Annotated in this window: 21 protein-coding genes (1 of these 21 running past the window's edge); 4 read left to right on the plus strand and 17 right to left on the minus strand. The window is 71.9% G+C overall.

Annotated elements, in window-relative coordinates:
- Positions 1–26: 26 nt before the first annotated feature.
- The 8 genes from ACFC3F_RS09220 to ACFC3F_RS09255 all read right to left on the minus strand — a co-directional run bounded on the left by ACFC3F_RS09220 (position 27) and on the right by ACFC3F_RS09255 (position 12,310).
- Positions 27–2,420 carry a M64 family metallopeptidase gene (locus tag ACFC3F_RS09220; protein WP_376128756.1) on the minus strand — a complete coding sequence of 798 codons (2,394 nt, stop codon included), beginning with the start codon at positions 2,418–2,420 and terminating at the stop codon, positions 27–29.
- A gap of 203 nt (positions 2,421–2,623) precedes the next feature.
- Positions 2,624–4,435 (minus strand): ABC transporter ATP-binding protein, encoded by a 1,812-nt coding sequence (locus ACFC3F_RS09225; RefSeq protein WP_376128757.1) that lies wholly within the window; start codon positions 4,433–4,435, stop codon positions 2,624–2,626.
- A complete protein-coding gene (locus tag ACFC3F_RS09230; protein ID WP_376128759.1) occupies positions 4,432–6,288 on the minus strand; it encodes an ABC transporter ATP-binding protein in 1,857 nt (618 codons plus the stop codon). The genes ACFC3F_RS09225 and ACFC3F_RS09230 overlap by 4 nt, the downstream gene beginning before the upstream one ends.
- A 55-nt stretch (positions 6,289–6,343) precedes the next feature.
- A complete protein-coding gene (locus ACFC3F_RS09235) occupies positions 6,344–6,841 on the minus strand; it encodes a methylated-DNA--[protein]-cysteine S-methyltransferase (protein ID WP_376128761.1) in 498 nt (165 codons plus the stop codon).
- On the minus strand, positions 6,838–8,484 hold the full coding sequence (locus ACFC3F_RS09240; RefSeq protein WP_376128763.1) for an Ada metal-binding domain-containing protein: 1,647 nt from the start codon (positions 8,482–8,484) through the stop codon (positions 6,838–6,840). The genes ACFC3F_RS09235 and ACFC3F_RS09240 overlap by 4 nt, the downstream gene beginning before the upstream one ends.
- 83 nt (positions 8,485–8,567) lie before the next feature.
- Complete coding sequence (gene purH / locus ACFC3F_RS09245) at positions 8,568–10,175, minus strand: bifunctional phosphoribosylaminoimidazolecarboxamide formyltransferase/IMP cyclohydrolase (RefSeq protein WP_376128765.1); 1,608 nt, start codon at positions 10,173–10,175, stop codon at positions 8,568–8,570.
- 19 nt (positions 10,176–10,194) lie between these two features.
- A complete protein-coding gene (purN, locus tag ACFC3F_RS09250; RefSeq protein ID WP_376128767.1) occupies positions 10,195–10,803 on the minus strand; it encodes a phosphoribosylglycinamide formyltransferase in 609 nt (202 codons plus the stop codon).
- Between the two features lie 4 nt (positions 10,804–10,807).
- Entirely contained in the window at positions 10,808–12,310 is a 1,503-nt protein-coding gene (locus ACFC3F_RS09255; protein ID WP_376128768.1) for a DUF6350 family protein, read from the minus strand.
- 115 nt (positions 12,311–12,425) lie between these two features.
- Between ACFC3F_RS09255 and ACFC3F_RS09260 the strand changes: the two genes are divergently transcribed.
- Positions 12,426–13,904, plus strand: a complete 1,479-nt coding sequence (locus ACFC3F_RS09260; RefSeq protein ID WP_376128770.1) for an NCS2 family permease — start codon at positions 12,426–12,428, stop codon at positions 13,902–13,904.
- A 524-nt stretch (positions 13,905–14,428) separates the two neighbouring features.
- Here the strand turns inward: ACFC3F_RS09260 and ACFC3F_RS09265 are convergent.
- The 7 genes from ACFC3F_RS09265 to ACFC3F_RS09295 form a co-directional block, all read right to left on the minus strand.
- Complete coding sequence (locus ACFC3F_RS09265) at positions 14,429–15,976, minus strand: polysaccharide deacetylase family protein (RefSeq protein WP_376128772.1); 1,548 nt, start codon at positions 15,974–15,976, stop codon at positions 14,429–14,431.
- Entirely contained in the window at positions 15,973–16,512 is a 540-nt protein-coding gene (locus ACFC3F_RS09270) for a hypothetical protein (RefSeq protein ID WP_376128774.1), read from the minus strand. The genes ACFC3F_RS09265 and ACFC3F_RS09270 overlap by 4 nt, the downstream gene beginning before the upstream one ends.
- 52 nt (positions 16,513–16,564) lie before the next feature.
- Entirely contained in the window at positions 16,565–17,005 is a 441-nt protein-coding gene (locus ACFC3F_RS09275) for a nitroreductase family deazaflavin-dependent oxidoreductase (RefSeq protein ID WP_376128776.1), read from the minus strand.
- Between the two features lie 42 nt (positions 17,006–17,047).
- Positions 17,048–47,788 carry an LPXTG cell wall anchor domain-containing protein gene (locus ACFC3F_RS09280; protein WP_376128778.1) on the minus strand — a complete coding sequence of 10,247 codons (30,741 nt, stop codon included), beginning with the start codon at positions 47,786–47,788 and terminating at the stop codon, positions 17,048–17,050.
- Positions 47,789–48,006: 218 nt separating this feature from the next.
- Positions 48,007–48,909 carry a succinate--CoA ligase subunit alpha gene (sucD, locus tag ACFC3F_RS09285; RefSeq protein WP_376128780.1) on the minus strand — a complete coding sequence of 301 codons (903 nt, stop codon included), beginning with the start codon at positions 48,907–48,909 and terminating at the stop codon, positions 48,007–48,009.
- 35 nt (positions 48,910–48,944) lie between these two features.
- On the minus strand, positions 48,945–50,108 hold the full coding sequence (gene sucC / locus ACFC3F_RS09290) for an ADP-forming succinate--CoA ligase subunit beta (protein WP_376128781.1): 1,164 nt from the start codon (positions 50,106–50,108) through the stop codon (positions 48,945–48,947).
- Between the two features lie 85 nt (positions 50,109–50,193).
- On the minus strand, positions 50,194–51,750 hold the full coding sequence (locus ACFC3F_RS09295; protein ID WP_376128783.1) for an FAD-dependent oxidoreductase: 1,557 nt from the start codon (positions 51,748–51,750) through the stop codon (positions 50,194–50,196).
- A gap of 86 nt (positions 51,751–51,836) precedes the next feature.
- Between ACFC3F_RS09295 and ACFC3F_RS09300 the strand changes: the two genes are divergently transcribed.
- The 3 genes from ACFC3F_RS09300 (at position 51,837) to ACFC3F_RS09310 (ending at position 56,413) form a co-directional block, all read left to right on the plus strand.
- Positions 51,837–52,520, plus strand: coding sequence for a TetR family transcriptional regulator (locus ACFC3F_RS09300; protein ID WP_376128785.1), 684 nt, complete (start codon positions 51,837–51,839; stop codon positions 52,518–52,520).
- An 84-nt stretch (positions 52,521–52,604) separates the two neighbouring features.
- Positions 52,605–55,322: a cation-translocating P-type ATPase gene (locus ACFC3F_RS09305; protein ID WP_376128787.1), complete on the plus strand. Its 2,718-nt coding sequence runs from the start codon at positions 52,605–52,607 to the stop codon at positions 55,320–55,322.
- A gap of 47 nt (positions 55,323–55,369) precedes the next feature.
- Positions 55,370–56,413 (plus strand): ATP-dependent DNA ligase, encoded by a 1,044-nt coding sequence (locus ACFC3F_RS09310; protein WP_376128789.1) that lies wholly within the window; start codon positions 55,370–55,372, stop codon positions 56,411–56,413.
- A gap of 49 nt (positions 56,414–56,462) precedes the next feature.
- On the opposite strand, the gene ligD is transcribed toward ACFC3F_RS09310, so the two are convergent.
- Positions 56,463–57,485 carry a non-homologous end-joining DNA ligase gene (gene ligD, locus ACFC3F_RS09315; protein WP_376128790.1) on the minus strand — a complete coding sequence of 341 codons (1,023 nt, stop codon included), beginning with the start codon at positions 57,483–57,485 and terminating at the stop codon, positions 56,463–56,465.
- Positions 57,486–57,529: 44 nt separating this feature from the next.
- Positions 57,530–57,671 carry the 3' portion of an SseB family protein gene (locus ACFC3F_RS09320; RefSeq protein WP_376128792.1) on the minus strand. 878 nt of this gene lie beyond the right edge of the window, so 142 of the gene's 1,020 nt are visible here — the last part of the coding sequence; its start codon lies beyond the right edge, outside the window — the gene reads right to left on this strand; its stop codon occupies positions 57,530–57,532.

Here is a 57,671-nt window from a genome sequence, read left to right on the forward strand (position 1 = left end):
GGGGCCCGTCCGTTGGGGGGATCCGCTCAGATGAGCGTGAGCGTCAGCACACCGGCGTAGGTGCCGGCACGCGTCGACCCGGGGACGCCGAGGGTGAGGTCGGCGCCACAGACGAACGCACCTGCGCTGTTGCCCGCGGGCGACTCGCAGAGCGTGGAGGGAACGCCGATGCCCGAACCGGGGACGGCGACGTTTCCGGGCGTGACCTTGCTCGACTGGCCGGGGGCCTGCGGCAGGTCGCCTTCGACGGCCTCCGCGCGCGGCGCCCAGCCGAGGTTCTCCGCCACGATGAGGCCGGAGCCGCTCGTGAAGTCCGACACCTCGCCGGTCAGGTCCCAGCCCGCAGCGGTACCGCGCGAGTCGCGGACCGCGACGTCGTGCAGAGCACCGGTCGCCGTCTGGTCCGCACCGTTCAGCGCGACACCGTCGAGCACGACGGGCTCGTCGCTCGCGATCGCGAGCGACAGGGCGCCGCCGGTGACCTCGGTCGTGATGACCTGACGGTTGTCGGCGTCATCGCCACCGAGAACCGTGACGGTGAACGCCTTCACGGGGCCGATGTTGCCCGACGCGTCGGTCGCGCGGTACTCGACACGGTGCGTGCCGTAGCCCGGCTCGGTCTCCTGGAACGGCGAGTGCGACATGCCGGCCGAACCGAGGCTGCCGTAGATGAGGTCGTCGACGTTCGTGCCGGTGGGCGTGAAGACGAACGGGTCCTCGGGGTTGGTCGGCGAACCGTAGTAGTTGTGCCAGCCGTCGCCGTTCAGGCGGAACTCCGAGATGAGCGCACCCTCGCGGTCGTCGGTCGCGACGAGCTTCATCCCGAACGACTCGTTCACGATGTAGTGCGGCTCGCCGTTGGCGCCGGTCGTGGTCGAGATCGGAGCCGTCACGGTCGCCTCGACCGTCGGGCCCGATGCGTCGACGTCCCACTCCTGCACGACGCGTCCGGCACCGGAGTTGCCCGGGTCGGAGACGGTCGCCGAGACCTCGTGCGCACCGCTCAGGTTGAGCGCGCCCAGGTCGAACGTGTTCTTGCCGGCGGGCGTCGCGACGACCTCGCCGTCGACGCGCCACGTGATGTCGAACGCGCGGTCGGTGCGGTGCGTCGTGTTGACGTACAGGATGTCGTCCGCACCGGCGGGCTTGAACGTCGGGAACGCCTCGGTGATGCCGGGGCGGACCGTGCCGCCGTTGGCGGTGCCCGAGCCCACGGTCCAGGTGCGCGTCTGCGTCATCGACGACTTGGCGCGGATCGCGGGGTCGCGGATGAACTCGGTGTTGTCGACGACGGTCGCCGTCACGGTGTCGCCGGCCTTCACGCCGAGCTTGCCGAGGTCGAGCGTGCGCAGGTTCGCGGGGTTGTCGACCGCTTCGCCGTTGACCGCCCAGGTGACGTCGTTCTCGTGGTAGACCGGGTGGGACGTCTCGACATACAGCACCTGGTTGGGCGCGACGGCGGCGTCGGTGGAGGTGGACGCGGGCACGAGCGGCGCGCGGCCGGCGACCTTCTCGGTCATGATCTCGCGGCTGACCTGGTCCATCTGGTAGCCCAGCGACTTCATCATCGAGTGCTGGCTGGGACGGTAGATGCCCGTCGAGTAGTACATGCCGCCCTCGTAGACGTCGATGATGCCACCCGACTCGCTCTCCTCGCCGAGCCAGCGCCACCACTTCGTCTTCTGCTCGGCCATCTGCTCGGCCGTCTGGAGCGTGTGGTGCGCCGAGCTCGGCTCGCGGCCGGTGTAGTCACCGGTCGTGATGCCGCGCGTGTAGTAGTCGTACTCGTCCTGCAGACCACCGAGCGAGTGGGCGATCTCGTGGGGCGAGATGAGCGCCGACAGCGGGTTCCCACCGCTGGCCGTCGCGTAGGCGCCGCCCGCGCCGCCGTAGGTGTCGCTGTTGGCGAGCGCGAGGATCTGGTCGACCTTCGGCGCCTGCGCGGCGTACCGCTGCGCCGCCGAGTTGTTCATCGTGATGAGGCGCTCGACGCTCGAGGCGCGGCATCCGCCCCAGAACGACATGCCGAGCGGCGTGTTGCGGCGCGGGGCGTCGAGGGTGCGGTCGCAGCTGATGCCCGACTCGCCCGAGACGATGCCGATCGCGTAGACGTTGAAGTGGTTGCGGTAGCTCTTGAAGGGCTCGATGCTCCACATCGTCTCGAGGTGCACCTCGACCTCGTCGTAGAACTTCTGCTGCTCGTCGGCGGTGTAGCCGTCACCCATGATCACCAGCGAGAAGCGCTCTGCATCATCACCGGTGATCTGCATGGGCACGACGGTCGATGAGCCCACCTCGGACTCGGCCGCCAGGGCGACGGCGGGGGGCGCGAGGGCCACGAGGGACGCCGCCAGGGTCGATGCGGTGAGCATCGCCCCCCAGCGCCGCCTCGGAGCGACCGCAGTTCGGGTACTGGTCATGGTCTCCACTTTCGGCTCGAATGGGCTGTGACCCGCACGCGCCATGGCATGACACCTTCGTCGGAGCGGTCGACTCACGGGTGAGAGCCTAGGGAGCAGGTCCAGCCGAATCACGGTGCGCGCGTCTCGCGTCTGACAGCACCCGCGCGACGTTTGTCGGATGCCGAGGTTCACGCGCGACGGCCGGGTCGCGGCATCCGCTCTCAGACGAGGGATTCGCGCCACGCGGCGTGCAGCTGCGCGAACTTGCCCGTGCCCGCGATGAGGTCATCGGGGGTGCCGTCTTCGATGATGCGGCCGTGCTCCATGACGAGCACGCGGTCGGCGATCGCGACGGTCGACAAGCGGTGCGCGATGATGATCGCGGTGCGATCGGCGAGGAGCGTCTGCAGGGCGTCCTGGATCATCCGCTCCGAGGGGATGTCGAGCGACGCGGTGGCCTCGTCGAGGATCAGCACGGCGGGGTCGGCGAGGAACGCGCGGGCGAACGAGATGAGCTGGCGCTGTCCGGCCGACACCCGTCCCCCGCGCTTGTTGACGTCGGTCGCATAGCCGTCGGGCAGCTTCTCGATGAAGGCGTCCGCGCCGACCGCGCGGGCCGCCGCCCGGATCTCGTCGAGCGTCGCGTCGGGCTTTCCGAGTGCGATGTTGTCGGCGACGGTGCCGCTGAAGAGGTACGCCTCCTGCGTGACCATGACGATCGCCCGGCGCAGGTCCTTCGGATGCAGCGAGCGCAGGTCCACCCCGTCGAGCGTGACGCGTCCGCGCGTCGGATCGTAGAACCGCGAGACGAGCTTGGCGAGCGTGGACTTGCCCGCGCCCGTCGTGCCGACCAGGGCGACCGTCTGCCCGCCCGGGATGTCGAGCGAGAAGCCGGGGAGGATGGTGCGCTCACCGGAATACCCGAACACGACGTCGTCGAACCGCACGTGGCCGCGCGACTCCCACAGGTCGACCGGCTGCGTCGGGTCGGGGACCGTCGGCTCCTCTTCGAGCACGCCGGAGACCTTCTCGAGGGCCGCCGTGGCCGACTGGTAGGAGTTGAGGAAGAACGCCACCTCCTGCAGCGGCGCGAAGAAGTTGCGCACGTACAGCACGGCTGCCAGCAGCGTGCCGACGAGGAGGGTGCCGTCGACGATGCGGAACCCGCCCCACGCGACGACGACGGCGAGCGTGACGGATGCCACCGCCATGAGCGCCGGCTCGAAGGTGCCGAAGAGGCGGATCGAGCGCATGTTGATCTCGCGATAGTCGCCGGACAGCTCGCCGAACTCGTCGTCGTTGCGCACCTCTTTGCGGAACGCCTTGACGGCGCGGATGCCGGTCATCGTCTCGACGAACTTCACGATGACCTTCGCGCTGATGACGCGCGACTGGCGATAGACCCGCTGCGAGCGCAGGTAGAACCAGCGCATCAGGAGATACAGCGGAATGCCCATGACGACCAGGATCAGCCCGGACTGCCAGTCCCAGATGAGCAGCATGACGAGTGTGAAGGCACCGTACAGGATGCCCGAGACGAGCTCGTTGAGCCCGCCGTCGAGCAGTTCGCGGATCGTGTCGAGGTCGCTCGTCTGCCGGGAGATGATGCGGCCCGACGTGTACGACTCGTGGAACTCGAGGCTGAGCTTCTGCGTGTGCAGGAAAATCCGCTTGCGCAGATCCAGCATGATCGCCTGCGTCAGCCGTGCCGTCACGACGACGTACCAGCCGATGAGCGCCGCACCGCCGATCGCGGTGACGAGGTACACGAGCACGACGAGGACCGTCGGCATCCAGTCCATCCGGTCGACGGCGGCGGGCAGGGCGCTGTCGACCCCGACCGCGATGAGGGCGGGACCCGCGACGCGCAGCGCGGTCGAGATGACCAGCACGACCGCCGCGAGCACGAGCTGTCCGCGCACGGGCAGCACGAGCGAACCGAGCAGGCGCAGCGAGCGGCGGCGCACAGCGCGGCTCTCTTCGCGCGTGTAATCGGAGCGGTCTTCGCCGCTCGTTCCGACGACGGTGCTCACGCGTTCGCCTCCGGTTCCTGGCCCGAGCCGTACGGTTCGAACCTGAGCTCGCGCAGCTGCGTCTGTTCGTCTTCGAGGCTCGAGATGACGTGGCGGTAATGGTCGTTCGCACGCAGCAGGTCGGAGTGGGTCCCGACGGCGGTGATGCGGCCCGCCTCGAGCAGGGCGACCCGGTCGGCGAGCATGACGGTCGAGGGGCGGTGCGCGACCACGAGAGTCGTCGTGTCGTGCATGATCTCGCGCAGCGCGTCTTCGACGAGCGCCTCGGTGTCGACATCGAGCGCCGAGAGGGGATCGTCCAGAACCAGCACGGCGGGCCGTGCCGCGACGGCACGCGCGAGCGCGAGTCGCTGGCGCTGCCCGCCCGAGAGGGACAGCCCCTCTTCGCCGACGACCGTGTCGACGCCGTCGGGAAGGTCCTCGACGAAGCCGGCCTGCGCCACCCCGAGCGCTTCGCGCAGGACGCGCTCGGCCTCGGGCGACCCGGGTGCGAGGTCTTCGCGTCCGAGCAGCACGTTGTCGCGCACCGACTGCGAGAACAGCGTCGCGTCTTCGAAGGCCATGCCGATGCTCCGCCGCAGGTCGACCAGGCTGAGGTCGCGCACGTCGATCCCGTCGAGGGTCACGCGCCCCGCCGTCACGTCATACAGGCGCGCGGGCAGGGTCGTGAGGGTCGTCTTGCCTGACCCCGTGAGCCCGACGAGGGCCATCGTCTCGCCGGGGCGCAGCACGAGATCGATGCCGTCGAGCAGGTCGCGCTCGTGGGCTGCGGCATCCTGATACCGGAAGTGCGCACCCTCGAAGGCGAGCTCGCCCCGCGGCTCGGCGATCGCGACGGGCGCAGCCGGATCGACGATCGGATTCGGCTCGTCGAACACCTCGAAGATGCGATCGGTGGCGGTGCGCGCGTCGAGCAGGAACGAGAAGAGGAAGCCGACGGACTCCATCGGCCAGCGCAGCACGGTCGCCATCGCGAAGAACGCGAAGAGCTCGGCGACCTGCAGCTCGCCGAGCTGCGTCAGGTAGATGCCCGCCCCCAGGCACAGGGCGAACGCGATATCGGGCAGCAGCACGAGCCAGAACCAGATCCAGCCGACGGACCGCGCCTTGCTCATCTCGGTCTCGCGCAGGCTCTCGGCCTGCCGCGTGAATTTCACGAGCGCGTGCTTTCCCCGGCCGAAGGCCTTCAGCACGCGGATGCCGTGCACGCTCTCTTCGACCGAGGTCGCGAGATCTCCGGCCTGGTCTTGGCTCTGCCGCGTGAGCGTGCCGTAGGTCTTCTCGAACCGGTACCCGGCATACCAGAGCGGGGCCGAGCAGACGATGAAGATGACGCCGAGGATCCAGTGCCAGCGGAACAGCAGCACGATGCCCACGACGATCGTGATGGCGTTGACGACGAGCAGCACGAGGCCGAACGCGAGCCAGCGTCGCAGCATGCTGATGTCCTGCATCATGCGGCTCAGCAGCTGGCCGGACTGCCAGCGGTCGTGGAACGAGACCGGCAGACGCTGCAGACGCTCGTAGAAGCCCGTGCGCAGGTCGTACTCGACCTGCGTCGCGGGCGCCAGCACGAACCAGCGTCGCGCCCAGACCATGAGGGCTTCGAACAGACCGAGCGCGAGGATGGCCGCGGCACCCCAGATGATCTGGGTGATGTCACCTGTCGAGATGGGACCCTCGACGACGACCTCGAGCACGAGCGGGATCGCGAGGGCCAGCAGGCTCGCGATGAGCGCGCTGACGGCGCCCAGCACGAGGCGAGGGAGCACGGGCCGGGCGAACGGCACGAGCCGCGCGAGCGCCTTCGCGGTGGACAGGTCCGACCGTCGGGGATCAGCGGTGATGGTCATGTTCCTCAGGGGTGGTGCCGCGAACGAGACAGCCCACCAGCTTAGAACGGGGTGTTCACTGCTGCAAGCTCGCTTCGCGGTCGAGCAGCGCCCGCTTGACGTCGACGCCCCACGCGAACCCGCCCATGGCGCCGCCCGTGCGCAGCACGCGGTGACAGGGCACGAACAGCGCCGGTGCGTTTCGGGCGCAGATGGATGCCGCGGCGCGGACGGCGCCTGCAGAGCCGAGCACGCGGGCGAATTCCGCGTAGGTGAGCGGACGACCGGGCGCGATGGCGCGCAGCGCCTTCCATCCCGCCTGCTGCATCGGCGTGCCGTGCTGCCGCACCTCGACGGTGTCCACGGCGGCGAGGTCGCCGTCGTAGTAGGCGACGACGGCTTCCCCCGCCGCTGTGCGGCCCGTGCCGAACGACGCGGGGCGGGCGGACGGGCGCAGTCGGTCGAGGATCTGCGCGGACACGGCCGTCCATCCGGAGGCGAGCACCCGGCCGTCGTCGTCGGCGAGCAGCGTGAAGGGGCCGTCGGGGGTCTCCAGGGTCTGCATCGTCGTCATGAGCGGGGTCCTTCCGTGCGATGTGCAGGATCGGGTGTGACGGATGTCGTCTCGATCGGCCCTGTCGCCCTGTTCCGGCTCGTGCGTCCTGCAGATCGCACGGGGCGGGGTGGAACAGCACGCCACAGGTGCGCCGTGAGGTAGCTGCGCCACGGCGCGGCGCGGGCGGCCCAGGCCGTGAGCGCCGGCGCATCGGAGGGGAGGCCGGTCGCGGCGGCGCCCGCTCGCACGGCGACGTCGCCCGGCAGGAAGACGTCGGGGTCGCCGAGCACCCTCATGCGCACGTAGTCGGCGGTCCACGGCCCGATGCCCGGCATGGCGAGCAGCGCGGCGCGCTGTTCGCCGGCGTCGTCACCCGCCGTGAGTGTGAGCGATCCGTCGGCGAGGGCGGCCGCCGCGGTCGTCACGGCCCGGATGCGCGACGCCGGTCCGCGCAGCACATCGGCCCCGTGCTCGGCGATCGCGGCCATCGTGGGGAACAGACGCGTCGCCGGCCCGACGCCGTCGATCGGGTCGCCGATCTCGGCGGTCAGCCGCGACAGCACGGTACGGGCCGCGGCGACCGAGATCTGCTGGCCGATCATGGCGCGCACGAGCATCTCGTGCGGGTCGGCGGCACCGGGCACGCGGATGCCGGGAAGACCCGCGACCAGCGATGACAGTTCCGGATGCCGCGCGAGCGCCTCGTCGACGGCGACCGGGTCGGCGTCGAGGTCGAACAGCCGACGCGCGCGGGCCACGAGCGACGGCAGATCGGACAGCTGCGTCAGCCGCGCGCGCAGCCGCACACGCCCCGCACCGTCGATGTCCAGCTCGAACCACGCCGGCCCGCCCGCGAGGCGCACCGCGCGGCCGAACGACGTCGCCGTCGCCACCTCGACGCCGTCGACGGCACGGGCGGCCATCCAGGAGAAGAGCCCCGGCGCGTCGAGTTCCCCGCGGTGCGGCAGCACGAGCTCGATGACCCCGAGCACGTCCGAAGCGGAACCCTCGTCCGTCCCCATCCCCTCGGGCCGCGCCCCCGCTCCCTGAGCTCGTCCCCGCGCTCCCTGAGCTTGTCCCACCGCTCCCTGAGCTTGTCGAAGGGAGCGCCGCCGCGCACGCAGAGCGAGCGGCGGCATCCCGAACACTTCGCGGATCGTGTCGTTGAACTGCCGCACGCTCGCAAAGCCCGCGGAGAGGGCGACATCGGATGCCGGCATATCGGTGCCGACGAGGAGCATCCGCGCCGTCTGCGCGCGATGCGCGCGACTGAGGGCGAGGGGTCCGGCGCCGAGCTCGGCCGCCAGGAGCCGGGTCAGGTGGCGCGGCGAATAGCCGAGCCGATGCGCGAGGCCCGGCACGCCCTCGCGTTCCACGACGCCGTCGGCGATGAGCCGCATCGCGCGGCCCGCAACGTCGCCGCGCAGATCCCATCGCGGCGAGCCCGGCGCCGCCTCGGGAAGGCACCGCTTGCACGCCCGATATCCCGCTTCGTGCGCGGCCGCGCTGGTCGGGTAGAACGTCACGTTCTCGGGTTTCGGTGTGCGCGCGGGACAGCTCGGCCGGCAGTAGATCCCGGTCGAGCGCACGGCCGTGACGAACTGGCCGTCGAACCGCGCATCGCGCGAATCGATCGCGCGATACCGTTCGTCGAACGTCATGGCCGGGATGCTCACACCCCTAGCCTGACACGCTCCCGGACACCCGGCTCGCGGAAATCGGACACGATGGTCCGGTCCGCGACTCAGTGGAAGAAGTGGCGCTCCCCCGTGAAGAACATCGTGACTCCGGCTGCCCGTGCCGCGTCGACGACCTCTTCATCGCGCACCGATCCCCCGGGCTGCACGATCGTGCTGATCCCGGCGTCGATGAGAACCTGGGGCCCATCGGCGAACGGGAAGAAGGCATCGGATGCCGCCACCGAACCGGCTGCGCGGTCGCCGGCGCGTTCGACCGCGAGACGGCACGAGTCGACACGGTTCACCTGGCCCATCCCGATGCCCACCGTCGCGGAGTTCTTCGCCAGCACGATGGCGTTCGACTTCACGGCGCGGCACGCCTTCCAGGCGAAGATGAGGTTGGTCATCTCCTCGTCGTCGGGCCGCTCGCCCGAGACGAGCTCCCAGTTCGCGGCGACCGAGTCGATGTCGTCGGGGAACCGGTCGGCGTCCTGCAGCAGCAATCCTCCCGAGACGAGCCGCACATCCATGCGCTCCTGCTGCCAGTCGGCGGGCAGCTGCAGCACGCGCAGGTTCTTCTTGAGCCGGAACACCTCGAGCGCCTCGGGCTCGAAGTCGGGCGCGATGATGACCTCGGTGAAGATGTCGCGCAGGTTCTCGGCCATCTTCAGCGTGACCGTGCGGTTGGCCGCGATGACCCCGCCGAACGCGGACACGGGGTCGCATTCATGCGCACGCAGGTGGGCGCTCGCGATGGGGTCGAGCGCCTGGGGCGCCGCGATCGCGATTCCGCACGGGTTCGCGTGCTTGATGATCGCGACGGCCGGCTTGACCATGTCGAACGCGGCCCGCAGGGCGGCATCCGCGTCGACATAGTTGTTGTAGGACATCTCCTTGCCCTGCAGCTGCGTCGCCTGCGCGATCCCGTGCCCGCCGACACGCGTGTAGATCGCGGCGCGCTGGTGCGAGTTCTCGCCGTAGCGCAGCGACGCGAGGCGTTCGGCCTTGATCGTGAGGTGCTGCGGCAGGGTCTCCTCGTCGGCGAGGGTCGCCTCGGCGAACCACTGCGCGACGGCGCGGTCATAGGCGGCGGTGTGCGCGAAGGCGCGCGCCGCGAGGTCGCGGCGATGCGCGAGGGTGGTCCCCGCCGCCCCGGCGGCCTCGATGACCGCGGGGTACGACTCGGGTGAGACGACGATGGCGACATTGGCGAAGTTCTTGGCGGATGCCCGCACCATGGCGGGGCCTCCGATGTCGATCTGCTCGACCACGTCGACCGCCGACGCACCCGAGGCGACGGTCTCGACGAACGGGTACAGATTGACCACGACGAGCTCGAACGGGGCGATGTCGAGCTCGTCGAGCTGGCGCTCGTGGTCCTCGAGGCGCATGTCGGCGAGGAGGCCCGCGTGCACGCCGGGGTGGAGGGTCTTCACCCGGCCGTCGAGCGACTCGGGGAACCCCGTGATGGCCGACACGTCGGTCACGGCGTAGCCCGCGTCGCGGATGAGCGAGGCGGAGCCGCCCGTCGAGACCATCTCGACTCCCGCCGACGAGAGCGCCTCGGCGAGTTCGAGCAGCCCCGTCTTGTCGCTCACGGAGATGAGGGCGCGACGGATCGGCACGACGTCGCGTTCGCGGTAGAGAGCGGGATCGTGGCTCGGGCCGGCCATGGGGACTCCTCGGTGGTCGTCAGGGGGTGGATTCGGCGGTGCGCCGCACGGCGGCGAGATCGAGGTCGCCCGCAGCGATGCGGCGCACGACGTCGATGAGCAGCCGCCGTTCGACGGGCTTGATGCGTTCGTGGAGCGCGTGCTCATCGTCGCCGTCGAGGACGGGAACGCGCTCCTGCGCGAGGATCGGTCCGGTGTCGATGCCCGTGTCGACGACGATGACGCTCGCGCCGGTCTGCGCGACTCCGGCGGCCAGCGCATCGCGCACGCCGTGCGCACCGGGGAACTCGGGCAGGTGCGCGGGGTGGGTGTTGAGGATGCGCGGCTCCCACGCGTCGACGAGCGAGGCGGGCAGCAGCCGCATGAGACCGCTCAGCACGATGAGATCGGGCTTCCAGATCGACAGCTGCTCGCCGAGCGCTGCTCCCCACGCTTCGCGTGTGTCGTAGCTCTCCCAGGGCACGAGGAAGGTCGGGATGCCGTACTGCTCGGCATGTGCGAACCCCGCTGCTTCGCGATCGGCGCCGACGGCGACGATCGAGGCGGGGAAACCGGGTTCGGCGGCGGCATCGAGCAGCGCACGCAGGTTGGACCCCGTGCCCGAGATGAGGACGGCGACCGTGAGCACGCCGTCAGTCTACCGGCGGTCGTTCGGGCAGCCGGTCCAGCGGCTCGGTCACGGATTCCTCCGCACCCCCGCCCCCTGCCTCACCTTCGGCCCCTGAGCCTGCCGCGGCCCCTGAGCCGCTCGCGGTCCCTGAGCCGCCCCCGGTCCCTGAGCCCGCCGAAGGGTCGCCCCCGGTCCCTGAGCCCGCCGAAGGGTCGTCGGCGAACATCGCCTCGCGATACGCCTGATCCTCCGCACGCGCGGGTCCACGAACGGTGTCGGGTTCGCCGGTTCGGCTCCGCGGCAGACGGGGTCGGGGCGAGAGCAGCAGGATGCCGGCGCCCAGCGCCGTCTCGAGCCCGATCGCCAGCGCGAGCGGACCCGGTTCGGGACCGGCGTACGCGAGTGTGCCGGGGCCGATCGAGCCCGATGCCAGCGTGGCGAGCAGTGCGGCGATCGCGGCCGCGCCGACCGCGATGCCCGCCGCGACGACGAGTCTCGCCCCGAGCGGGTCGTGTGCGTCGTCGGGTCGCCGGGCTGCCCCTGCCGCCGCGAGCCGGGAGCGGGCGATCCAGCCCGCGAACGCACCGAGGCCGACCGGCAGCAGCGCGAGCAGCAGCAGCCACGTCGTCGTGGATTCGGGAACGGCGCCGAGCACGGGGATGCCGGGCAGGATTCCGGCCTGCGTGCCGGCGGGGCCCACGACGGTGTCCATCCCGACCGAGAAACCGGGACCGGCCACGAACGACATCGCCCACACGATGAGAGTGGGCAGGTACGCCAGCTGGGCGAGCATCATGACGGTCGCGCCGAACGCGTCGACGTGCGACGCCTCGAAGAGCGCGACGATCTCGCCCCCGCCCAGCGCCACGGCGACGGCCGTGGCGAGGGCGCCGAGCCCGACCAGGCCCGTGCACACGATCGCCGTGCCGCGCGCGATCGAGCCGGGCACCTCGCTCCAGCCGTCCGAGAGCATCTCGACGCGGTCGCGCAGCCGCGCCACGACGCCGTCGCCGGCTTCGCTCCACTCCGTCACGAGGGCGCCGAGAAGCGCGGGCACGATGAAGACGAGCGAGGGGAAGAGCACGGCCTGCCACGTCTCGACCTCGGCGAGCGCGAGATGACCCGTCAGGGCGATGAGCACGGCGGCGGCGACGAAGACGATGATCCCCGTCGCGACACCGGTGATCCACGCGCCCGCCTGCGAGGCCCGGCGCCCTGAGCGCGCGGCGAAGATGGCGGTGAACGCCGTGAAGGCGAGCGGGGCGAGCGAGATCGTGAACGCGGCGGCCGCGGCGTCGATGCCCGTCTCGGCGAGGTAGTCGTCGGCCAGGAGCACGTCGACGGGCACGGCGTGACCGAGCTGCCAGATCGTCGCGCTCGCGGGCCAGAGCGCGCCCCAGTCGGCCCCCGTCCCGATTCCGACGGCCCACAGGAGGGTCAGCGAAGCAAGGAGGACGGCGAGGCCGACGGCGACCGCGATGAGGGCGTCGACGGCGGCGAGGATGACGACGATGAGGCGATGCATGCGCTGTCGACCCTACCTACGGCAGCCCTGTGCGTTCGGTCGGCACGCCCGCCGCGGCATCCGGATATGCGGTTGTCGTGCGAGTGCCGATATCTTGTCCGAGGAGGTCCCCGACATGACATCAGCCCCCTCGTCCGCGCCCGAAATCACGGACTCGACTCCGAAGAACGGTTTCGACCGGTTCTTCGAGATCACGAAGCGTCGCTCGACGCTCGGAGCCGAGATCCGCGGCGGCGTCGTGACGTTCGTCGCGATGGCGTACATCGTGATCCTGAACCCGATCATCCTGTCCGGTTCGCCGGACGTCGTGGGGGACGAACTCGGATTCACGCAGGTCGCCGCGACGACGGCCCTGACGGCGGGCGTCATGACGATCCTGTTCGGTCTCGTCACGCGTCTGCCGTTCGCGTTCGCGGCCGGGCTCGGCATCAACTCGTTCCTCGCGGTGTCGGTCGTCGGGCAGGTGACATGGGCCGAGGCGATGGGACTCGTCGTCATCAACGGCCTGATCATCGTGCTGCTGGCGGCGACGGGACTGCGCCGCATGATCTTCGATGCCGTGCCGATCCAGCTGAAGCTCGCGATCACGGTCGGGATCGGCCTGTTCATCGCCTTCATCGGCTTCGTCAACGCCGGATTCGTCACGGCGACCGGCACGTCGTCGCCGCCTGTCGGCCTGGGTGTCGACGGGTCGGTCACGACCGTGCCGACGCTCATCTTCGTCATCACACTGCTGCTGACCGGCATCCTCGTCGCACGCAGGGTGAAGGGCGGCATCCTGATCGGGCTCGTCACGGGCACCGTCGTCGCCGTCATCGTCGAGGCGATCTGGAAGATCGGCCCCATGTTCGGCGACGACGGCGTCAACCCGGGCGGCTGGAGCCTGTCGGTCCCCGAGCTGCCGGGGGCCATCGTCAGCATGCCCGACCTGTCGCTGCTCGGACAGGTCGGGTTCGACGCGTTCGCCGGCTCGTTCGAGCGCATCGGCGTGCTCGCGGCCCTCATGCTCGTCTTCACCCTCGTGTTCACGAACTTCTTCGACGCCATGGGCACGATGACGGGGCTGTCCAAAGAGGCGAACCTCGCCGATGCGAAGGGCGACTTCCCGCGCATCAAGTCGGCGCTCGTCGTCGAGGGCATCGGCGCCGTCGCGGGTGGCCTCACGTCGAGTTCGTCGAACACGGTGTTCATCGAATCCGGTGCCGGCATCGGCGAAGGTGCCCGCACGGGCTTCGCGAACGTCGTCACGGGCGTGCTCTTCCTCGTCGCGATGTTCCTGACCCCGCTCGTGTCGATCGTGCCGACCGAGGTCGCCTCGGCCGCGCTCGTCATCGTCGGCGCGCTGATGATGTCGCAGATCCGCTTCATCGACTTCTCGGAGTTCTCGGTGCTCCTGCCGGTTTTCCTCGCCGTGACCGTCATGCCGCTGACCTACTCGATCGCGAACGGCATCGGCGCGGGCTTCGTCGGCTGGGTCATCGTGCGATCGCTCTCGGGCAAGGCCAAGCAGATCAGCCCGCTGCTGTGGATCGTCGCGGCCGGCTTCCTGGTGTACTTCGCACGCGGCCCCGTCGAGGCGATCCTCGGCGGCTGATCCCCCGCTGACGCGACGCGCGTGGCGCCGGGTGCGGCCCGAACTTCGGAGAGTCGCGCGAAGTACGGAGGCCAGGCGGCATCGGGTCCGAACCCCGCGCGAAACCCCGAACCCCGCGCCAAATTCCGAACCTCGGAAGGCAGCGCGACGCGCGTGGCGCTGGGTGGCCTCTCGGTGCGACGCGCGACGCACGTGGCGCTGAGTGCGGGCCCGAACTTCGGAGAGTCGCGCGAGGTACGGAGGCTTGGCCGCATCGAGTCCGAACCCCGCGCGTAACCCCGAACCCCGCGCCAAACTCCGAACCTCGGAAGGCAGCGCAAAGTACGGAAGGCAGTGCGAGGTACGGAGACTCGGCCGCATCGGGTCCGAGCATCGCGCGAAGCTCCGAGTTACGCGCGAAGCTCCGAGTTACGCGCGAAGCTCCGAGTTACGCACGTAGCTCCGAGTTACGCGCGAACCTCCGAGTTCGGCGCGAAGTCCGACGCACATAGCCGACGAGAGCAGCTGGCGGCAGTCGCAGCGGGTCAGCCGGCGCGGCTCCACGCACCGGAGGCGGGAAGAGTCCCACCGAACAGCTGAGAGACGGTGACGAGCGAGAACCCGCGGTCGAGCAGTCCCGCGACGACGGCCGGGGCGACCCGCACGGACCGCTCGTGGATGTCGTGGAAGAGGATGATCCCGCCCGGCGACGCACCGTCGACCGCCGTCGCCTCGAGCACGTCGTCGGCGGGGCCCGCCCAGTCGCGCGTGTCGACGCTCCACAGGATCGCGGGCTGCTGTGCCACGTCGAGCACCCGCTGGTCGTATTCGCCGTAGGGCGGGCGGAAGCTCGCGACGGCCTGCCCGCTGATCCCGCGCAGCAGATCCCCCGTGCGGACGATCTGAGCGGCGACCTGTTCGTCGTCGAGCTCGGGCAGCTGCGGGTGGCTCCACGTGTGGTTGCCGATCAGATGACCCTCGGATGCCACGCGCCGGACGGTGTCCTCGCGCGAGGCCGCAGACGGGCCGAGCATGTAGAAGCTCGCCGCGACGCGCGCCTCGGCGAGAACGTCGAGCAGCGTCGGTGTGAGGCTCGAGGGCCCGTCGTCGTAGGTGAGGGCGATGCACGGGACGAGCGTGCAGTCGACGCGATCGAACCCCGCGGGACCCGACGGGCCGGTGTAGGGCTCGCCGGCGGACCCGAGCAGACGCGCGCCGAACGGCGTCACGAGATCGGCGACGATCGCGGCGGGTACGCCGATCGTGAGCGGCTCGGCCGTCGCGTCGACGCCGAGGGCGCGCAGCGCGGGCGCTTCGAAGCCCGCCGCGATCGTGAAGACGAGGCCGCCGTCCCCCGCGGGCACGGTCGTCGAGAGGGCGGCTTCGATCGCCGCGAGCTGCGCGTCGTCGCCGGCCGCGGCCGGGGCGAGGGTGAGGGCGCCGGCGTCGCGGCGCAGCGCATCGACGACGTCGGCGCTGAGGCGCGCGGCGGCGTCATCGGCCCACAGCTGCGCCGCTGTCACGACCTCGCCCGACGCCGTGTCGGCATAGAACGTCGTCGTGGCATCGGAGCGGGGTGCGTCGGGCCCACCCGCGACGACCCGCACCCGCTCGCCGAAGAAGGGGCCCGCCGCGGCGACGATGTCGCACACGACGGCGGAGCCGCTCGCGCCCACCTCGGCGAGGATCTCGTCCGCCGTCCACGCCGTCGAGCCCGTGATGCACGCGCGGTCGGCGAGTCCCGCGCCCGTCGCCGGCGCGTAGGCGACGCCCGAGGCGGCGGACTGCGTCGCGACGGCATCGCGCACGAGGTCGCCGATCACGGCGTTGAACGCGTCGACGCCCCCGCCCGTCCCGGGCAGCAGGGCGAAGCGCGCCTCGACGCCCACGGCGGCGTTGTGCAGCCGGTACGACGTGACGGATGCCGCGAGCGCGGTCTGCGCCGCGAGGTCGAGGGCCGCGGGCGGGCGGGCGACCGTGATCTCCTCCTCCGCCCAGGACGGCGGTTCCCACGCGGCATCCGTCACGGGCGCACACGCGCCGAGCACGAGCGCCGCCCCGAGCACGACAGCTGCCGCCGCGACTCGCCTCACGGTGCGATCCCTTCGAGCAGCTCGGCCAGGGCCGGCCGGTAGGCCGCCATCGTCCGCCCTTCGGCCGCGGTCGCCGTCACCCGCACGCTGCCGCCGTCCGCGCCGAGGCCCACCGCCGCGACGACGCCGTCGGGCGCCACGTCGACGTGCACGACATCGCGGCCCGTCGTCAGCTGTTCGCCGCGCACGGGCGACGCGATGTCCGGCGTGGCTCGGATCGCGGCATCCGCGGTCTGATCGATCAGCTCGAGCTGCGCCGTCATGCCGCCGTCGGGCGTGCGCACCGTGACGGCCGCGGACGATTCCCGCACGATCGTCCAGCCATCCGGCACGATGATCCCGGCGTCGACGCGATCGGTCTCGAGGGGCGTGGGCGTCACGCCGTCGGACGACGAGCTCGCGAGGTTGGCGATCGACGGCGGGACGGCGGTGAGCAGCGCGAACGCGACGACGGCGATCGCGGCGAAAGCGGCGACGATCGAGAGCAGGACGGCGGTGCGCTGAGACGGGCGGACCCCGCCCGGGGACGCCTTCATCGAGCCGCGAGGGCTCGGGGAGGAACGGGGGGCATGGGCGGATGCCGCCGAATCAGGCCGTCATCGGGTCGAGGACGAAGACGGCGATCACGCGATCGGTCTTCTCCTGGTAGTCGGCATACGCGGGGAACGCCGCGACGGCCCGCTCCCACCACTGGGCGCGCTCGTCGCCGCTGAGCTCGCGGGCGCGGTAGTCGCGCGTGACGGCGCCGTCCTGCAGTTCGACGTGATCGTGGGCGCGCATGTTGCCCGCCCACGCCGGCTCCTTCGGCGCACCGCCCATCGAGGCGACGGCGAGGTAACGGCCCTCGTGCTCGACGCGCATGAGCGCGGTCTTGCGCAGGGCCCCCGTCTTACGGCCGACCGTCGTCAGCACGATGATGGGCATGCCGCGGAGCTCGTTCGCTTCGGTGCCCCCGCTCGCTTCGAACGCCTCGGCCTGTTCACGTGCCCACTCCGAGGTGGACGGCTTGTATTCTCCGGTCAGTGGCATGCCTTCAGGGTATCTGCGTTCCCCTCCCAGGAGCCGTCGCTGTCACGCCCGGCGGCGGAGATTGAGCAGCGCGCCGCCGGCCAGCAACAGCAGACCCAGGAGCAGCCACCCCGTGAGGTCGGCGCCGCCCGTCTTGGGGAGGCGGTCGCCCGCGCTCGCGGCCGCGGGGCCGCCGTCGGTGTCGCCGCCGTCGCCACCCGGGTCGACCGGGTCGACCGGGTCGACGGGATCGACGGGATCGACCGGATCGACGGGGTCGACGCCGCGGATGGCATTGATGTAGACGTTGCGCGCGGTCGCATGGTCGTAGAGGGGGTCGTCGCTCGAGACGGCGTGGCTCACGGTCTCGACGATCATGCCGGGGCCGGGCTCGGCCGACGGCACGGCCGCGAGGGTCTGGAACGGATGCGGGTCGATCGTCGGCACGAGCCGCACGATGACCGTCTTCGGCCCGGTCTCGCCGATCTCGAAGATGAGGATGACCTGGTCGTGGAACGTCAGGCCGCCGTCGATCGAGATCTGCGCGTACGGGATGCCGCCGGCGTACGCCGCCGAGATCGTGATGTACACGCGTGAGGTGGGCGGAGTGCCGAGCTCGATCGTGTAGCTGTCGGTCTCCTTGACGCCGGTCTGCAGCGTCGTGGAGCCGTCCGTCTCGACGATGATGATCTCGCCCGCGCCGCCGTCACGCGGTGGGATCGGAACGACGATCGACACCGGCACCGCAGCATCCTCGCCGGGGATCCCGAGCGGCGCGGAAACGGCGAGCGCTCCCGCGAGCGTCGGCTCGGCGACCGAGTACAGGTCGACGTCGAGTCCGCCTCCCACGACGTCGAGCGGGTCGATGACGATGTCCTCCGCAGCGCCTGTCGTGTGGACCGTCACGGTCGACGCGTCGGCCCCGCCGTCGAGCGAGAGCAGACCGTGCGCGAGGTAGGTCCCGTCGAGCAGGCGCACCGCGAGGACGTCGAACACGTCGTCGCCCGTCGTCGCCTCGACGCGCAGTTCGGCGGTGTGTGCGGAGATGACGAACGTGTCGTCGCCCGCGCCGCCGTAGAGCACGGCGGGGAAGGTGAGTCCGCGGCTCACATGCCCGAACTCGGTCTCGATCGTCTCGAACGCGTCGCCGGGCTGCACGTCGGGCTCGACGCGCGGTGTCGCGAAGAACTGGCCGACGATGAACGTGTCGTCGCCGTCGCCGCCGTAGACGGTCGTGATGGCGCTGTTGTCGTCGAAGACGAACAGATCGTCGCCGCCGAGTCCGTCGACCGTGACCCGCTGGTTCACACCCTGGTCGTACGAGATGCGCTCGTGCGTGCCGGCCGCGGTGTTGACGTGGGCGACGAACGCCGGCCGCGTCGCGTCGGGGTGCTCGGCGATCGCCGACAGGCCGCGGAAGAGGAACACGTCCGCCGCATCGGTGCCGTCGATCCAAAGGGTGTTGAGACCGCCCTGCGCTCCCCCGCCCCGCACGATGATGCGGTAGTCGTGGCCGAGGAGCGCGTCGTCCTCGCCGCCCCACGTCAGCACACGGAACGCGTTGTCGCCCGAGAGGCCGAAGAGCACGAGTGCGTCGCGCACCTCGGTGCCCGCGAAGTCGTCGCCGACAGCGGCGAGGTGGGTGCCCGTCATGGACTGCAGTCGCACGACGAAGAACGTGTCGTCGCCGTCGTCGCCGGATGCCGTGCGCGCGGCCCCGCCGTAGACGATCGTGTGTCCGCCGAGCAGCGTCGAGTCGAAGGAGAAGACATCGTCTCCGCGGCCGCCGTAGATCTCGGTCGCGTGCCCCGTCACTTCGCCCGCGAAGTACAGCAGCGATCCACCCTGGCTCGCGAGCGTCTTGCCGAACGACGCGCGGATCGTGACGGTCTGTCCCGCGATGATCGTGCCGAGCGGCGCGATGACGTCCTGCCCGACGAGGAGCGTGACATGGCCGCCCGCGACGACACGACCCTCGGTCATGTCGATGAGGCCGTCGATCGTGCGTCCCTCGGTGAGGAGGAAGAGGCTCTCGTCGACGCCGCCGTCGACGAACGGCACGGTGACGCGGACATCTCCCTGGTCGGCTTCCGCGCGCAGGACCAGGAGCGATCCCGTCGCCTCCGTGACGAAAACGCCCGCGACACGGCCCTCGTACGAGTGCGCATACAGGCGTCCGCCGATCGCCGTGTCGATGACGAGGTCGAGCGACCGGTCGGGGCTGTCGGCACCGACCGTGCCGCCGACCGCGATGAGGTCGATGTCGCGCGCGATGACCCGCGCCGTCGTGCCGGCGGCATCCGAGAGGATGCTGCCGTCGCGGGTGCGCAGCGCGGCATCCCCGTTCAGAGACGTGACGAGCCGCACGAACAGGGATCCGTCGACCTGGTCGAGCAGGATGTCGCCGCCCGCCAACGCCGTGACGCGACCGCGCTCGGCCAGCGAGGAGCGGATCTCGAGGAAGTCGGGCACGTCCGCAGCCGGACCGCCGATGCGACCCGCGAGGAGCCCCGCGACCAGTGTGATGTCACGGCCGGCGACGCGCGGCGTGCCGTCGTCGATCGTGCCGTCGTCGAGGATCGACGCGTCCTGCGCCGTCTGCAGCCAGACGTCGCTGGCTGTGGAGGTGATCGTGCCGACGCGCAGGTCGCCGATCGTCTCGAGGTCCGAGATGTCGCCGTTCGTGAGCAGCGAGATCTCGCCGTCGCCGTCGCTCACCGAGTACGAGATCTCCGCGAAGCGCATGCTGACGAGCGTCGCATCGACGTCGGAGTAGACCTCGAACGAGATCGAGGTGGCCGTCGACGGATGCCGCACGACGATGTCGTTTCCGGCACTCAGGTCGCCGAACGTGTAGGCGCTGTCCTGCAGCGTGTTCACGGTGCCCCACGCGACCAGGACGGGGTCGCCGAAGCCCGCCCACGGCCCCGGGTCGGGATGGAAGTACGTGTGGTAGAGCCCCGAGGGCGGCACGTTCGTCGTGCTCGGCGGGACCGTGACGTCGACCTGCACGAGGTAGGACGTGAACGGGGGCACGTCGGATCCGAACGTGCTGTCGTGCACCAGGATGTCGATGTTGCGGCCCGCGTGGATGGGACCGAGGAGAGGCTGGAACATCGTTTCGGCGTAGGGCGAGCCCACCGGCATCCGTGCACTGTAGGTCACGTCGAGCACGACGTCGTCCCGCGCATCGGCGACGAGCTCGACCAGGCGCGTCGGGTCGACGTCGTCGATGAGGTAATCGCTCTGGACGAGCGTGATGCGGATGGGCTCGCGGAACGGAACGCCCACCAGTGTTCCGGCGGCCCCGATCGTGCCGCGCTCGGCGTACAGCTGGGCGATGTTCGTGCGGATCGAGCCGGCTTGCGACGCGCTGATGTCGCCGTTCTCGGCGATGATCCGGGTCGCGCCGATCGGGTTGTCGATGTGCCCGTGCAACTGCAGGTCGGCCGATCCCGGGTTCTGCCAGTTGGCGATGTCGACGAAGGTCGGGATGAAGATGGGTCGCCCGATGTGGAAGCGGAATGCCGTGCTGTTCTCGGCCGCGACATCGACCGTCGCGCCGACGTCGTCGAGGTTCGCGACGCTGATGTCCTGGATCCGCATGTCGCGGTTCGAGTGGTTGTGCAGCCGCACGAAGTCGAACGTGTTCTGCACCTGCAGGGTGCCCCGGTCCCCCGTCAGGATGCCGATCGGGGTGCCGGTGGTGTTGTTGATCTCGTAGCGGGCCGTGCCTCCGCCGGTGTTCTCGATCGGGTCGACGACGATCGTCTGGCCCGCGGGGATCACGCTGCCGACGTTGTAGACGACGCCGTTCAGATCGCGGACGGTGACCGCGTACTTCTTCACGATGCGGCCCGACGCGTCGATGATGAGCGTCGGATTCGGCGCGTGCAGCACGACATCGGCGTTCCACTCGATCGTGCGGTAGCGGAAGTTGTCGAGCTTGTTGTCCGAGCCGCCGAAGTCGATGAATCCGCCGCCGGTGGAGGCCTGCGGCGTCGTCGAGACGAGCTGGTGGAGCGCCTGGACGAGCAGCGCCGCGGTGCGGATCCGCACGCCCTCCTGCCCGACGACGCTCGAGCGTGCGTCGTAGAGGACGTAGGCGTACGCGTCGCTGTCGCCGCCGAAGCAGCCGCATGTGGCGCGCGCGTAGGCGCGGACCTCGACGCTGCGATGCTGCGCCGTGATCGTCACGCTCTGCCAGCCGACGATCTTCGCGGGGGCGTTGAGCTGCACGTGGACGACCGACGTCAAGCGGCTCTCGGACCGCGCGTCGGAGTCTTCGAACGCGCCCTTGCCGCTCGCGCGGTTCTCGACGTTGAGTCGGCTCGAGATCATCTCGGCGACGAGCCGCACGTTGTCGGCCTCGAGGTACGCACCGCCGCCCACCGTGAGGCTCGTCTCGTGGTTGTGCGCCTCGAGGTGGCAGTCCGTCGGACCGCATTCACCCGACGACGTGCTGCCCGCGAACGACGCTCCGGACGCGGAGGCGATCAGGTCGGCCTGCATCGCGCTCGTCGACCTCGCCTCGATGTCGTTCCACGCGACGATGCGCCCATCGAGGATCGTCTTGGCCGTGAGGTCGAGCGTGCCGCGCGTCTGGGAGTCGACGCCGTGTCCGAAGCCACCCGACTGCGACCGTGCGACCGCGCGCACGCTCGCGACGGTCATGGGCGCGACGCGCACGCTGCCTCTCGTCGACTGCACATCGGTGCCCTCTTGCAGCCAGACGGTCGTGTTCGCCGTCGCGTCGACGACGGCGCGCGATGCGCCGATCCCGACGAACCCGAGGCCTGCCGATGACGCATCGACGAAGGCGGATGCCGTCGATGCGGCGCCGATCGCGATGTCACCGGCGGCGTGGATGCGGGCGTTGCGCCCCAGGGTGAGCGCGAGGTTCGCTGTGAAGCTCGCCGTGGGCAGGCTGCTCGTCGACGAGATGAACCCGACGCCCGAGCCGTACACCTTAGCCTCGGTGAAGACACCGCCGCCGGGAAGCACCGGCGTGAGCGGCTGCGAGTGCAGCTGCTGCGGCCCCGCCCCCGTCGACGTCAGGTCGATCACGAGACCGTGCGACAGCAGGTCGGCGATGCTGTCGCGACCGAGGTCGACGACAGCCGGCACGAACCGGCTCGTGCCGACGCTGCCGCCGCCCGAGATCGCCACGGCGAACAGGCCCGAGAAGGGCCCCGGGACCGTCGACAGACGGAACGACGTCGCCGTGCGGTCGTAGATGTAGTAGCGCTCACCGTGTCGCAGGCCGTTGATGGGCTGCTGACCCGGCGCGTAGAGACCGTGCACGATGCTCATCGCCGCGGCATCGAAGCTGCCGGCGAGTCCGAGAGCCGACACCGGGATGAGCTGATCGGGGTCGTCGGGGTCGACGCACGTTCCCACCGCCTGGCACTGCGACGCGGCGAGCTGGATCTCGTGCGGGCCGACGACGATGACCCAGTAGGTCGCGCCGTTCACGAGTCCGCCGAGGGCTCCGCCGTTCGAGCGGTAGACGATCTGCTGTCCCGTCGTCAGTTCGTGGGCGCGCAGCGCGATGCGGTTGTTGTCCTCCGTCATGTAGGCGCTGCCGGGTCCGCTGACGTTGAGGGGCACGCCGTTCGCGTCGACGATGATGTCGACGCGGTTGCTGCCGAAGCTCGCGAGGGCGTCGGGCGCGAGGTACTGCACGGCCTGACCGTTGACGTAGTCGTTCACCGCCCAGATGCGGTCGTCGATCACGGCGCCGCCGGTGAACTCGACGAGTGTCTGCGAGGTCGCGGCGTCGATCAGCTGGATCCGGAACTCGTCGACCACCCGCACGAGGTAGGCACGCCCGTTCGTGAGGCCGACGGCGTCCACCCCCGGCGACGAGTAGATGACCCGCTGACCGTCGATGAAGTTGTGCGGCATCTCGGTGAACTCGCCGTCGATCGTGCGTCCGAAGGTGATGACATCGGATGCTGCGTCGATGAGCGCGCCCTGGAAGATCGACCCGAGCTGGATCGTATTCGGCGAGACGACGATGACGTTGTAGCGCGATCCCGGCTGCAGCCCGCCGACGGGAGTGCTCGTGCCCGGCGTGTAGGTCACGCTGCCGCCGGTCTGCAGACCGTGGGCGCCCGTGATCGTGATCGTCTCGTTCGCCGTGTCGACGCCCGTCACGGCATCGAAGACGAGTCCCGGCGGCACGACGGGGGTGAGCGAGTTCTGCAGCGCGTTGAGCGTCACGGTGCCACCGGCCCGCAGGTAGGTGCCGTCGGCGACGGTGAGTCGGACGGTCGGAGTCGTTTCGGCGCGTGCGTAGTTTTTCGAGATCGAGAGGGCACCCGCGGCGAACGTCTGCGCGTACGAACGCGACACCGGCTGCTCGGCGACGCCGATCGTGACGCTGCCCCCGACGACGATCGGCTGGGCGTTGCCGACGAGGGTCTCGGTCACGGGCGTGACGCGTGCCGTGGCGCGGCCCGTCGAGATCGAGATGGCGCTGCCGGTGCGGTTGACGAGCGATGCATCGGCCTGATTCGTCGCCGACGCGTCGACCGTCAGCGACGCGGCACCCGCACCGTCGGCACCCGATCCGCCGATCCAGGCCTGCATGTGCGCGTAGGTGCGCGTGTCGACCCACGCGAGGGGCTCGGCGTTCGTCGCGGCGAGGATGAGTCCCACGTTGATCCCGCCCGCTTCGGCCGTCGCAGAGTTCGCAGCCTTCGCCGTCACCGAGACTCCCGCCGCGGGCGCGGTGATCGTCGCGCCGGGGCGGATTCGGGCCTGCGTGACCGCGCCGCTCGTGATGAGCGCCTCACCCGACGAATGGGCGACCCCGATGAGCGAGAAGCCGATCGAGCCGGACGTCGTGGTGACGGCGCGGGTCGCGTCGGCGCGCACCGTGATCCCGGTGCCGCCGACCTGGCGAGCAGAGTAGTCGGCGGTGAGAGCGTTCGCGATGCGCGAGGTCGGCACCGAGACGGCGACGACGACCAGGCCGCCCGAAGCGAGGTCGGTGCTGGCGGTGGCGCGGTCGATGGTCGTCGCCGTGACGGCGACGGTTCCCGTCGTCATGAGAGCACCGGTGCCGAATCGAGCGGTGATCGCGGCCTGTTCGTAGATATCGGCCGAGACGACGCTTCCCGTGATGCTGCCGAGGCCGATCGATCCCGCCTGAATGGTCGCCGTCACGGTCGTTCCGCCCGCCGCGGTGACGACGACGCCGGTCGACGCCGCGAGCGTGCCGTCGAACGCCGCCGTGACGGCGGCGCGCGTCGAGGCGAATGCGGCGAAGATGCCCGCGTCGATGAGCCCGCCACCCCCGCTGACGATGGACGAGAGGGCGTGCGTCCCCGTGCGGTTGTCGGCGCGCACGGTGACGATGCCCGACGCGCGCAGCACAACGGTGGATGCGACGGTCGCCGATGTCAGCGCGGTCTGCTCGATCGTCGCCGACGCGACCGTACCGCGGACGCCGATGATCGCGAGCGAGCGCATGCGTGCCGTCGCGTCGACGGCGTTGGCCGATGACGCGCTCACGGTGAAGGATCCGGACTGCGCCGACGGTGTCGTGACCGTTGCTCGCGTCGACGCCTCGATGCGGGCGACGGGCAGCAGACCGCCGATCGTGAAGGCCCCCGCGGTCGACTTGCGCATGTCCGCCGATGCCGTGTGCGCCGACCACGCGGTCACCGCGACGGCGCCTGTGCCGGCGAGCACGGCCGCCGACCCCGTGTCGACGCGCGCCGTCACGGCCGCCGCTTCACGCACGACTGCCGTCGCCCCGCCGAGACCGCCGTCGATGAAGCCGATCGAGACGTAGTCGACGTCGGCGCGCGCCGTGTTGGTGCCGCGGGCGTCGACCGTGAGTCCGTTGCCGACGAGACCCGCGAGCAGCTCGGCGATCGTCGCGGCCGAGATCTCGGCCGTCGGGATCGTGATGCCCACGTTGATGAAGCCGATGCTGGCCGCATCCGTCTCGGCGGTCGCCGTGTTCGCGGCGACCGCGACGATCGTCGTCGCGCCGGTCGACCACACGGGCGAGAGGATCGCGGCGCGCGTGAGCGCGGACTGCCGCACGTCGGCGTTCACGACCGAGCCCGACACCTGGTAGTAGCCGATGCCCGCGGTCCAGGTCGCGGCGGCAGCATCCGCCTTCGAGTCGGCGCGCGCTTCGACGGCACCCGAGGCACCGACGACACTCGACAGGATCGCGGTCGTCGCGCCTTCGAGCACGGCACTCGCGACGTACACGCCGAGGGAGATGAGTCCGCCGGAGACACCGGTGGCGCCGGCGGTCGCGACGTTGCCCGCGCCGCCGTCCTGCAGGATCCGCGCGCGCACCGCGACGAGACCCGAGCTGAAGACGGTGCCCGTGTCGATCGTGGCGCGCACCGACGCGCTCTCGGTGACGATCGCGTCGACCGAGACGCCCTGCCCGCTGCCGAGGATGCCGATGCTCGCGACGAAGGCGTTCGCGCGCGCCTGGTTCTGTCCCTGCGCCTCGACGACGAGCGATCCGGATGCCGCGAGGTCGGCGGCGAATCGTGCGGTGGTGCCGCCCGTCACGCGGGCGACGGGGTTCATGAAGAGTGCCGCGACGCCCGCGGCGCTGCCCCCGCCCATGTCGGCGCTCGTGTGGCTGCGGCTCGTGGCGCGCAGGGCGACGGCGCCGCCCGCGGACAGCCAGGACCCGGGGGCGGCGAGCGCCGTCGTCGTGCGGGACACGGTCGCGCGGGCGAACGTGATGCCGACCGTGACGGCGCCGGTCTGGACGTTGAGGGTTTCGGTGTCGACCGTGTTGCGCGCGTCGGCGACGATCTGCACGGCCCCCGACACACGTGCCACACCGGCGAACTCGGCCGCCGTGCGACCCGAGATCGTGCCGGTCGCGCCGACACCGGTGAGGCTTCCGAGCACACCCCCCGAGACCGAGAAGGCCAGGACGGGAACATCGATGACGGACGTCGAGGTGACGGTCAGTCCGCCGACGGCGGCGGCGTCGCCGAGCCGCACGAGGCCGACGCGTGCGACCGTGTCGCCGTGCACGTCCGCGAGGGCGACGGCGGCGCCCGCCGCGCCGAGCGCGAGGGCGACGCCGATGACGGTCGGGGCGACCCGGCGGTCGGCCGAGGCCGTCACGGCGACCGTGCCGCCGGCCGTCGGGATCGCAGCGCCGTCGTCGATGTGCGCCGTCTGGCGGGCGTCGCTGTCGATGACGACGATCTGCCCCGCGATCGAGACGCCCGCGAGCTGCCCCGAGAAGGCGATCGCCTCGGTGCGCTCGCGCGCCTCGGCGCGCACCGCGATGCCGCCGCCGGCGCGGACGACGGCGTTGCGCTCGATGCCGGCGTCGACGATCGAGGTGAGGTTCGCGACGACGAGCGAGAGCCCGACGGCACCGATGCCACCCGAGGCGGATCCGGCGACGGCGAAGAAGCTGTCGCGGGCGACGGCGGTCACGGCGACCGATCCACCCGCCTCGACGATCGCGCCCACGCCGATGCGGCTCGCCGTGCCACGGGTCGTGGGGACGCTCGAGAAGCGCGTCGTGACGATGCCGGCACCGGGCGTCGCTGCGGTGACGCCTGCCTGTGCGTCCGCGAGACCCTTCTGCTTGCGGTCCGCGGTGCTCGTGCCCGACGAGTCCTGCGCACCGTTCAGGATCGACCCGTAGCCGTTGGCGCCGGTGCCCGACGCGTACTGGTCGGCCTGGCCCTGTGGCGTGCCCTCCGACGACGAGAGCCCGTCCTGCGAGCCGCCACCGTCGTCGTACGAGCCCGACGGCGTCACGCCGGCACCCCACACCGACACCGAGCCGGCGACGCCGACGGCGCCCGCCCCGAAGCTCAGGGCGAAGGTCTGGATGCTGCGGATCGACATCGCCTGGATCCGGATGTCGCCGCGAGCGTAGACGACGGCGAAGTCGCCGATGCCGGCGCCCGCCGAGACGTCGACGGCGCCGATGTCGACACCGCCCGCGACGCCGACGAAGCCCGCGCCGAGACCGCCGCCGAGCGTGAAGGTGTCGGTGCGGTCCGCGGCCGACACCGAGACGCCCTGGCCTGCACCCGCACCCGCACGGTCGGCGTTGATGATGCTGCGCGTGTCGATGAGGGCGACCGTCGTACCCGAGATGAGCGTGACGTTGACGGCGCCCGCGACGCCGACGAAGCCGCCGCCCGCCGCGAGGGCCATGCCGAACACGTCCTGCTCACTCGTCGCGACGACCGCGAGGCCCTGCTGCATCGACGTCGGGAAGCCGGCGTCCGTCGCCGTGCCGAGCGGGATCGCGCTCATGCTCCATCCGCCGCGTGCACGGGCGTCGATCACGTTGAACGCGCCGATCGAGGCGCGCGTGTCCTTCGTGAAGACGACGACCGCGATACCGGCGCCCCCTCCGACGAAGCCCACACCGACGCCGCCGGAGGCGATCGTGAGCGATGTCGCATCATCGGCGCGCACGAGCACGTTGTTGCCGGCGTCGATGATGACGCCCTGTCCTGTCCGCGCGTACGTGTGGCTGTCGACGACGATCGTCGCGACGGCGACGGCGATGCCCGCGACGCCGGCACCCGCCGATGCGGCGACCGCCACGACGTCCTGACCGCTGCGCGCAGTGAGCGAGACGTCACCGACCGCGCGCACGATCGCGCCGTCGCCGATCGTCGCGTCGACGTCGAGGTTCACGATGTCGACAGCCGCGTTGACGGCGATGCCCGCCATGCCTCCGCCGAGGCCGGCCGCGACCATGAGCTGACGGAAGTCGCCGGAGGCGGCGACCGTGACCGACTGCCACGGCGATGCACCCGTGTTGTCGTCGTTGATGCGCGCCTGACGGCCGATGAAGGCGTCGGTGTCGGCCGTCACGACGTTGACGTTGCCCGCCGCCCCGACACCGACCGTCGCCGCGACGGCGGCGCTGGCACCGACGGCGAGGATCTCGTCGCTGTTGTTGGCGATGACGGCGACGCCGAAGACGGCGCCGGGGCTCTGCGTGATGACGCGCTTGCCTGTGATGCGCGCGGGGTCACCGGGGGGCTGCATCCCCTGGCGGACGAAGCTGTGCGCCCGTCCCGTTGCGGCGGCCGGGGCGAGGTCGATCGTCGTGACGGCACCGCCGCTGCATCCGTCCGACGTGGGCAGCGCGCCGCACTTCGTGGCGGCGAGCCGGAAGCTGTCCGGACCCATCATGACGACGTAGTAGACGCGGCCGTCGACGAGACCGCCGATGGGGGTGCCGCCGTTCGCCGTGTAGACGACGGCATCGCCCGTCTGCAGGGGCGTTCCACCGCCGCTCGACGTCGAATCGGCATCGCCGTCGGGCATGTCGTACGGCAGGTGCACGATGTTCGCGCCGCCGTCGACGTCGATCGAGGGGGTGAAGTACGGAGCGAAGCGGCCGGGCACGGTCGCCTCGTCGGTCGCGAAGATGCGGTGCGACTGACCCGGGCGGGCGGGCGATGCCAGCGTGATCGGAGCCCCGCCCGACGTCGCCGCGAGACGCAGGCGCGTCGGGAACGCCGCATCGACGATCGCGACGTACGTGGCGCCGGGGGTGAGTCCGACGATGGGCTGTCCGCCGCCCGCGTCGTACGAGACGCGCTCGCCGTCGCGGATGCCGTGTGCATAGCCGAGGTCGATCTGGTTGCCGCCCGTGATCGCCGTCTGCGGGCTGAACCGTGTGTCGATGTAGTCGATCTGGAACGCCCCCGCGGCCGCGAGGCCTCCCCCGCCGCCGAGCGCCGTGACGCGCGACAGGTCGCCGATGAACGCGGTCGTCGTCTTCTTCAGCACGGGCACGGCGGCCGTCAGCCCGACCGACGCAGTGCCGGAGGCGGCGACCGACCCCGACACGATGTCCATCGTGAGGATCTCGTTCGCGGCGACCCGGGCGCTGCCACCCGCGAGGACGATCGCGCGCGACGAACCGCACGCGGCCTCCGTGACGGTCGCGGCGCCACACACCTCACCGATGAAGGCCTTCGTCGTGACCGTGTAGACCGACACGGTCGCGTTGGCCGAGACGGCAGCTGTGCCGCCGACGCTCGCACCGGCGGCGACGCTCGTGACGTCTTCGCCCGAGGTCGCATCGACGGTGACGTCGCCGTCGACCGTGACGAGCGTCTCGGGTGCGATCCAGGCTTCGGTCGACTTCGTGACGACCTGCACGTCGGCGCCGAGGCCGACACCGGCCGTGCCGCCGATCGCGAGCTGACCCGCGATGCCGCGCAGCGTCGTGTCGTCGGTCGCGGCGATGCGGGCGCCCGCCGATCCGCCACCGGCCGCGACGGCGTCGAGGGTGACGCCACGATCGAGGTGCGCATGGGTGCGGTTGTTCTGCACGCCGACGGTCGCCGCCCCCGCCACACCGGCCGTGCCGCCGACCGCACCACCGACGGCGACGAGCCACAGATCTTCGCTCTGCGTCGCCGTGAGGATGAGTCCCGTGCCGCCGCGCGCCCACAGGGTGGCATCGCGTCCCGCGTAGGCGTCGACGATGCCGTCGCGCACGAAGACGACCGACGACAACCCGACGCCCGCTGTGCTCGCCGCTCCCACCGCGCCCGCGAAGAGCATCGCGTCGACGGGGTCCGCGGCCATGATCGTCATGGCGCCGCGCGCCCGCACCGCGGTGGGCGTCTGCGCTGAGCTGTCGATGTAGGCGCGCGTTCCCGGGTCATCGCTGCCCTGGTTGACCACGAGCACGACGAACGATCCCGCGATGCCGGCATCCGATGCCGCGGCACCGCCCGCGACGATCTCGGTGAAGCTCTCCCCCGCCGTCGCGACGAGCCACACCGAGCCGCCGACGTCGGCCTGCACACCACGGCCGATGTACGCGCGGACGTCCTTGTTGTGCACGCCGACGACGAGTGCGAATCCGATGCCCGCACTGCCCGTCGACAGACCCAGAGCACCCGCGAGGTCGACGAACGTCGTCTGGTCCGAGGCCGTGAACGACAGGTCCTGGCCCGGCAGTGCGCCGATGGTCTGATTGAGGGATGCCGCGTCGCCGAGCCATGCGCGGGTCTCGCGGTTCACGACGTTGACGACGAGCGATCCGCCGACGCCCGCGTCGCCGCCGCCGAGCGCGGCGCCGAGCGCGACGCCCGTGAACGCGGGGAGCTCGATGAGCGGCACCTCGGGTGCGGCGAGCGGAGCGAGGGATGCCGCGGCGCGGCCGATGACGGCACCACCGGCGTCGATCGTGGTGGGCGCCGCGAAAGTCGAGTCGATGTGGGCGAGGGTCGACGTCGTGACGATCTGCACGACGATGCCGGCGCCGACGCCGCTGCCGTCGGTCGTGACGGCCCCGGATGCCGCGAGCGCCTGCAGCCCCATGGGGTTGCTCGCGTCGAGCGAGATGCCGCCCGCGACGACGAGCGTGGACCCCGCGCCGATGACGGCGTCGTTGACGAGGTCGATGATCTGCACGGCGACCGATCCTGCGACGGCCGCGTCGCCCTGGCCTGCCGCGGCGGCGATCGCCCACGCCTGCACGTCGTTCCGTGCGTTCGCGGGCGTGCGGCCCGCGACGGCGACGGAGCCCGCCGTGATCGTGGCGCCCGCGCCGACGGATCCGCGGTTCACGACATCGATGACGTTGAGGGCGACCGCGACGCCGACCGTGTTCGTGTCGCTCTCGATGCTCCACGATGTGCCGAGGGCCTTCGCCGCGGCATCCGTCTCGTTCGTCGCGAGCACCGCGAATACGCCGTCGACGGTGACCGTGAGTCCGGGTGCGAGGAGCGCCTGGCTGTCGACGAGGATCCAGTCCACCGCGACCGCCGCGCCGACCCCGACGCCGTCGCTCTGCTGGCCGCCCTCGCTCTGCGCCTGCCCGTTGCCCCGCGCGACACCGTCGCTCGACGACGGCAGCGTGCCGCCTCTGCCGCTCGTCGCGGGGGTGCTGTCGAGCTGCTGCTGCGCCTGCGCGTCGGCGTTCTCGGCGTCGTCCTCGCTCTCGGACCCGCCGAGCGTGCCGCGCGCACTCGCCTTCGCCGTCGCACTCGCGTGCAGCTCGGTCGTCGCGATGATCCACAGGGCCCCCGCCGTGACGTCCCGCTGCACTTCGGCGAGCACGTCGACGTCGACGACGTTCACGACGATGATCGCGCCGATCGCGACGCTCGAGCCCGCGGCATCCGCGTCGCCGGTCAGGGTGACGGTTCCCGTGTGCGTCGCGCGCACCGTGACGGGACCGCTCGCGACGAAGGCACGCGGACCGGGTGCGCCGAGGCGCGCGATGATCGTCGGCAGCATGAGGTTGATGCCGACGCCGGGGCTGACCGCCGTGCCGCCCTCGGATCCCGCGGTCACTTCGTTGACCACGGTGTCGGTGTGGTCCGCGCGCACCGTGACGTTCGCGCCGCCTGTGACATCGGCGCCGTCCATGATCTCGGCGCGCGTCGTGTCGTCGGCGATGACGTTGACGGCGACCGATGCGCCCACGCCCGTGCCGGAGCTGCCGCCGACGGCATCCGCCTTCGCCTTCGCCGTGTCGGTGCGGCGGTTCTCTGCGGCGATCGTGACGTCGCCCGTGCCGAAGTCGACGCGGGCGCTCGACGGGATCCACGCCTCGGTCGAGTTCGTGACGAGGTTGAGGGCGACGGCGCCGGCGACGCCGACGTCCTTCGAGCCCGCGCCTGCCTCCGCGACAGCCGAGAAGTCGTGCGCCCCGTGGTCGCCGATCGTGGTCATCGTGGCGGATGCGGCGAAGCCGTTCGCCGCGATGACGGTGTTCTCGCCGATCCACGCGCGGTTTTCGACGAAGGCGAGCGTGAGGGCGACCGCGACGCCGACACCGGCGTCTTCCGCGTCGAGGGCCGTGCCCGAGGCCGAGGTGACGGCGTCGACCTGAGCCGCCGTCAGGAGCCACACGTGTCCGCCCGCCGTGACGGACAGGTCATCGGGCAGCCACGCCGTGAACGATGCGTCGGCGAGCGTGAGGCCGACGGCGCCCGCGACGGATACACCGCCGTCGCTCGTCGAGGCCGAGGGGCTGTCGGTGTTCTGCACGCCGTCGCCGCCCTGCGCGATGCTCGCACCGTTCGCGTAGGCGCGCTGATCCTGCACTTGCGCGTCGACGTCACCCGAGGGCGCATCGGCGCTGTCCTCGCCCGGTGCGCCGCTCGCGGATGCGGCCGCGGTCGCGCCGTTGCGCGACGAGCCCGTCGCCGACAGGGTCGTCCAGCCGCCCGACACGATGCTGCGCCGGGTCGTCGCGTGGGTCTCGTCGAAGGCGAAGGTCAGGGCGATCGCGATGCCGATCGCGGCGTCGCCGCCCTCGGTCGCGACGGCACCGGCCGTCGTGTGCGCCGACGTGTGCTGCGTCGCCGAGAGCTGCACGTCGCCCGTCGCCCGGATGGGCGTCGTGCCGAGAGCACCGATGACGGCGCTCGTGCGGGCGTTCGAGATCGTGATCGCGATCGACGGCGTCACGGTGACGTTGCCGCCCTTCGCGCCCATCGAGGCTTCCGTCACGGTCGCGCTGGTCGTCGAGCCGACGAGGGCGATCCCGTTCGCGCCGGTCAGTGCCACTCCGTCGTCGAGTCGCGCGTGCGTGTCGACCGTGACGAGGGCGAGCGCGAAGGATGCACCGACGCCGGCGTCTCCCGTCGAGACGACGCCCTCGCCCGCCGCGAGCGCCTTGACGGTCGTCGCGAGCGCGCTGCCGGCGGCGAGCACGGCGTCTCCACCGGTCAGCTCGACGGTGCCCGACACGGCAGCGAGAGTGTCGATCGTCACGATGCCGATCGCGACGGATCCTGCGACCGACACGTTGCCGCCGCCCGCGCCCGACGAGGCGATCGCGCTCATCGTCGAGACGGCGTCGGCACCGTCGACCGTCATGGTCGCGAAGACCGTGAGGGCCTGAGCGCGCACGATCAGCGTGGCGGGCACCACCGAGCGGTTGACGACGTCGGCGTAGGTGATCGCGACGCCCGCACCGATCGCCGCGTCGCCGCCGCGCGCAGCGGTTCCATCGGCGCCGGAGGCGGCATCCGTGTTCTGCGACGACGACAGCGTCAGAGTGCCGCTCGCCGTGATCGTGCCGACCTCGGGCGCGACGATCGAGAGCGCGCGCACGGTCGAGATGACGATGCCGACCGCGGCGGCGACCGTGACGGGCCCGGCACTCGTCTCGGCGTTCGGGGTGTCCGCGCTGCCGGAGTCACCGACGCCGTTCGCGGCAGCGACCGAATCGAGGTGGCCGCGCTGGCCGCCGACCTGATCGTCGACGCTCGAGCCGGCCGTTCCGTCGGTGCCCGAGCCGTCGTCGGGCGCACCGGACGCCGACGCCGACGCGACGGCACCCGACCGCGACCAGCTGAACGCCTGCATCGTGACGTGGCGACCGGCCGTGACGACCCGGGCGAGCTCGGAGGTCACGGAGTGGTTGGCGATCGTGAGCGCGAGACCGACACCGACGGCCGCATCTTCCGTCGCGATCGCGGCAGCGCTCGCGGTGCCCGTCGCCGACGCGTGCTGCGTCGCACGGATGAGCACATCGCGCGTGGCGGACAGGGTTCCCGTGCCGATGCGCGCACGCGTCGTGATGTTCGAGAGCACGATCGCGACGGCGGGGGCGACGGCGACGCCGCCGCCTGCCGCGCCCATGCGGGCTTCCGTCGTCGTCGCATCGCGCGCATCGGCCGTGAGCGACACGTCGCGGGCGCCCGTCACCGAGACCAGGTCGTCGATGAGCGCCGTCGTCTCGTGCGTGTCGAGGGTGAGGGCGAACGCCGCGCCGATGCCGGCGTCGCCCGCCCCGGTCGTGCCCTCGCCCGTCGGAAGGGCCGTCGTGCTGCCCGCGACGGCGCTCTGCGCCGTGAGGCTCACATCGCCGCCGGTCAGCACGAGCGTGCCGTGCGTGGCCGCCGTCGTGCGGGTCGTCACGATCGCGATCGCGACCGAGCCCGCGACCGACACGTTGCCGCCCGCGGCCCCCGCGGATGCGGCCGCACCGAAGGTCGAGGTGACGTCGCCCGCATCGGCGGTCATGGTCGCCGACAGCGTGACGTCGCGTGCCGTGATCGTGAGGGTCGCGGGCACCGTCGCACGGTTGACGGTCGTCGCGAGGGTCAGGGCGACACCGGCGCCGATCGTCGCATCGCCGTCGCCCGCAGCGGAACCGTCGCCGCCCGAGCGCGCGTCGGTGTTGACGCTCGAGGCGAACGTCACCGTTCCTCCCGCGGTGATGCGGGTGACGACGGGATCGATGACCGTCTCGGCGCGCACGTTCACGACGACGATGCCGACCGCGGCGGCGACGCTCACGGGGCCGTCGCTCGTCTCGGCGCTCGGTGTGGCCTGTGTGCCGGAGTCCGCACCACCGTTGGCGGTCGCGACCCCGTCGGCGTGGGTGCGCTCGCGCTGCGCGAGTTGGTCGACGCCCGTTCCCGCGGCGCCGCCGGGGTTCTCGGGGTCGCCGGAGTCCTCGTTCGCGGGGGCACCGGCGGCGGAAGCCGTCGCGAGGCCGCTCGATGCCGAGACGCTCGACGCGCGCAGCGTCACCGAGACGCCGGCCGTGACGTTGCGGGCGAGCGTCGTGAGAGCGCCGTGGTTGGCGATCGTGAGGGCGAGCGCGACACCGATCGCGGCATCCGTCGCATCGAGCACGGCAGAGGACGCCGTCGTGGCGGCGGTCGCCTTCTCGATCGCCGCCATCTCGAGGGTGCCCGTGATCACGAGCACGCCCGTGCCGATGCGCGTCGTCGTCGTGACATTGGACAGGGTGACCGCGACGGCGGGGGCGATCGCGACGGATCCGCCCGCGGCGCCCATGCGGGCCTCGGTGACCGCCGTGTCGTGTGCCGTCGCGGTGAGGGTCACGTGGCGCGCACCCGTGAGGCTGACGCCGTCGGCGATGTCGGCCGTCGTGCTGTCGGTGATCAGGTTGAGGGCCACCGAGGCGCCGACGCCCGCGTCTCCCGTCGAGACGACGCCGGCTCCGTGCGGCAGGGCGGTCACGGTCGTGGCCACCCGGCTCGCGGCGGTGAGGGTCGCGTCGCCGCCCGTCAGCACGACGGTGCCGTCGATGCCCGCGCGGGTCGTGTGGTTGACGACGGCGAGGGCGAACGAGCCCGCGACCGAGATCTTGCCGCCACCCGCGCCCGAGACCGCTGCCGCACCCATCGTCGCGGTCGTGTCGGCGCCGTCCGCCGTGACCGTCGCCCTCACCGCGAGGTTCTGCGCGCGCACCGTGAGGTGTGCGGGCACCTCGGCGCTGTTGCGCACGTTCGCGAGGGTCAGAGCGACAGCGGCGCCGATCGTCGCATCGCCGTCGCCGGCGGCCGATCCGTCTGCCGACGACGCGGCGTCGGTGTTGGCGCTCGAGGCGAAGCGCACGCTGCCGCCCGCCGTGATGCTCGTCGACTCGACGATGGTCTGCGCGCGCACAGTGGCGAGGGTGATCGCGATGGCCGCGGCGACGTTGACCGAGCCGTCGCTGGACTCCGCCGTCGGGGCCGCCTGGTCGCCCGAGGTCTGTCCGCCGTTCGCCCCCGCGACGCCGTCGGCGTGCGCGCGCTCCCCCGCCGCGAGGTCATTGACGCCCGTACCGGCGCCGCCGCCCGGGTTCTCGGCGTCGCCCGAGTCGGCGTCGTTCTCGGGGGCTCCTGCCGCCGACGCGACGGCGTTCGACGTCGTCGACGAGATGCTCGATGCACCGAGCACGACATCGACGCCCGCCGTGACGGATCGGGCGAGAACGGATGTCACGGTGTGATTGGCGATCGTAAGCGCAAGGCTCACTCCGACGGCGGCGGTCGCGGCATCCTCGGTCGATGACGATGCCGTGGTCGACGCGGTCGCCTTCTGCGCCGCTGTCGCCGAGAGCGAGCCGGTCACGTTGAGCGTTCCGGTTCCGATGCGCGTCGTCGTCGTGACGTTCGACAGCGTGATCGCGACGGCGGGAGCGAGGGAGACGTCGCCGCCCGCAGCACCCATGCGGGCCTCGGTCACGGCGGTGTCCGTCGCCGTCGCCGTCAGGGTCACGTGGCGGGCGCCGGTCAGGGTCGAGCCGTCGGCGATCTCGCTCAGCGTGCGGTCGGTGATGATGGCGAGGGCGACGGATGCGCCGAAGCCGAAGTCACCGGCATCCGTCACGCCCGCGCCCGCGGGGAGCGCCGAGACCGTCGTCGATACCGAGCTCGCCGTCGTCAGCGTCGCATCGCCGCCCGTGAGGACGACGCCCCCATCGATCGCTGCCCGCGTCGTGTGGTTCACGACGGCGAGGGCGAACGACCCGGCGACCGAGACGCTGCCGCCACCGGCACCCGCGACGGACCGCGCCGAGAACGTCGACGTCGTATCCGCGGCATCCGTCGTCGTCGTCGACACGATCAGGTTCTGGGCACGGACCGTCACGCCGGCCGGGACCGAAGCCCGGTTGTTCACGTTCGCGAGGGTGATCGCGACCGCCGCGCCGATCGTCGCGTCGGCACCCTGCGACGCGGATCCATCAGCGCCGGCTTCGGCGTCGGTGTTCGCGCCCGTTGCGAGGGTCACCGTGCCGCCCGCCGTGATGGTGACGCCCGACGAGATCGCGGTCTCCGCGGTGACGGTCGCGAGCGTCACCGCGACGGCGGCCGCCGCATTGACGCCGCCCTGCGACGACTCCGCCGCGGGGGCGGCACCGCCGGCCGCACCCGCGCCGCCGTTCGCACTCGACGTCGACGACGCGAAGCCGCGCTCGGACTCGATGGCCTGATCGACGCCGGTGCCCGATCCTCCGCCGCTCGAGTCTCCGGGAGCGCCCGCCGCGGAGGCCGACGCCGTCGAGGACGATGACGAGACACCGCTCGCGCGCAGAGCGACATCGACGCCCGCGGTCACCGACCGGCCCAGTCGCGAAGCGACCGTGTGACCGGCGATCGTCAGGCCGAGACCGATGCCGATGCCCGCGTCGCCGGCACCCGTGACAGCAGCCGACGCGATCGACGACGCCGACGCCTTCTGCATCGCCGAGGCCGACAGCGAACCGGTCAGAGCGAGCACACCGCCCGTGCCGACACGGGTCGTCGTCTCAACGGTCGAGAGTGTCACCGCGACGGCGGGCGAGAGCGCGACGCCGCCACCCGCGGCACCCATCCGGGCTTCCGTCACAGCGGTGTCCGTCGCGGTCGCGGTGAGCGTCGCGTGACGAGCGCCGCCAAGACTCGCGCCGTCGCCGATCTCGGCGAGAGTGCGGTCGGTGATGAGGTTGAGAGCAACGGATGCACCGAAGCCGAAGTCACCGGCATCCGTCACCCCCGCTCCGGCGGGCAGAGCTCGCACGGTGCTGGCGATGGCGCTTGCCGCCGTGATCGTCGCATCGCCGCCCGTGAGGACGACGGTGCCGTCGACACCCGCCCGCGTCGTGTGATTGACGACGGCCAGGGCGAACGACCCGGCGATCGAGACGCTTCCGCCGCCGGCACCGGCGACGGACTGCGCCGAGAACGTCGATGTCGTATCGGCGGCATCCGTCGTCGTGGTCGAGGACACGATCAGGTTCTGGGCACGGACCGTCACGCCGGCGGGGACCGAGGCACGGTTCTGAACGTTCGCGAGGGTGATCGCGACCGCCGCGCCGATCGTCGCGTCGGTACCCTGCGACGCGGATCCATCAGCGCCGGCTTCGGCGTCGGTGTTCGCGCTCGTCGCGAGGGTCACCGTGCCGCCGGCCGTGATGGTGACGCCCGGCGAGATCGCGGTCTCCGCTGTGACGGTCGCGAGCGTCACTGCGACGGCGGCCGCCGCATTGACGCCGCCCTGCGACGACTCCGCCGCAGGGGCGGCACCGCCGGCCGCACCCGCGCCGCCGTTCGCGCTCGACGTCGACGACGCGTGACCGCGCTCCGCTTCGATGGCCTGGTCCACGCCCGTGCCGCCGGCCCCGCCACCCGAGTTCTCGGGAGCGCCGGCCGCGGAGGCCGACGCCGTCGACGCCGACGACGAGACACCGCTCGCGCGCAGGCTCACATCGACACCGGCCGTCACCGATCGGGCCAGCCGCGACGCGACCGTGTGACCGGCGATCGTCAGTCCGAGACCGACACCGACGCCCGCGTCGCCGGCACCCGTGACAGCAGCCGACGCGATCGACGACGCCGATGCCTTCTGCGTCGCCGACGCCGTCAGCGAACCGGACAGCGCAAGAACCCCGCCCGTGCCGATGCGGGTCGTGGTCTCGACCGTCGACAGCGTGACCGCGACGGCGGGCGAGAGCGCGACGCCGCCACCCGCGGCACCCATCCGGGCCTCGGTCGTCGCGGTGTCCGTGCTCGTGGCGGTGAGTGTGAAGTGGCGCGCACCCGTGACCGACCCGCCGTTCGTCAGGCGCGCGATCGTGCGGTCGGTGACGAGATTGAGAGCGACGGATGCACCGAAGCCGAAGTCACCGGCATCCGTCACGCCCGCCCCCGCGGGAAGAGCCGAGACGGTCGAGGTTGTGGCGCTTGTCGCTCCGATGGTCGCGTCACCGCCCGTGAGGGCGAGCGTGCCGTCGACGGCAGCGAGCGTCGTGGGGGTGACGACGGCGAGCGCGAACGATCCCGCGATCGAGACGTTGCCGCCGCCGGCGCCCGCGACGGAGCGAGCCGAGACGTCCGAGGCGCTGTCGTCATCGACGACGTGCACGCCCGCGACGACCGTCGCGTGCTGCGCCGCGATGCGGGCTCCCGTCGGAACGACGGCGCGGTTGACGAGGTCGGCGAAGGTGATGGCGACGGCGGCGCCGATCGTCGCGTCCGTCCCCTGAGATGCGGAGCCGTCGGCCGCGGACGCCGCGTCGGCGTTCGCAAGGCTGTCCAGGGCGACGCGGCCCGCGCTCGTCACGACGATGCCGCCCGTGAGCACCGACTCGGCCTGCACGGTCGACAGTGTGACGGCGACGGCCGCGGCCGCGTTGACGCCACCCTGCGACGACGACGCGCTCGGCGTCGCGGCGTCACCGCTCGTACCGCCGCCGTGCGCCGTCGCGACGCCGTCGGCGTGCGAGCGCTCGGCCGCGATCGCGCCGTCGACACCGGATCCGGCCGCGCCGCCCGTGTCGTCGCCGGGCGCGCCGGCGGCAGAGGCCGATGCGGTCGAGGTCGCGGTCGAGCGCACGAACGTCGAGAGCGTGATGTCGCCGGCCGCCGTGAGACTGCGGGCGAGCTCCGTGCGAGCGGTGTGGTTCGCGATGGCGAGTGCGACACCGATGCCGATGCCGGCGTCACCGGCGCCGAGAGTCGAGGACGACGCCGTCGAGGACGCCGACGAATCGAGCACGGCGTCGAGATCGATGACGCCCGTCGTCGAGATCAGTGCGCCCGTGCCGACACGAGCCGTCGCCGTGTCGGTCGACAGCGCGACAGCGACGGCGGGAGACAGAGCGACACCGCCGCCGGCTGCGCCCATCCGGGCTTCGACGGTCGTCACGGTGCGTCCCGTCGCGTGCAGCACGAGCGAGCCCGCACCCGCCACCGAGGCGCCGTTCCCGATCTCGGCGGTCGTGCGGTTCGTCACGATCGCGAGGGCGACGGATGCACCGAGGCCGAGGTCACCGGCATCCGTCACGCCGACTCCCGCGGGGAGCGCGCGGACCGTCGTCGTCGAGCGCGACACGGCGGTCGATGTCAGGGCGCCGCCCGTCAGCACGACGGTGCCGTCGACACCGGCGCGGGCCGTGCCGTCGACGATCGCGAGCGCGAACGAGCCGGCGACCGACACGCTGCCGCCGCCCGCGCCCGCGACGGAGGTCGCGGCGACCGTGGAGACCTCGTCCGCCCCGTCGAGCACGAAGGTCGCCGTGGCGGTGAGTGCCCGCGCGCGAACGGTCGCACCGACCGGCACGACGGCGCGGTTGACGGTGTCGGCGAGGGTGATCGCGACGGCGGCGCCGATCGTCGCGTCCGTTCCCTGCGATGCGGAGCCGTCGGCTGCCGACGTCGCATCGGCGTTGACGCCCGTCGCGAGCTGCACGGTGCCGGTCGCGACGAGCACGACGCCCGCTTCGATGACGGTCTCGGCGCGCACGGTCGAGATCGTGACGGCGACCGCCGCGGCGGCGTTGACACCGCCCTGCGACGATGTCGCGCTCGGCGCCGCCGACGTCGCGGCCGCGCCGCCGTGCGCCGCCGACGTGTCGGAGGCGTGCGCGCGCTCGGCTTCGACGGCGGCATCGACGCCGGGACCGGAGCCTCCGCCGTCGTCGTTGCCCGGTGCCCCGGCTGCCGACGCGGATGCCGTCGAGATCGCGGTGGAGATGTTCGTCGCCTGCAGCAGCACGTCGCCCGACGTCGTCAGACTGCGACCGAGCACCGCCGTGGACACGTGCGTCGCGAGAACGAGGGCGACGCCGAGCCCGAGGCCCGCGTCGGTCGCGGCGAGGGTCTGCGACGACGCGGTGGCCGTCGCCGTCACACGCTGGGCTGCGGTCACGGTGAGCGAACCGGCGAGGGTCGTCGCCGCGCCCGCGCCGATGCGGGCCGTCGTGGAGACATCCGAGAGGGTCACCGCGACAGCGGGCGACAGGGCCACCCCGCCGCCGCTCGCGCCCATGCGCGCTTCGCTGGCTGCCGCGCTCGTGCCGTCGGCGGTGAGGGTCAGTCCGTCGACGCCGGTCAGCATCGCGCCGTTCGCGATCTCTGCCGACGTCATCGCCGTCACGAGGGCGAGCGCGACGGACGCGCCGAAGCCGAGGTCGCCCGCGTCGGTCACGCCGATGCCCGCGGGAAGCGCGGCGACCGTCGTGCGGATCGACGACAGGGCGACGAGGGCGACGTCTCCGCCCGTGACGGTGCCGGCGATCGTCGCGCGCACGGCGTGGCCGACGATCGCCAGCGCGAACGAGCCCGCGACCGACACGGAGCCGCCACCGGCACCGGCGACGGAGCGCGCCTCGGCCGTCGAGACGCCGTCTCCTGTGGGCACGGTCTGGTCGGCGCGGACGGTGAGCGACGCGGCGCGCACCGTGGCGCCCGCCGCGAGTTCGGCGTCGGTCGCTCCTGTCGCGAGGGCCAGGGCGACAGCGGCGCCGATCGTGGCGTCCGCGCCCTGCGATGCCGAGCCGTCGGCGCGCGACGACGAGTCGGCGTCCGAGCGGGCCAACACCGTAACGATTCCGGATGCCACGACCGCGGCACCGGGCAGGATCGATGCCCGCGTCGCGATGTCGGTCATGGTCACGGCGACCGCGGCGGCCGCGTTGACTCCGCCCTGCGACGACGTCGCGCTCGGGGTCGCTGCGGTGCCCGATCCGGCGGCGCCGTGCGCCGCGGCGGTCTGATCGGCGTGGTCGCGCTCGGCACCGATCGCGGCGTCGACGCCGCCACCGGAACCCGGGTTCTCGGGAGCCCCTGACGTCGACGCCGTCGAGGTCGACGTGCTGTTCGCCAGCGTCCGCGCCTCGAGCGTGAGCGACGCGGCGGTGAGCGAACGGCCGAGGCCCGCCGTCGTGAGCACGTTCGCGATCGTGAGGGCGAGGGCGACGCCGATGCCCGCGTCACCGGCGCCGACGACGAGCGCGCCGGCGGTCGCGGTGGCCGTCGCCTGCTGGTCGGCGAGCACGGTCGCCCCGCCGTCGACCGAGAGGGCGCTGCCCGCACCGATCGTCGCGGCGACATCCGTCGTCTGCATGACGACCGCGACGGCGGGCGCGATCGCGACGCCGCCTCCCGAGGCCCCCATGCGCGCGTCGGCGGTCACGGTCGATGCACCGACCGCCGTGAGCGACAGTCCCGTCGCGCCCGTGACGGCGCCGTCGAGGGCGGCCGCGGTCGAGGCGGTGACGAGAGCGAGCGCGAAGGATGCTCCGATGCCGAGGTCACCGGCATCCGTCACGCCCGCACCCGAAGGAAGAGCCGACACCGTGATGACGTGAGCGGTGGATGCCGCGACGGCGAGCGCGCCGGTGAGCGATGCCGTTCCGGCGAGCGCGGCCGTCGTCTCGAGCGTCGCGATGACGATCGCGACCGACCCGGCGACCGAGACGTTGCCGCCGCCGGCGCCCGCGACGGAGTGCGCGTCGATGCGCGAGACGCCGTCGTCGGATCCGGTGACGGTGCGCGCCGTGAGCTCGAGCCCGGGTGCCGTGATGCTGACGAGCGCGGGAACGGTCGCGGTGTTCACGACGTCGGCGAGGACGAGGGCGACGGCGGCGCCGATCGTGGCGTCGGGGCCCTGTGAGGCCGAGCCGTCGGCGCGCGCGACGACATCGGTGTCCGCCGCACTGTCGAGGTGCACGACACCCGTCGAGACGATCGCGATGCCGGGCGCGAGATCGATCGACGATCGGATCGTCGCGAGCACGACCGCGACGGCTGCTGCCGCGTTGACCCCGCCCTGTGATGTCTCGGCGGCCGGCGTCGCGGCGGAGCCCGTTCCCGCGCCGCCGTGCGCCGTCGAGACGTCGTCGGCGTGACCGCGCTCGGCGGCGACCGCGGCGTCGACACCCGAGCCGGCACCACCGCCGGGGGCTGCGGGATCGGCGCCGGGGGCGTTCTCGGGGGCACCGGATGCGGAGGCGGTCGAGGTGGCCGTCGCGTCCGACGTATCGTGCGCCGCGAGGTGGACGCCCGTGGAGGTGACGCTGCGGGCGAGCGCGGCACGCGTCGTGTGGTCGGCGATCGTGAGCGCGACGGCGATGCCGACACCGGCATCGCCCGCACCGACGACGACGGCACCGGCCGTCGTCGAGGCGGACGCGGTCTGTCGCGCCGCGATCTGCAGGGCGCCGACGAGTGTCGAGGCGGCGCCCGATCCGACGCGCGCGCGGGTCGACACGGTCGAGAGGGCGAGCGCGACGACGGGCGTGATCGCGACGCCTCCGCCCGATGCGCCCATGCGAGCCTCGACCGTCGTCGTCACGGTCGTGTCGGCCGTGATCGTGACCTGGGTCGCGTCTGGCAGCGTCGCGCCGTCGGCGACCTCGGCGAGAACGCGGACCGTGACGAGCGACAGCGCAACCGACGCGCCGAGGCCGAGGTCACCGGCATCCGTCACGCCCTCGCCGGCGGGAAGAGCGGTCGTCGATGTCGTGACCGTCGCACCCGACCCGATCACGAGCGTGCCGCCGCCGGCGGAGCCCGCGAGCGTCGCCGCCGTCTCGACGTCGACGATCGTGAGCGCGAAGCTGCCGGCGACCGAAACGGCACCGCCGCCCGCACCGGAGGTCGCGTGCGCGCCGATCGATGAGCTCGTGTCGGCGCCGTCTGCGATCGTGCGCGCGACGAGGACGACAGCGGGCGCCGTGACGACAGCGCCCGTGTCGATGCGCGCACGGTGGGTGACCGTCGCGAGTGTGATCGCGACGGCCGCACCGATCGTCGCGTCCGTGCCCTGCGATGCGGATCCGTCGGCGGTCGCGGTCGCGGCGGTGTTCTCGCCGGAGTTCAGTGAGACGGACGTTCCCGCCGAGACGACGACGCCGTCGAGGAGGAGCGCCTGCACGTCGACGGTCACGATCGTGAGGGCGATCGCGGCGGCGGCGTTGATCTGACCCTGCGACGTCGACGCGCTCGGTGCCGCAGCCGACGAGCCGGCGGATCCGCCCGCCGCGGTCGACACCGCGGTCGCGTGGTCACGTGTCTGGGCGATCGTCTCGTCGACGCCGGGGCCCGCGCCACCCCCGGGGTTGGCGGGGTCGCCCGAATCGGCGGGGTTGTCGGGAGCCCCGCCGGCCGACGCGGCGGCGGTCGCCGTGGAGCGCGAGACGGACCCCGTGCTGAGCGATACGGTGCCGGCGACGGTCGCGCTGCGTCCGAGCTCGGCGCGCACCGTGTGCGTCGTGAGGGTGAGGGCGATCCCTGCTCCGACCGCGGTGCCCGTGTCGCTGCCGGTCGCGGCTCGGGCTTCGCTCGACGCGATCGCGCGCTGCCCCGACGTCAGTGACAGGCTGCCCGACAGCACGAGCGTCGCACCCGTGCCGATCGCGGCGCGCGTCGTGACGGTCGAGAGCGTGACGGCGGCGAACGGCGCGATCGCGGTGTCCCCGCCGCGCGCCGAGCCCTGCGCGACGGCGGTGGCAGCATCCGCCCCCGCCGCGGTGATCGCGATGTCGGTCGCGCCCGTCACGGTCGCGCCGGCGCCGATCGACGCGATCGTCACGTGGTCGACGCTCGTGAGGGCGAACGCCGCGCCGATGCCGGTCGTCGGCGCGCCGGCTCCCGCGTCGGAGAGGAGTGCGCGCGTCGTGGTCTGCGACGTCGACGTCGCCGAGATCGACAGGGCGCCGCCGCCCAGCACGACGATGGTGCCGGGGGCGAGTCCCGCTGTCGCGCGGAGGACGACGACCGAGATGGCGACGGATCCGGCGACCCCGAGGTCGCCTCCGGATCCCTGTCCGCCGGTGGCTGTCGTGGTGAAGCGGTGCGAGGCGTCGGGGATGCCTGCCGCGTTCTGCGGGGCGATGCCCGCGATGAGCTGGAACGAGTCTGCGGTGATGCGTGTGGAGGGGCCGGCCTCGGCGCGGACGGTGACGTCCGCCAGGGTGATCGCAACGGCCGCGGCGATCGTTGTGCCGCTCGGGGGGCCGCGCGTGGACGGAGCCCCGGTCGCGGTCGTCGTGACCGAGAGGTTGCCGAGCGACTCGAAGCGCACGGTCGGCGCGATGAGCGCGACGCCCGAGACCGACGTGTCGGCGGTGAGCTGGTGGATCGTGAGGGCGAAGGCGGCCGTCACGGTGACATCGCCCTGCGGCGTGCTCGGTGTCGGGATCGGCGTCGACCCGCTGCCGCCCGTGCCGCCGACCGCGGCTCCCTCTGCCGGTGCCGCCTGGTCGGCCCAGCCGCGCGCGTCGCCGGCTGCGGCCGCGGGCGTCTGCGCGGAGGGCGCTCCCTCGCCGGGTGCGCCGGTCGCCGAAGCGGATGCCGTCGTGGTCGACGACGCCATCCCCGTGGCGCGGAGCGTGATCGCGACGGCAGCGGTGAGATCGCGAGCGAGCTCGGAGCGCACGACGTGGTCGGCGAACGTGAGGGCGATGACGGCGGAGACGGCGGCGCCGCCCTCGGCGGACACATCACCGGCGGCGGTCGTCGTGACGGGTGCCATCTGGGTCGCGCTCGACGAATAGGCACCGGTCAGCACGAGAGGCGCGCCCGCTCCGAGACGTGCCCGCGTCCAGACGTTCGAGATCGTGACGGCGAGCACCGTCGAGATCGCGGCATCCGATGCGACACCGCCGCGCGCTTCGGCGAGTGCGGGTGCTGTCGTCTCGGCCACGAGAGTCAGGTCGCGCGCACCGGTCAGGACGGAACCGTCGGCGACCTCGGCGATCGCCGTGTCGTTCACGACGGTCAGCGCGATGCTCGCGCCGATTCCGGTGGTCGCTCCGGCCTGCGCACCCGGCAGGGCCTGCGCGACCGTGGCGTTGTCGGCGCGTGCCGTGAAGATGAGATTCGTCCCGGGAGCGGAGACGGTGACGCCGGGCTCGATCGCAGCGCGCGTGTGGAACGTCGCGACCGTGATCGCAAGAGCCCCGGCCGCCCCGACCGACGAGGCGCCGCCGGCGCCCGACGTCGACTGCGCGCGATACTCGTTCGCTTCGGCGGCCGTGCGAGGCGCGGCGACGGCGCTGACCGTGACGGTCGGCGCGACGATCGCGGTATTGCCGATGTGCGCGCGGGTGCGGGTGTGGGCGACCGTGATCGAGACGGCGACGCCGACGCCCGTCGCCGACGAGGCGACGGCGGACGCGTCCGCGTCGCTCGTCGCCGACCCCGACGCGGTCGCCGAGACGGTGACGCCACCGGGGGCGGTCACGGCGAGCGGTGCCGCACCGCCGAGCACGGCGGTCGCCTGCGCGTCGAGCTCGGTGAAGGCGAGTGCTCCCGCGACGCCGATCGTGCCGCCCGGCGCCGATGCGTATCCGTCGGGCTGCGTCGCGGTCGCGGTCGCGTCGCTCGGCGACGTGCCGTTGGCCGTCGCGCCGCCGGGGCTCGCGAGCGCGGCGGTCGTGAGCGTGTGCGTCGCGTCCGCCGCGACGGTGAGGATGCCGCCCGTGACGACGCCCTGCGCGGCGGTGGAGTCGATCGTCGCCGACGTACGGATCGTCGCGCGGGTCGTCGCGATGGCGGCACCGGCGCTCGCGCCCGTGGCATCCGCCGTCGTCGCCGCCGTCGTCACGGTCGTCGCGGTGAGACGCGCCGCGCCGCCCGCGAGGATCGACGAGGTGCCGCCGACGTGCGTCGTGGCCGCGTTGTCGATCGTCGCGACGGCGAGAGCGGCGTCGCTGTCGCTGCCGTCGCCCGTGCCGGTCGAGGTCGTCGTGAGGGCGACGGTCGACGTGCTCGCGAGCACGACGTCGACCGCGGCCTCGATGCGCGATGCGCCGTCGAGGCGGACGGTCGCCGCTGCTGCGCTCGAGCCGAGCGCGATGCCGTCGGTCGCCGTCGCGTCGACCGTGCTCGTCGCCGTCGCGGACGCGGTGACGGTTCCGCCGCGGACGATCGCGTCGGTGAGCAGCACCTCGGCGATCGCGGCCGTCGCATCGGCCGAGGCGGCGATCGCCGCGAGGGTCACGTCGGCGGTTCCCGCGTCGAGCGTCGCGCCGTCGAGCACGATGCGCGTCGCCTCGAAGCGGAACGTCACGCCGTGGAAGACGATGACGCCCGTGATCCGGATGACGGCGCCGGCGCCGGTCGTCGTGACCGTGAACGATCCGGTCGGCAGGACCGACTGCGCCGCGAACGCGTTCGTGAGGCTGCGCACGAGGATGTACCCGAGGTTGTCGGCGTCGGGTGCGACCTCGATCGTGTCGCCGTCGGTCGCGTCGTTGAGCGTGAAGTCGACGACGGGGTCCGCGGCCTGCGCGGCCGTGACGTCGGTGTGCGTCGCGTCGGTCTCGGTCGCGTCGGTGGATGCGGCATCCGCGGCGCCCGTCCCGGCATCGGCGTCGACCTCACCGGTCTCGCTGTGCGTCGCGTCCGTCGTGTCCGTCGCGACGGCCTGGGACGCAGCATCCGTCGCGTCCGTCTCGGACGCAGCATCCGTCGTGTTCATGTCCGCGGCGGCGTCCGTCGTCTCGGCGGCGTCCGTCGTCTCGGCGTCGCCCGGGATCGTCGCCGTCTCGGTGTCGTGCTCCGCGACCTCGGCATCGCCGATCACGATCTCGCCGTCGACGACCTCGAGCGAGCGCACCGACAGCATGGCGGGCGCGCCCTCGACGTCATCGGTCGGGGTGGGGTCGGGGGTCGGGGCCGGGTCGGGCGTCGGCACCGGATCCGGTGTCGGCACGGGGTCGGGCGTCGGGATCGGCGGCACGGGCGGGGTCGGCGGCTCGGGCGGCGTCGGCGGTGTCGGAAGGCCCGGGATCTCCGGCAGCGGCGGCGGCGTCGGGGCCGATCCGATCGTGCCGGGCCCGACCGTCCCGGGACCGCAGGTGAGGCTCGTGCTGCTCGTGCTCGTCGACGATTCGGAGGTGCCTGCGCCCGTCGGAGATCCCGTCGAGACCTGTCGGCAGTTGGGGCCGAACGGCGAGACGGGAGGGGCGGGGGCGGGGGCGGGGGCGATTGGCACGACATCGACGTAGACCAGCGTGCGAGCGCCGGAACGCGGCGCGGGAGCAGGTATCGGGGCGGGCTCTTCCGGCGCGGGCACGTCGACGACGACGGGTTCCGACGCCGGTTCGGCCTGCCGCTCGATGAGCGGAAGCGGGGGCGTCCAGGTCGAACGAGGCGTCTCGGCGACGGGCGTTTCGACAGCGGCGACGAGCGAGGCCCCGGCCACCTGGCCGAACGCGAGACCGACGCAGAGCGCGCCGACGAGGGCCGTGCGCCACGCCGACACACCGACCGACGCCACGCGCGCGCGGCGTCCCCTGCGTTCCCCTGTGAAAGGGGGTCTCTGACTCATGGGGCCCTTTCTGCCCAATCGTCCTGCTGAGATCCCCGTCCCCCATGCGAGCGTCGATCACCCACTCGCAGTCCGATTCGAACTGTAGGGGTCGGGGATGACCCTCCACAAGACCCAGAGTCCGATTCCTGTCCTGGAATACATCCGAACCTCGAAAAGGCGAACGAAAAAGCAGATGCCGGGACTCAGAGTCCCGGCATCCGCTTTCGTTCAGACGCTTACAGCGAATTGATGATGTCGCGCATGAGTGCGGCGGCTTCGGACGGCGTCTTGCCGACCTTGACGCCGGCGGCCTCGAGCGCTTCCTTCTTGGCCTGTGCCGTGCCCGCCGAGCCCGAGACGATCGCACCGGCGTGGCCCATCGTCTTGCCCTCGGGTGCCGTGAATCCCGCGACGTAGCCGACGACGGGCTTGGTGACGTTGGCCTTGATGAAGTCGGCCGCGCGCTCTTCGGCGTCGCCGCCGATCTCGCCGATCATGACGATCGCCTTCGTCTCGGGGTCGGCCTCGAAGGCCTCGAGCGCATCGATGTGCGTCGTGCCGATGATCGGGTCGCCGCCGATGCCGATGGCCGTCGAGAAGCCGATCTCGCGCAGCTCGTACATCATCTGGTAGGTCAGGGTGCCCGACTTCGACACGAGGCCGATCGGGCCCTTGCCCGTGATGTTGGCCGGCGTGATGCCGACGAGCGATTCGTCGGGCGTGATGATGCCGGGACAGTTCGGGCCGATGATGCGCGTCGTGTTGCCCTTGGACTGCGCGTACGCCCACGCTTCGGCGGTGTCGCCGACGGGCACGCCCTCGGTGATCACGACGAGGAGCGGGATCTCGGCATCGATGGCCTCGACCATCGCGTCCTTCGTGAAGGCGGGCGGCACGAACGCGATCGACACGTCGGCGCCGGTCTTCTCGATCGCCTCGGCGACGGAGCCGAAGACGGGCAGCTCGACGTCGGAGCCGTCCTTCGCCTTGTGCAGCACCGTCGTGCCGGCCTTACGGGCGTTGACGCCACCGACGACCTGCGTGCCGGCCTTGAGCATGAGGGCGGTGTGCTTCGTGCCCTCGCCGCCCGTGATGCCCTGGACGATGACCTTGGAGTCCTTGTTCAGAAAGATCGACATAGTAGTTCCTTTGGTTCCTGAGCTCGTCGAAGGGGTTACGCGTTCGCGAGCTCGGCGGCCTTGTCGGCGCCTTCGTCCATGGTTTCGGCGAGGGTCACGAGGGGGTGGTTCGCGTCGCGGAGGATCGCGCGTCCCTCGTCGACCTTGTTGCCGTCCAGGCGCACGACGAGCGGCTTCGAGGCGCTCGCGCCGAGCTCGGCGAGGGCACCGACGATGCCCTTGGCGACGGCGTCGCACGCCGTGATGCCGCCGAAGACGTTGACGAAGACGGACTTGACCTGCGGGTCGCCGAGGATGACGTCCAGGCCCGCGGCCATGACCTCGGCCGAGGCGCCGCCGCCGATGTCGAGGAAGTTCGCCGGCTTCACGCCGCCGTGGTTCTCACCGGCGTACGCGACGACGTCGAGCGTCGACATGACCAGGCCCGCGCCGTTGCCGATGACGCCCACGGCGCCGTCGAGCTTGACGTAGTTGAGGTCGTTCTCCTTCGCCTTGGCCTCGAGCGGGTCCGCGGCATCCTTGTCTTCGAGGAGCGCGTGACCGGGGTGACGGAACTCGGCGTTCTCGTCGAGCGAGACCTTGCCGTCGAGCGCGATGATGTCGCCCTCTTCGGAGAGGATCAGCGGGTTGACCTCGACGAGTGTCGCGTCCTCACCCGTGTAGACGTTGTAGAGCTTGACGAAGACGTCGCTGACCTTGTCGACGAGCTCGGGGGCGAAACCCGCCGCCTCGGCGATCTCGACGGCCTTCTGCTTGTCGATGCCCTGCTGCGGGTCGACCGCGATGCGCGCGAGCGCTTCGGGGCGCTCGACAGCGAGCTCTTCGATCTCCATGCCGCCCTCGACGCTCGCGAGCGACAGGTACGAGCGGTTCGCCCGGTCGAGCAGCACCGAGAAGTAGTACTCCTTGTCGATGCGCGCACCCTCGGCGACCATGACGCGCTTGACGACGTGGCCCTTGATGTCCAGGCCCAGGATCGCCTGCGCGGCCTCGAACGCCTCATCGGGGTTCTTGGCGACCTTGACGCCGCCGGCCTTGCCGCGGCCCCCGGTCTTGACCTGCGCCTTCACGACGACGACGCCGCCGATCTTCTCGGCCGCTGCGCGCACCTCCTCCGGAGTGTCCGCGACGATGCCGGCGAGCACCGGCACCTCGTACTTCTCGAAAAGGTCTCGTGCCTGGTACTCGTATAGATCCACAGTGCATTCCTTCGCAGGTGGCGAATGGGGAGGGGCGCGCTGGAAAAGCGCCTCGACGTCGAGAGAGATCGACCGACCCAGCGTACTACTGCGCGGCCGCGGCCTCGGACCCCGCCGGTTCGGACGGGACCCGCGGCAGGTGTTCGAGGTCGCGCACCGCGGGGCCCTCGAGCCGCGTGCCGTCGGGTCCGAAGCGCGAGGCGTGCAGCGGGCAGTCCCACGTGCATTCGGCTTCGTTCCACGACACGACTCCGCCGAGATGCGTGCACACGGCGCTCACGGCACGTGTGACGCCGTCCACCGTCGAGACGCCGATCGGCTTCCCGCCGCGGTGCGCGACGACGCCCTCGCCCTCCGCGGGACGCGGGACGGGCACCGCGGTGCGCTGCGCGTCGATCCAGCCGGATGCCGCCTCCCATCCGACCTTCACCGTCTCGACGCCGCCGCGGGCGAGGTCGGCGGGCACCGTGATCCGCCGCGCGATCGTGTTCATCCAGTCGGGGCGCTCGCGCCACGGTGTCCGTCGCACTTCGGCGGCGAGCCGCAGCGCCGCGGCGGGAGCGTTCGTGAGCCCCCACTTGGCGTACCCCGTCGCGAAGCGGATGCGCCCGAGACTGCGCGGCATCGCGCCGACGAAGGGGACGAGGTTGTGCGACTCGTAGTCCTGCGCAGACCACGCGTCGACCGGGCGCGCACCGGGGAAATGCCGCTGCGTCCAGTCGATGAGATCGTCGATCCGCTCCTGTTCGGCGCCCCCGCGCCCCACGGGATGGCCGTTCCCTCCGACGACGAGCTGCGCGCGTCCGGCAGGTCCGTCATCCACCGTCACGGACCGCAGCGATCGCGTCGGACCGTCGACCGACAGGAACAGTCCGTCGGGCACGTCGCCGTCGACCTCGAACGCGACGCAGTACGAGCGGAGGCCGTGGGTCTTCGCGAAGTAGAGTCCGCGATCCACGATCGGCGTGCCCGTCGCGAGCACGACGTGACCGGCCCGCATCGCGCCCGCGTCGGTCTCGACGACGGCCTCCGGCACGACGTGCGCGTGCCGGACGCGGGTGCCCAGGTGCAGTGCTCCGCCCGCGGCGACGAACGCCTCGGCGAGCGCGACGGTGAGCGCCTGCGGATCGATCGCCACCTGGCCCTCGAGGGCGACGGCGTCGACGATCGGGAACCCCCATTCGACCGCGTCCGCCGCGATCCGGTGAACGGCGAGCCCGGCTTCGGAGGCAGCTGCCGCCTCGGCGGCGACCGTCTCCACGCCCTCCTGCGTCTGCGCGTACGAATAGGCGGTGCGCCGCGAGAACGGCACCCCCGCCTCGGTGGCGAAGGCGGTGATCCACTCGGCGCCCGCGCGGTTGGCATCGACGTACGCGCGCGCGAGCGACGCAGGGTGATGCCGCCGCAGCGTCGACAGGACGCTGCCCTGCAGGAGCGACAGCTTGCCCGTGTTCCCGCCCGTCGTGAGCTCCCCCACGCCGCCCGACTCGACGACCGCGACGTCGAGCCCGTCGCGTGCGAGCAGAAGCGCCGTGCTGAGGCCGGTGATGCCGGCGCCGACCACGACGACGTCGCGGCGCGCACCCGATTCGAACGCGGTGCCCGTCGGCTCCGCCCGGTCGTGTTTCCACAGGGTGGTCATCACTTCAGTGAACGCCACGGTGCCCGCCGGGTCGACGGGCTTGACACGGGGGCCCGTGGCACCGAGAGGGTTAGGCTCGCTGCGAGATGTCCGACACCGCCACCACCCCCGCCGCTTCCCGCGCCGCCGTCGTCGCGGCGGCCCTCGAACTGTTCGCCGAGCAGGGTTTCGACCAGACATCCGTCGAGCAGATCGCCAAGGCCGCGGGCGTCTCCCGGTCCACCTTCTTCCGTCAGTTCGGGGGCAAGGACGATGTCGTCTTCGCCGATCACGAGCTGCTGCTCGACGAGTTGCGCCACGACCTCGCGCGGCCCCACGCGAACCCCTGGCGGGCGGTGTGCGAGGCATCCGTCCGCGTCTTCACCCATTTCGCCGCCGATCCCGAGCTCGCGCGGCGCCGATACGCGATCGTCCGCGGAGTGCCGGCTCTGCGCGACCGCGAGATCGTCACGGTCTTCCGTTATGAGCGGCTCTTCGACGAGTATCTCCGCGAGGCGCTTCCGGGGCTCGACCCGCTCGACGCGGTCGGCTTCTCGGCGCTCGTGACAGCCGTGCACAATCATGTGCTGCGCCAGCTGCTGCGCGGCCCCAAGCGCGTGCCCGTCTCGGTGCTGCGGCGCGCGCTGGACGGTGCGATGCGTCGCTTCGGAGTCCTCCCCGAGCGCGACGGGCAGGGTCCCGCCGACGACGATGTGGTCGTGGCGGTGTTCCCGCGCTCCATGCCGACCGTCGAGGTCGCCCGCCGGCTCCGGGAGCAGCTCGACGACTGACATCTGCGCCCGTATCGGCGAGCGGCACGAACCAATATTCTGTGCATGACGCAGGGGTCACGCTGCGCGGGACGGGGGTCGTTCGTGAGCGCACCGAAGACGACATCGGTGGAGGCACCGACCGCGTGGTGGTCGCTCGCGCCGGATGCCGTGGCGTCCGAGCTCGACACCGACGTCGTGACGGGGCTCGGTTCGGCGACCGCTGCGCAGCGACTCGCGGCGACCGGACCCAACGCGCTCGTGAGCGCCCCGCCGCCCAGCGCGATCAAGATCGCCCTCACGCAGCTCGTCGAGCTCATGACCCTCATGCTCATCGCCGTCGCCGTCGTGTCCCTGCTGATCGGTCAGATCAGCACGGCGATCATCGTCGGACTGCTCGTGGCGTTCAACGTGCTGCAGGGCACGCGGCAGGAGCTCAAGGCCCGCCGCAGCGTCGACGCGCTCGCGAAGCTCCAGAGTCCGCAGGCCCGCGTCGTGCGCGACGGATCGATCGAACTCGTGGATGCCACCGCGCTCGTTCCCGGCGACATCGTCGACCTCGAAGCGGGCGATCTCGTACCGGCGGACGGGCGCATCGTGCGCTCCGCGACCCTCGAGACGCAAGAGTCCGCGCTGACGGGCGAGTCCCTCCCGATCGAGAAGGGTCCCTCCGCGAACGAGCACGACGCGGCGCTCGCCGACCGCACGTCGATGCTGTTCCAGAACACGTCGGTCACGCGCGGCACGGCGCGGATGATCGTCGTGGAGACGGGGATGCGCACCGAGGTCGGGCGGATCGCGACGCTGCTGTCGACCGTCTCGAGTTCACGGTCTCCGCTGCAGCGAGAACTCGACGGACTGACCCGCGTCATCGGCATCGTCGCGTGGGTGGCCGTGGCGATCATCATCGTGATCGGCGCCCTGCGCGGTCAGGAGATCAGCGAGCTGCTGTTCCTGGGCACCGCCGTCGCGATCTCGGCGATCCCGACGGGGCTGCCCACCTTCGTGCAGAGCCTGCTGTCGTGGGGTGCGACGCATCTCGCCCAGGAGAAGGCGATCGTCGCGAGCCTCGCCGACGTCGAGACGCTCGGTGCGACCAGCGCCATCTGCTCGGACAAAACGGGCACCCTGACCCTCAACGAGATGACCGTACGCACCGTCTGGTTCGGCGGCGCGCACTACCAGGTGACCGGCGGCGGGTACTCGTTCGACGGCAAGCTCCTGCGCGCGGCAGGCGATGCCGTCGAGGCGACGCGTCTCGGGCTGGCCCTCTCGCTCCCGAACGACGCGACCGTGTCGGTCGACGGCGCCGTCGTGGGCGACCCGACAGAGGCGGCGCTCATCGTCCTCGCCGCCAAGCTCGGCGTCGACGCCGACGCGACCCGACGCGACCACCCGCGCATCGCGGAGGTGCCGTTCGACTCCGAGTACAAGTTCATGGCGACCTTCCACCGCCTCACGTGGAACGGGCAGGAGCGGATCGTCGAATTCGTCAAGGGCGCTCCCGACATCATCGTCGGCCGCTGCGCGAGGATGTACGACGAGGACGGCGGAACGGTCCCGATCGACCCGTCCGAGGTCACCGAGGAGCTCGAGTCGATGAGCCGGAGCGGTCTGCGCACGCTCGCGATCGGCGCACGTTTCCTGGATCCGCCCGACGAGACGGCGGTGGCCGCCGACCCGATGTCGTACGTCGGGGATCTCGATCTCATCGGCATCGTCGGAATCGTGGATCCCCTGCGCCCCTCCTCGAAGATCGCCGTCGAGATCGCGCAGCGCGCCGGCATCGAAGTGCGCATGATCACGGGCGACCACGCCGTGACGGCGGGCGCGATCGGCGCGGAACTGGGGCTCGGCGCGGGGGCCATCAGCGGAGCCGACCTGCACAAGCTCGACGACGCGGAGCTTCTGACCGACCTGCCCGACCTGCATGTGTTCGGCCGCGTCACACCGCAGGACAAGCTGCGCCTCGTGCAGCTGCTCCAGTCACAGGGCGAGATCGTCGCGATGACCGGCGATGCGGTGAACGATGCGGCCGCGATCAAACAGGCCGACGTCGGCGTCGCGATGGGCTCGGGTTCGGAGGTCACCAAGCAGGCGGCCAAGCTCGTCCTCACCGACGACAACTTCGCGACCCTCGTGCGCGCGGTCGAACTCGGCCGGATCGTCTACGACAAGATCACGTCGTACCTGCGCTTCCAGATGTCGCAGCTGGTGTCGCTGCTGCTGCTCTTCCTCGCGGCATCCGTCTTCGCCGTCGCGGACGGCGTCGCGCTCTTTCCCGGCATGGTGCTGTTCCTGAACTTCTTCGTGACGTTGTTCGCGGTCCTGGCGATCGCCGCGGACGCCCAGCCGCCCGGCATCATGGACCGTCCACCGCGCAACCCGAAGCTCGGGGTCGCCAACGGCGGCGCCCTCGCTGAGTGGGGGCTCTACGGCGCCGCGATCTTCCTCGCCTCGTGGGTGCCGCTCGTGTGGGGGCCCGACGAACCGAGCGCGACGGAGCCGTCCCATGCCATGACGATGGCCTACGTCGTGGTGGGCCTGGGTACGGTCATCAGCGCCGTGCTCATGCGACGCTCCCCCGAGACCGGTCTCACCGCACCGATCGCCGCGGTCGCGAAGCTCCTCGTCTGGCCCGTCGTCGTCATCGTGGCCTCGACCGAGATCTCGTTCCTGCAGAACATCGTCGGCGCGACCGCGCTCACCGGTTCGGAGTGGCTCGTGTGCCTGGGACTGCTCGTCCTCGTCACGGCGTTCGTCGAGGGACACAAGTGGATCCTCCGCCGCGTCCACCCGGCACGGAAGGTCACGGCCCCCTGATCCGGCGGGCGCTGTCGCACCGCAGACGCCCCGGGCAGGATGGGGGCATGCCGTACGACATCCCCGCGCCCATGCTCGCGAAGTCCGTCCCGGCCGTGCCCGACCCGGCGAAGACGCCCGGCGGGCTGAGCTTCGAGCCGAAGTGGGACGGCTTCCGCGCCCTCGTGTCGTGGGACGGCCACGACGTCGAGATCGGCTCGCGCGGCGCGAAGCCGCTCACCCGCTACTTCCCCGAACTGGTCGACGCGTTCCGGATGCTGCTTCCCGAGCCATGCCTCATCGACGGCGAGATCGTGGTCCCGACGGGGGCGCCGGGCGCGCAGCGGCTGGACTGGGAAGCCCTTTCGCAGCGCATCCACCCCGCCCAGTCGCGTGTCACGATGCTCGCGGCCGAAACGCCCGCCATGTTCATCGGGTTCGACCTGCTCGCGCGCGGCGATCAGGACCTGCAGCCCGAGCCGTTCGCGCTGCGGCGCGTCGCGCTCGAGAGCCTGCTGGGCGACGTGCCGCACCCCGTACACGTGACCCGGGCGACCCTCGACCGCGACGTCGCCGAGCGCTGGCTCGCCGAGTTCGAGGGCGCCGGTCTCGACGGCGTCGTGGCGAAGCCGCTCGCACAGCCGTACGCGCCGAACAAGCGGGCCATGTTCAAGATCAAGCATTCGCGCACCGCCGACGTCGTCGCGCTGGGCTATCGCGTGCACAAGTCGGGCAGCGGCGTCGGCTCGCTCCTGGTCGGGCTGTATACGGACGCCGGAACGCTCGTGTCGGTCGGCGGCGTCGCCGCGTGGAGCAACGCGCGCCGCCTCGAGCTCATCGACGAGCTCGCGCCGCTCGTCGAGCGCGACGACGACGGCTCCGCCGTGAAGGGAGAGACCGACCGGTCGCGCTTCTCGGCCTCGAAGGACGTGTCGTTCGTGCGGCTGCGTCCCGAGCTCGTGCTCGAGGTGCGCTACGACCAGCTCGAGGGGCAGCGGTTCCGCCACACGGTGCAGTTCGAGCGCTGGCGGCCCGACCGCGAACCGCGATCCTGCACGTACGACCAGCTCGAACACGTCTCGGCGTACGATCTCGGCGACGTCCTGGACTGACACGGGGCCCGGAGGAGCCCGGACGACATCGGGCTCGACGTGGCGTCGCTCAGTCCGTCTTCTTGGCCCGGCTCGGCTGCACGCGCGCCGGCTCACCCGGCATCTTGGGGAACTCCGGCGGGAACGGCAGCTCGCCGAGCCCGTCGGCGAGGTCGCGCTGCCACCACTGAAGCAGCGTGTCGATGCGCCCCGGGCTCTCCTGGATGCCCGCCCACGGATCGCCCACGTCGGCGAGCCGCTGCGGCATCGAGCGCACCGTGAACGCCGCGGGATCGGCATCGGCCAGCTCGTCCCACGTCAGCGGCGCCGAGACGGTCGCTCCCGGCAGCGCACGCGGACTGTAGGCCCCCGCCATCGTGCGGTCGCGATTGGCCTGGTTGAAGTCGAGGAAGATGCGCTCGCCGCGCTCCTCCTTCCACCAGTTCATCGTCACCGCGTCCGGCATCCGCCGTTCGAGTTCGCGCCCCGCCGCGATCACGGCATGCCGCACATCGAGGAACTCCCACTCCGGCTGGATGGGGCTGAAGACATGGATGCCGCGGTTTCCGCTCGTCTTGATGAACGCTTCGAGGCCCGCCTCGGCGAGCACCTCGCGCAGCACCGGCGCGACGGCGGCGGCGTCGGCGAAATCGGTGCCCGGCTGCGGGTCGAGGTCGATGCGCAGTTCGACGGGGTGGTCCGGATCCGAGGCGAGCGAGGCCCACGGGTGGAAGACGACGGTGTTCATCTGCGCCGCCCACACGATCGCGGCGGGTTCGGTGAGCACGATCTGAGGATGCCGCCGGCCGCTGTTGTACGTGACGGTGACGGTGTCGACGAAGTCGGGCGCCCCCTTGGGCGGGTTCTTGGAATAGAACCGCTCGCCGTCGACGCCCTCGGGAAAGCGCTCGAGCGACACGGGCCGATCGCCGTTCGCCGAGAGGAACGGCAGCGCGACGGCCAGGAGATAGTCGACGAGCTCGTGCTTCGTGATGCCCAGCTCGGGCCACAGCACACGGTGGGGGCTCGAGAGTCCTACTTCGTGGTCGCCGTCGGGGCCGGGGATCATGAGTGCGATGCGTTCGGACGCCATGCCTCGACGATAGGCCGGGACGCGGCATCCGTCACCCGGTTGCGTTACGGGGCGAGCGCGAGCACGGGCGCCAGGTCGCCGCGCGAGAGGCGGATCCACGGTCCGCGCGGGTCGATGATCGCGCCGGCGAGAGACTCGTCGGCGGCGAGCATCGCCGCCAGCTGCGGTGCCGTGAGCGGCGCCGCC

Source organism: Microbacterium sp. NPDC055910 (genome assembly GCF_042271185.1).
GTDB lineage: Bacteria > Actinomycetota > Actinomycetes > Actinomycetales > Microbacteriaceae > Microbacterium.

Bases quoted from the DNA above. Each gene is read 5' to 3' on its own strand.
- ligD (WP_376128790.1), bottom strand. From the start codon at position 57,485: ATGGCGTCCGAACGCATCGCACTCATGATCCCCGGCCCCGACGGCGAC.
- ACFC3F_RS09255 (WP_376128768.1), bottom strand. From the start codon at position 12,310: ATGCATCGCCTCATCGTCGTCATCCTCGCCGCCGTCGACGCCCTCATC.
- ACFC3F_RS09240 (WP_376128763.1), bottom strand. From the start codon at position 8,484: ATGACGTTCGACGAACGGTATCGCGCGATCGATTCGCGCGATGCGCGG.
- ACFC3F_RS09300 (WP_376128785.1), top strand. From the start codon at position 51,837: ATGTCCGACACCGCCACCACCCCCGCCGCTTCCCGCGCCGCCGTCGTC.
- ACFC3F_RS09270 (WP_376128774.1), bottom strand. From the start codon at position 16,512: ATGAAGGCGTCCCCGGGCGGGGTCCGCCCGTCTCAGCGCACCGCCGTC.
- ACFC3F_RS09260 (WP_376128770.1), top strand. From the start codon at position 12,426: ATGACATCAGCCCCCTCGTCCGCGCCCGAAATCACGGACTCGACTCCG.
- ACFC3F_RS09295 (WP_376128783.1), bottom strand. From the start codon at position 51,750: ATGACCACCCTGTGGAAACACGACCGGGCGGAGCCGACGGGCACCGCG.
- ACFC3F_RS09275 (WP_376128776.1), bottom strand. From the start codon at position 17,005: ATGCCACTGACCGGAGAATACAAGCCGTCCACCTCGGAGTGGGCACGT.
- ACFC3F_RS09220 (WP_376128756.1), bottom strand. From the start codon at position 2,420: ATGACCAGTACCCGAACTGCGGTCGCTCCGAGGCGGCGCTGGGGGGCG.
- ACFC3F_RS09230 (WP_376128759.1), bottom strand. From the start codon at position 6,288: ATGACCATCACCGCTGATCCCCGACGGTCGGACCTGTCCACCGCGAAG.
- sucD (WP_376128780.1), bottom strand. From the start codon at position 48,909: ATGTCGATCTTTCTGAACAAGGACTCCAAGGTCATCGTCCAGGGCATC.
- purH (WP_376128765.1), bottom strand. From the start codon at position 10,175: ATGGCCGGCCCGAGCCACGATCCCGCTCTCTACCGCGAACGCGACGTC.
- ACFC3F_RS09310 (WP_376128789.1), top strand. From the start codon at position 55,370: ATGCCGTACGACATCCCCGCGCCCATGCTCGCGAAGTCCGTCCCGGCC.
- ACFC3F_RS09235 (WP_376128761.1), bottom strand. From the start codon at position 6,841: ATGACGACGATGCAGACCCTGGAGACCCCCGACGGCCCCTTCACGCTG.
- ACFC3F_RS09280 (WP_376128778.1), bottom strand. From the start codon at position 47,788: ATGAGTCAGAGACCCCCTTTCACAGGGGAACGCAGGGGACGCCGCGCG.